This is a genomic window from Collimonas fungivorans Ter331 (genome assembly GCF_000221045.1).
In the GTDB taxonomy this organism is placed as follows: domain Bacteria; phylum Pseudomonadota; class Gammaproteobacteria; order Burkholderiales; family Burkholderiaceae_D; genus Collimonas; species Collimonas fungivorans_A.
In genome coordinates, this window is the sequence record NC_015856.1 from 3893869 (window position 1) to 3950483 (window position 56615).

The window sequence follows — 56615 nt, forward strand, 5'->3', positions numbered from 1 at the left end:
GACTCTGACCCTAATTAATTTCGCAACAATGGAGAGAAAACGATATGCGCGCCATCCTCAATTTCCTGTGGTTTGTGCTGGGCGGGGTGTTCATGGGCCTGGGCTGGTGGCTGGCTGGCGCCGTCGCCTTCCTCACGATAGTCGGCATCCCGTGGGGTAAAGCCTGTTTCGTGATCGGACAGTTCACTTTCCTCCCCTTCGGCAGGGAAGCCGTGAGCCGCAAGGAACTGAACAATAGGGACGATATCGGCACCGGCGGCCTGGGCCTGGTCGGCAACATCTTGTGGTTCGTGTTTGCCGGCATCTGGCTGGCTATCGGCCACGTGCTGTCAGCCATCGCCTGCTTCATCACCATCATCGGCATTCCATTCGGCGTCCAGCATCTGAAGCTGGCTGGCATCGCGCTGGCGCCGATAGGAAAAACCATTGTGACGAAAGAAGTGGCGGCTGCGGCGCGCAAGCAGAATGCGGAAGAGCTGGTAACTGCGCTGAACTCACGCCACTAAGCAATTACTGTCGAGTCGATTTATATTTTTATACGCTCTGGCTCAATCATCCAAATCTGACTGCAAGACAGTCTCATAGTCCCGACCGCCATAGAAAATACCGATGATCGATACTAGCTCAGCTTCCACGGAGAAAGCGATCACGGCCCGTTTTCTATAATTCGTGATGCGCAGACCGGGGCGTATGTCGTCGCGTCGGCTGCCACGATGCGGGGCATCCTGCAGACCTTCGCAATAAGCGACAATCGAACCGGTGTAACGCTCAGCTATCTCCGGCGAAGCTGCCGCCGCGATGTAGCGATAGAGTGCGACCAGTTGCTCCTGAGCTTCCGGCGTAAAATCACCCTGTACCGCATCACATTTTTGCCACGGCCTTCTTGTATTCGGCTGCGAGCGTCGCCCGCACCTGATCAAGCGTAACCGCTCGGGCGGGGTCAGCCTTCAGTGCGTCGTATGCTTGTCCCACTTCTTGCCGCAACCAGATCTCCATAACGCGGTCACGGGCTATCAGGACGCGCAATCCATCCCTGATCACTTCACTTTCGCTGGCATACTCACCGGTCGCAACCTTGGTCTTCACAATATCTGCCATCTCGTTTGGTAGGGTAATGCTGAGTTGTTGAGTTGTTCGCACGGGCTGCATCCTTTGAGAGAATAGGATTAAATCCTATTCTCTCAAGAACACTGCGTCAATGGACAGAAAATCAACAAAAATAAACAGCCTGAAACATTCCCGGAAGTCATCATCCAAACAGAAGTCTACAAAAGGGATATGTCAACGTATATAAGCAACTGCCCTGTTTAGTAGAAGAGCCACGCACTCTCATCGTATTGATATGCTAAGGACACCGGCCTGCGTCGTCAGGATGGTTTTTTGCCGATGCTCTTGGATTTCTGCGACGCTTTTTCAACCGCACCACGCACTTCAAAACGGACCTGGTCGACCACGGCCATTTTATGGTCCAGCAATTCCAGCACATGGCGGCCGGGCCATGGCATCCAGTCGAAAGCAAGCTGCGGATCTGGAGCGGCTGCCTGACGGTTGGCTGTCTTACCATTTGCCCTACCGGTCTTCGCCATCGGTAGCGCCAGCAGCTTGCCATCCAGCCGCCACGTACCGCTGGACAAACCATCTGCGGCAAATCTTATGCGCTGCCGCTGCGGCGGAATATCCGGGTCCAGCGCGACCAGCATGCCTGGCGTCGGATAACGGATGGCGATGCTGATGTCGTCTGACTTGGCGGTGGTGAGCAGGCTTTGCTCTGTCCCTGCCAGGAAATACTCCGGGCGCGGCGCTTCAATCTTGTCCTGGTAGCGGATATCCTGCTCCACCACGCCGGCCGGTTTTTGCGGGATCTGCTGCCGCAGCTGGTCACGCGCGTGCAGGTATTGCATCACTTCCTGCCAGACCGGCGCGGCGCCGGTCACGCCGGATACGTCCCACATCGGCAGGCCCGACGCGTTGCCGACCCAGACGCCCACCGTATACCGGTCCGAATAACCGACCGCCCAGTTGTCGCGCATGTCCTTGGAAGTGCCGGTCTTGACTGCCGCCCAGACGCGCGTCGAGAGCGCGTTCTCCAGGCCGAAAGTGCGGCTGCGGGCGCTGCGGTCGGACAGGATGTCGCCGATGATGAAAGCGGCGCCGGGATCCATCACCTTGCGCATTTTTACCGCGGGATCGCTCAGCGCAGTGCGCACACCGCTGTAGCGCCCCTGGTTGGCCAGCGCGCGGTAGGCATTGCTCAACGCCAGCAGGCTGACGTCGGCGCTGCCCAGCGCCAGGCTGTAGCCGTAATAATCGCCGGATTCGCGCAACTGGAAACCCAGTCCTTGCAGCCGTTCGAAAAAAGTCGTGGGCGTCACCGTCACCAGGGTGCGCACCGCTGGAATGTTCAGCGACGACGCCAGGGCGGTACGCACGCTGACCAGGCCCTTGAACTGCTTGTCGTAGTTTTGCGGGATATACAGACCGCTGGCGGTCGGCAGGTTGATTGCCGAATCGTTCAGGATCGAGGCCGCGGTCATCCATTTTTTTTTCGATCGCCAATTCGTACAGGAACGGCTTCAAGGTCGAGCCGGCCTGGCGCAAGGCAACCACGCCGTCGACATCGGCCGCGTTCGAAAACGAACCGCTGGAACCGACCCAGGCCAGCACGTCGCCGCTGGCGTTGTCGAGCACGACAATGGCGCCGTCTTCGATATTGCGTTCCACCAAGGCCGCCAGCTGGCGCCGCAAGGCATCGTTGGCAAAACGCTGCACGCCGGCATCCAGGGTTGAGCGCACCGATTGCCCGGGCGTACGCAGCAGCTTGCGCGCCAGGTGCGGCGCCAGTTGCGGTGCGGTGGTGGTGACAATGACTTCCGAGTTAGAGCCGGTGCGCACCAGCGCCAGCAGGGTGAAATCTTCCAGGCCTTTGCACTCCTGCGCCGCGCGTTGCTCCTGCAAGATGCGGCAGGCGCGTTCGGCGACACGGGCCGGCGTCGCGTTCGGGCCGCGTATCAACGCCACCGCAATCGCCGCTTCGCGCTGGCTCAGGCCGCTGGGATGCTTGCCGAACAGCACGCGCGACAAGGCATGTATGCCCACCAGCTCGCCCCTGAAACTGACCAGGTTCAGGTAGGCTTCCAGGATCTGGTCCTTGCGCCAGTTGCGCTCCAGCTGCTGCGCCACCACCACCTGCGACATTTTCTGGCCGAGCGAACGCGGCGCATTGCGGCGCCGCAGGTCGTCGTCCAGCAAACCCGCCAGCTGCATGGTGATGGTCGAGGCGCCCCGGGTCTTGGTGTTCCACAGATTGCCCCATGCGGCCGCCGCCACGGCGTTCCAGTCGACCCCGCTGTGCTGGTAGAAACGCCGGTCTTCCGACGCCACCAGCGCATTGCGCAACGCCGGCGACACATCTTCCAGCGCCACCCACGACAGGCGGCGCTCGTTCGGATTCATGCGGACCTGCTGCAGCAGCTGGCCCTTGCGGTCGTACAGACTGGCTTCGGAAGAACGGAATTCCTGTTGCACATCGGCGAAACTCTGCAGGGCGTGCACCGGGCCGGCGCTTAAGGCCAGCGCAAAGGCCAACGTCAGTGCAGCGCCCAGCGTCCAGCGCCTGAGTCCAGTCGACTTCACTTCACCGTCCATTTCTGGTTAGGGCTTTCACCAAACATTTCCGGCGCATACATCGCTTCCACCCGCGTCGGCGGCAAGCTGAATTCGCCCGGGTTGTTGATGCGGAAGGTATACGTCATGGTGAATTTCCCCTTCGGTACGTACTCGTAATAACTGCGGAACGCTTCAAAACTGCGTTCTTCGTACGCCACCCAGGCGCTGCGGCTAGGCCGTTCGCTGCTGGTGGCTATGGCAGAATCGCGGCCCAGGCCCGAACCCAGCAGGGTAGCGCCGGCCGGGATCGGATCGGTCACTACCACCCAGGTCATGTCGGTCTGCGCATCGACTTCGAGGTCGATCCGCACGATATCGCCGCGTGTGTATTTACCTTTTTCCTTTTGCTCGACCGGGACAATGTTCTTGCTGATCCGATAGCCGCTGGAGAACGGTTTCTTCAACACTACTGCAGCCAGGCTTTGCACCGTCACCCATGGCGCGCCGCTGCCGGCATGGCTCAGCTTCAGGTCTGCAGGAGCAGCGGACGCCGGCCATGACAATTGCAGTTTGCCGGGCTCGGTCGCTGCAGCTGCAGCAGGCCAGCTGTAGCTTTGGCTGCCGCTGACGGCAGCGCCCTGCTCCAGGCTGGCCTTGGTCACGCCCGTCACTTTTTCCGACTCGAACTTGCGCGCGAATTTCTGCAACGCGAGCGAACCCCACAGATTGGCCGTGGTGGTCGACCAGTGGCCGCGCGACTGGCGCTGGATGGCGCCGTTGATCAGCTTCGGCATGTCTTCTTTCCAGGCCGGATTTTCCAGCATGGTCAGCACCAGCCGGTTGGCGTTGGTGTCGGCGCTGGCCATCAGCCACCACCAGTAGTCGCTGCTCTCGGTGGAGAAGCCCATGCGCGTGCTTTGGTAATTCAAGCGCGAACGGATGATCTGTTCGGCTTCGGCCTGGCGCTTGGCGCGCTCTGGAATGCTGGAAACCCGTTGCAGGATATTGATCCAGTCCAGCACAGCCGAAGTCGGCCACAGGTTCGGGGAGATCTGGATCGAATCCAGCATCGCCGGCCGTACCCGGTCGTAGCGCGACAAGGCTTCCAGCGCCGCTAGCTTGCGTACGTCCAGGTCTTTCTGCGGCGACCAGAAATCGCGGGTGATCTTGCCTTCCACGAACGCTGCGAGGCCATCGAGCATCTTGTCGCGGCTTTGCTGCGGAATCGCAAAACCGGATTCCTGGGTTACCGCCAGCAGGTAAGCCGTCAAGGTATCGCTGCCGCGGCGCGCATTGCCTTCGTTCGGCGGATAGTAATAAGCCAGGCCGTCGCTATCCAGGTAAGTCGGCAAATCGTTCAATACCTTTTGCCACATGGCCTCGTCGCGCAATCCTATCGCGCGCGAGGTCTTTTGCTCCAGGCAAGAGAATGGATAATTGACGAAGTAGCGGCGTATGCCTTCATTGCCGGAAGCCAGCGACGGCGCCAGCGAGATCGCCAGGCCGCCACGCCCGGGCAAGCCGTCAGCCGGCGGCGCTACCGCCATGCTGAACGGCTTGTCGAGCTGGAACAGGGTGGCTTGCTGCACCGTCACCGGCACCGCAGGCACCACGCGCTGGGTGAACTTGATGCTGTCCTTGACCTTGGGGCCGCCCTGTTCCTGGGCATTGATCTCCCACGCCAGCTGGCCGACGTCCGGCGGCACTGTCACCGTCCACACCAGCTCACGGGTTTCACCGGCAGGAATGCTCTCATCCTTGGCCGGCAATGGCGTTGCCGCCAGGCCGGCGGCCTGCGCCGTGGCATGGACTTGCATGACGCGGGTGGTGGTGTTGCGCACCGTGACCAGCGCGCTGAAATTGTCGCCTTCCCGCACCAGCGGCGGCAAGCCGGAAATCAGCTGCAGGTCCTGGGTCGAGCGGATGCTGACGGCGCCGGTGCCGAACAGGCTGTCGCCGCTTTGCGCCACCGCCACGATCTTGAAGCTGGTGAGTGCATCGTTCAAGGGGACGTCGACCTGGGCCCGGCCGTTGGCGTCCAGCACGATGGCCGGCTTCCATAACAGCAAGGTGTCGAACAGTTCACGGGTCGGCGATTTGCCGCCGCCGCCGCCGGCAGGAATCGCCTTGCGGCCGTAATGGCGCTTGCCGACTACCTGCATTTGCGCAGTCGAAGTTTCCACGCCGTAGCTGCGCCGCTGCAGCATCGCTTCCAGCAGGTTCCAGCTGCGGTTGGGCTCCAGCTCCAACAAGGCTTCGTCGACCGCCGCCAGGGCGATTTCAGCGCCGGCGGCCGGTTTGCCGTTTGGCAGGTTGACCTGGATGTTGACCTTGGCGGTGGTGCGGATCGCATAGCTGGGCTGGTCGGCCTTGACCGCCACCGCAAGCTGGTTGGCGGCAGTGCCGACCGTGATTTCGGCAATGCCGTATTTATAGGCCGGCTTGGCCAGGTCGACGGTGGCGCTAGGCGCCTGGTACTCCTTGAATTCACTCCACCAGTTCAGCGGTTCTTTCCAGCCCCAGGTAAAGAAGGAATACCAGGGTACGTCGCGCATACGACCGCGCACCGCCAGCACCGAGACAAACACATTGGGGCCGTAGCTGGCCTTGACCGGCAGGCTGAAGGTCGGGTCCTGCCCGTTCAGCTGCACCACCTGGGTTTCGATCACGCCTTCGCGTTCTACCGCAATCAGGGCGGTGGCGTAGCGGAACGGCATGCGCACCTGGAACTTGGCGGTTTCGCCCGGCTGGTAAATCTTTTTCTCAGGCAAGATATCAATGCGGTCCTGGTTTTCGCCATCGAACCACAATTCGCCTTGTTTGGTGACCCAGACCGAGCTGCTGGCGAGCGCAGGATAACCGCTGCCATCCTGACCCTTGGCGGTGAGTTCGATATTGCCCGGCTCCAGCAGTTCCACGCTGCAGATCATCAAGCCGCGAGCATCGGTCTTGCCGGAGCATAGCGGCCCCAGATCGCTGCCTGTACTGGTGTTTTCGTAAGCGTAGAAGCCGCCCACCATGCGCTTGCGATGGGAATTGGTCTGTTTGCTGGAACCGCTGATTTCAATCGGCACCCCGGCTTGCGGCTGGCCTGCCGGATTGAGGGCGACCGCCGTCAAGGTCAGTTTCTTCTTGACCGAAACCCACTCTCCTGCTTTCAGGCCCACCACCACCGCCGAAGGCCAGATCGGCGTGACGCTCGATACGGTCTGGATCTCGCCGTTCGGATCGGCGTACGTCATTTCCGTCAGCAATTCCTTCGGCACGGTAATGGCGGGCATGTCCTTCACCACGGTTTTGCCGGCGCCGTTCTTGTCCAGTGTCACCGGCAATTTGTCGGCCACGATTTTCTGGCTGTCGGCGCTGCTGTCCTCATCGTTGCGGCCTGCTGCAAAAGAATAACCGTCGTAGCCGGCAAAACTGACCGACTTGCCGCGCAGCAGGCTGGTGACGTGCACCGCCTGGCCGGAAGCGCCGCCGCCGTTCAAGTAATTCAGCTGCACGTCGAGCGGCACTTCCTTGGGCGCCACCAGGATCTTGGGCGGCGTGATCCGTCCCTGCAGCAAAGGCAAGCGGAATTCTTCGACGCGGAAACTGCCGCTGCTGTAGCTGCGGCGGTTTTCATCGTAGCCTCCGCTGTCAGAATCGGCATCGCTGTCTGCGTCGCCGTCAGCATTGCCGCCGCTGACGCCGCTCTTGACCTTGCCGCCGTCCAGCACCACCTCATAACTGCCGAGCTTGGCCTCCTTCGGAATCTGGAACACGGTCTCGGCATTCTTCTGCCCGCGCCAGCTCAGCGCAAACTGATATTCCTGGCCGCTGCCCTGGTGGGTGATGCGCACCCGCGTCGGCAGCTTGTCGTTCGGCAGCAGGCCGAATCCCTGCATGGTCTCGGTGCGGATCACGTGTTTCATCGATACCGTTTCGCCGGCGCGGAACAGGGTGCGGTCAAATATCGTATGGGCGCGCACGGTGGCGGATTTGTCGTAATCCATCGGCAGGTTGAAGCGCCAGGATTCGATGCCGTCATTCCAGGAAGTCAATGCAAAAGCCATGTCGGGCCGGCCTTTTTCATCGGTCTTGCGGGCGCTGACAAAAAAGCCGTCGATATGCCCCGGCTCGTTGTTATCGCCATTGCGGCAACCGTCTACCGGGAATTCCGGCACCACGACGACCCCGGTCTTGTCGGTCTTGCCACGCCACAGCTCAGTGCCGCGGCAATCGGAAATGCGGACATCGGCGTCGCTCACCGGCTTTGCGCTATCGAGCGTGGTGACCCACACCGCGCCGTTCTGGCGGCCGATCTTGACATGCACCGACAGATTGGTCACCAGCGCGCTGGTGCGCACATACATGGGCGCGGCCTTGCCTAGCAGCGAGGCGCCCAGCTTTTGCGATTCCAGTTCGACCACATAGAAACCCGGGTCCTTGAGCGGGATGCCGATCACTTCAAACGGCCGCACGCCATCCTTGCTGTCCGGCGACGGCGGCAGGGCCAAGGTCTTGGCACCGGCCTGCTTCGCCAGCAAGCCGATGCTGCGCGTTTCCACCTGCTTCTTGCTGATGGTGATGGTGGTTTCGTGATACTTCCTGAGCTTGGTCAGCCAGGCGATGATGTTCTGGTCGTCGCTGACTTTCAGGTTGCTGACCGTTCCTGGATTGACCTTGCCGTCGGCGCTGCGGGCCAGCATGCCGGTTTCGACGCTGCGCAGGGTGACCGGCAAGGTGGCGTCGGCGTTGAGTTCGATGATGCCGAACGGCGCCGAGGGAAATTTCGCCAGCGGCGGATAATCCGCCATCCGCACTTTCAGCGGAAACGCAGCGGCATTCGACAGCGGCCGGCCGCTCTCGTCCTGGAATCCTTGCGGCAGGTTGACGCCGAGTTCCTCTTTTTCGGCAAACGGCGGCTTGAAGGTCAGTTGCGAAACGGTGTCGTCGGTATCGTTCTTTTCAAAAAAAGGCTTCAGCTTACCGTTGGCGGCGCTCAGCGTCACACCTTCGGCCAGCTTGCGCGGGACCGGCGCAGTAAATAAGATGCGCAGCGGCAGGATCGGCGCACAGGCTGCATTGGCGTTCTCGCGCTCGCAACTGACGCTGGCAGTAAACACCGGCCGCACCTTGAACTTGAATACTTGCGGCTGGCTGCTGGCGATGCCGGACGCGGTGCTCACGCCTTTGTCCCAGGTCAGGCTGACCGCACTGTCGTTAGGCAGACGCTGCTGGCATTGCACCGTGCTGACCCTGTCGGGATTGATCTTGTCGGCAAAATGATCGAGCAGCTGCTTGCGTTCGACGCCGGCGATGAACTTGACCGGAATCCGCTCATGCACGCCCTCGGCCTGGCAATACACGTGTTTCAGTATGCTGTCGCCGGTGGCGGCGCCGTTCTGGACCAGTATGAAGACTTGCTCTTCATCGATATGGTCGCCGCGCGGCATGATGTCGACCACGGCCGGGCCGCCGGTATTGAACTGGAATACGGTCTTGCCGCTGACTGCGGCGCCGGACACCAGCTTGAACCCGGTTTTTACGGTAAAGCCGCAGCGTGTTCCCGGCGGCAGGTCGCGCACGAAATCGTAGATCCAGTTGCGCTCATCGGCCCAGCGCCCGCTGCCGGCCTCGGAACAGCTGATGTCGAACGGCGTGGGCGCTTTCGGATCGCCGAACTTGATGGCGGCCTCCGAGAAATTCACCCGCACCTGGCGCACCTGGCTGATCTCGCCTTGCGGCGAAAAACTGCTGATGTTGGCGGCATAGGCAGCTTGCGTCATCTGGCCGCCGAGCAAGGCCATGAGCAGCGCCAAGGTGCTGCGCACAACGGCGCCGGAATGTTTTTGGCCGAAAAAAAACAGCCCCGGAAAGCTCACGGCGCTGCTACTGGTTTTCTTTCGTTCTATTGCTGCTTGCATAGCAATCCTCGGGCTAGGAAAAGATGGAATATCACTTTGCGAGGATACAGCATCTTTGTGTCTTTATGGCAATTTTACAATTTAGATAATGCTTGCCATCTTAAGCATATTGCCATAGCCATAAGCCACGGCTTGAAACGTCTCAGATACGTTCGCAGAGGCATTTTTCTGTCAAAAATGTCGTTACGATAACTATCCGCATGCAAATCTAAAACCTCCTTCATATACGTCAATGACGTATAATTTAAAATGTACACTGTCGTCGAAACCAAAATTTTTCAACAGTATGCATCGGCTATCTGGTCCGACGTCGAACGCGAGGAGCTGATCAACTGGATTGCGGTACATCCTTTTTCCGGCGACGTCATACCTGGCACCGGAGGCTTGCGCAAAGTGCGCTACGCACGTGATGGCATGGGCAAACGTGGAGGTGCGCGAGTGATTTATTACAATCTTCTCGGTAACGGCGAAATATGGCTGCTGATTGCGTACACAAAAACCAAATTCGATAAGCTGCCGGCCAGTTTCTTAAACAAGCTTCGCGAGGAAATTCATCATGGATAAAGAGCTGGATCAATTTCAATCCGACTTGTTGAAATCGGTGCGTGACATGAAGACGGGCAAAGCTGCCCGCTCGACATCCGTGATGGTCTCTCCAATTGCCAAAGCGCGCACACAGTCCGGTTTGTCGCAGTCGCAATTTGCGGCACTCATGGGCGTATCGGTTCGGACATTGCAAGAATGGGAACAAGGCCGCCGCGGACCTTCCGGCGCCGCGCGAACACTACTGAACATTGCAATCCGGCATCCCGAAGTACTTATCGAAGAATCGCGGCAAGCTGCGATCTCCGTCTTCACAGCGGCGCCCACGGAAACCTGACTTCAACCAGCAAACCCTGGTCGTCATCGGCCGCATTCAGCCTGATGAACGCGCCATGCTGATGCGCCACCGACTTGACGATCGTCAGGCCCAGCCCGCTGCCGCTCTGGGTCTGGTCCGGATTGCGGAAAAAGCGGTCGAATACGCGGTCGCGCAGGGCTGGCGCAATGCCCGGTCCCTGGTCCGCCACGTTCAGCACGACCTGGGTCAGGTTGCTGTGCAGGCTGACAAAAACCGTGGCGCCCGACGGGCTGTACTTGATCGCATTGTCGACCAGGTTGTCGATCAGGGACACCAGGCTGTCGCGATGGCCGAGGATGTAGCATTGGTTTTCGGACATCAGCTCCAGCTCGATCTGTTTCAGCTGGGCCAAACTCGATAGCACCGCCAAGCGGTCCTGCAGCAGCACGCCCAAATCCAGCCGCTCGAGCACGATGCTGGCGGCGGGATCGCTGCGCATCAGCATCAGCAACTGGCCCACCAGCCTGGTAGCGCGGCTGTTGCTGCTCAGGATCCCGGCCAGCAATTCCTGCTGGCGCTGGTTGCCGCCCTGGCTTTGCAATGCCTCCACATTCACCCGCATGGCGGCCAGCGGCGTACGCAGCTCATGCGCGGCGTCGGCAATAAAATTGCGTTCCCGCTCCACACTCTCGCTCATGCGCTGCAGCAGGGCATTGATGCGATCAACCATGGAACTCAGTTCCAGGTGCTTGGGCTTGAACTCCAGAGGCGCCAGGTTCTGCGGGCCGCGCGTAGCCACTTCGCGCGCCACCCGGCTCCAGGGGCGCAGCGCCATGCGTATCGACAGCCAGGCCGGCAGCAGCAGGAACGGCAGGCTGATCAGCAAGGGCAAGGAATAATAACCGCGCGAATTCATGTCGATCAGCATTTCCATGCCATCTCCCGGCACGATCATGGTGACGCGGGTATCCGACTGCCGCGACTGCACGGTGCGCGCGCGCCAGCGTATGCCGTCGACGTAGACGGTTTCCGGCTGGCCGAGACGGCGGTTAACGATGCCGCTGGGCGTATCCTCGGATTGGTAAAGCAGTTTCCCGCCTTGCCGCACCTGCATGCTGGGCGACAGCTGGGGCGTGTTGCCGCCGACGCCATAACCTTCGCGCACCGCCTGGTCTATCAGGCTCAGCACCTTGTGCTGGCGCTCCGGATTGTCGGCCAGGTTTTCGACAACGCCGAAAATCGCGTCGTATGTGCGGTCAAGGCTGATCGGACCGGGCGCCCGGCTGGTCTCGAACATGGCGTAGCCGATGAACAAGCTCCACAGCAGCGTCAGCAACAGCATCTGCGCCAGCAGCAGGCGCCGCACCAGGGTCGGCCGCAGCAGGCCGCTCCACCAGCGGCGCATCATTTGCGGACGCTGCGGGCCGGCGCCTGCAGGTCTATCACGAAGCCGACGCCGCGCACGGTGCGGATATAACCGTCGCCGATCTTGCGCCGCAGGTTGGCCATGTGCACATCCAAGGTATTGCTGGCGTTGCCCTGGCCGCCGGGCAGCGCCAGGTCTTCCAGGATGCGCCGCGTCACCACCCGGTCGGCGCGTATCAGCAAGGTGCTGAGCAAGGCATATTCGCTGGCGGTCAGCTCTACCGGACGCTCCTGCACGGAGACACGGCGGGTCGGCGCATGCAGCGACAGGCCGCGCAATTCCAGGGTCTCGCCGTCGAAGCCGTAGCTGCGCCGCGCCAGCGCCCGCACGCGCGACAGCAGTTCCGCCAGCACGAACGGCTTGACCAGGTAATCGTCGGCGCCGCTGTCGAGGCCAAGCAGGCGGTCGCTGACCGCATCGCGGGCGCTCAGGATGATTACCGGCAGCCCCTTCTTTTCACGACGCAGGCGCGTCAGCAGGCTGAGGCCGTCGCCGTCGGGCAAACCCAGATCCAGCAGCACTAGATCGCAGGTGTCGGATTCCAGGTGGCGCAGCGCATCCTCCAGCTGGCGCACCCACACCACGTCCATGCCATGGTCTGTCAGGGCAATGCGCACGCCATTGCCCAGGTCCAGATCGTCTTCTATCAGCAGTATTTTCATAGCCTCGTATTTAAACACTCTAACGTGAAGAAAAGCTGAAGAAGACGCTGCCGTGCGTCTTCAGCAAACGTTAACGAATGGCTCATGTTCCCTTCATATCGCTCACGGATACTGCTGGCTTGGACAATCCGCCATGGCACGTCCCCCCGACAACGCAATCCGACCAGAAAGCCGATAATGAAAAAGCGTTTCAACAGAATCAACCTCGCCTCGCTTGGCATGCAGCTGATGCTGCTGGGCGCCGGCAGCACGGCGAGCGCCAACGCGCTGACCGACATCGCAAAAAAGAGCGACGAAAATACCCTCACCATAGGCGCCGGCGCCGCCTTCGGCCCGCGCTACTCCGGTTCCGACCAGAACATGACAGGGCCGGTCCTGGCGCTCGATTACTCCACGCCGGGCGGTTTCTTCGCCAGCACCATGCGTGGCATAGGCTATGGCAGCACGGCGGGCAGCTTCAACTATAGCGCAGCGCTGGGTTATCGCGACGGGCGCCAGGAAAAGGATGAAAGCAGCTTCGGTTTCAGCAGCGGCAGCACCCGTTTGCGCGGCATGGGTGAAATCAAGGGCTCGGCCATCGCCATCCTGAGCGCCGGCTACACACCGCTGGAATGGCTGAACCTGAGCGTCACGGCCGATCTCGCGCTGTCGCAAAAAGATAACGGCAATGCCTTCCATTTTTCGGCGTCCAGTCCGTTCTACACGGCCGACAAGGACAAGCTGTCGCTGGCCGCAACCGCCAGCGTCGGCGATACCAAATACCTGCAAACCTATTACGGCGTCACAGCGCTGCAATCCGCCAATTCCGGCTACGCCGCTTTCAAGCCGAACAGCGGCTTGTACGAAGTCAGCGCCAACCTGAGCTGGGAGCACCAGTTCGACAAGAACTGGGCGCTGCATACCCTGGTGGGCGCAGCGCGCCTGCAGGGCGACGCCGCCAAGAGCCCGATCGCCAGGCGCAGGCTGGCGCCGAATGCCGCGGCGTACGTCACCTATAGTTATTAAGATCGCCAGCAGATGAACAATGAAGACTTGATCCTGATTACCGGCGCTACCGGCTTCCTGGGCGGCGCCACCGCCGTGGAAGCGATCCAGGCCGGACTGGCGCACCGCTTGCTGCTGCTGGTGCGGGCGCCGAATCCCCGGCAAGCCCTGGAGCGCCTGTGGATCCAGCTCAAGCAGGTGGGCGCCAGCGATGCCGACCTGGCGCAACTGAGTTCGCAGCAGGTCCTGTGCGCCGACTTGTCGGAGCTCGCCGGCATCGTCGGCGATCCGCGCCTGGAAAGAGTATCGACCGTGATCCATTGCGCCGCGCTGGCGACTTTCGCCGACCATCCTGCACTGGAAACAACCAACGTCGACGGCACGCTGGCGCTGGCCGCGCTGATGGAAGGCCGCCCGCGGCTACGGCGCTTTCTCTACATCGGCACGGCCATGGCTTGCGGCAGCCATTCCGCCGCCGACAACAGCATCCCGGAAATGGCGAACCTGCCGCTGGCGCAGGAAGACCACCTGGTGCCATACACCCGCTCCAAGGCCATCAGCGAGCGCATGCTGAAGGAACGTTTTCCGGACCTGCCGCTGGTGGTGCTGCGCCCGTCCATCGTGGTCGGCCACACGCGGCTCGGCTGCGCGCCATCGCAAAGCATTTTCTGGGTGTTCATGGTGTGGCAGAAGCTGGGCGTACTGACCACTTCGCTGGATGCCAAGATCGACGTCGTGCCGGTCGACTGGTGCGCGCAGGCCATCCTGCACCTGGCGTTCAAGGAAACGCTGGCGCGGCAGGTGTTTCATCTATCAGCCGGAGCCCAGTCCAGCCGTTCGTTCCGCCAGATCGACGACGCGCTCGGCAGCCGCAGCAACGCTTACGGCCGCGATTACGAGCAGATCGCGGTCGACCAGATCGACCAGCTGATACCGCGCATCAAGGTCCGCATCCCCGACTGCAATCCGCGGCTGCTATCCAGGGCCTTGAAGCTGTATGGGGAATTCGCCAGGTTGAACTACGTCTTCAACAACGACAACCTGTTGGAGGAAGGGATGACAAGCGCTGCGCCGTTGACCGACTATATTGGCTTGTGTGTGGCCAGCACCAGGAACATTCCTATCTCTGAGCAGATGAAATGGGATTTCAAATAACCGGGCATGCTTGGGCCTGATGTTGCATCGCCAATGGCATCGCGTATAAGCGCTTAGGCAAGCCACTTCGATAGCACGCTGAAAGCGCTTAGCGCAACCACCACGATAGCGCCCAGCTTGATAGTCAGGCTGAGCTCCAGCTCGCGCAGGTCAGCCTTGGTTGCCACTTCCGCCGATTCGTGCGCTTCTTTCACTGCATTGGAGATCGCCTCGGCTTGTGGCGCAGGCAGGCCTGCGGCCTCAAGGGTTTTAACAAATTTAAGCGTATCAAATGTCACAGCCGACATATACCGACCTCCTGTCGTCAGGATTTTATCACTGAGCGAAATGCCTGCTGCACACCGGATAGCCTGGTTCAGTGCAATCTTAAATATACGTCTGCAACCTACCAGCAACGCTGATGATGCCGATTTTCAATAGTGAGCGGGATTCTGCAAACAAAAAGGCCTCCGCTCGGGAGGCCTTTCAAATACTTGGCGGAGAGACGGGGATTCGAACCCCGGATAGGCTATGAACCTATACACGCTTTCCAGGCGTGCGACTTCAACCACTCATCCATCTCTCCTGCAACTACAACAGCGCTTTTTACAACTCTCCGTGGGATTTGATTTTCACGAAGCCGCGTATTATAGCAACAAATCCGGCAGAAACAGAAATTTCTCTTCAATACCCCGCGCAAGCCCTGTTCAAGCGCTTATTGAGCTTCCTTGAGCTGCTCCAGGATGGCTGGATTTTCCAAAGTGGAAACATCCTGCGTGATTTCCTCGCCTTTCGCCAGCACCCGCAACAAACGCCGCATGATCTTGCCCGAGCGGGTTTTCGGCAGGTTGTCGCCGAAGCGGATTTCTCTGGGCTTGGCGATCGGGCCGATTTCCTTGGCGACCCAGTCGCGCAACTCCTTGGCGATCTGCTTGGCTTCGTCGCCGGTCGGGCGGCTGCGCTTGAGGACCACGAAGGCGCAGATGGCTTCGCCGGTGGTGTCGTCCGGCTTGCCGACCACGGCGGCTTCGGCAACCATGGGATGGGCCACCAGCGCCGATTCGATTTCCATGGTGCCCATGCGGTGGCCGGAGACGTTCAGCACATCGTCGATGCGGCCGGTGATGGTGAAGTAGCCGGTGTCCTTGTTGCGGATCGCGCCGTCGCCGGCGAGATACAGCTTGCCGCCGAACTCGGGCGGGAAATAGGCGCTCTTGAATCGTTCCGGATTGTTCCAGATGGCGCGGATCATCGATGGCCATGGACGCTTGACGACCAGGATGCCGCCGTGGCCATCCGGCAGTTCATGCCCGGCTTCGTCGACGATTACCGCCTGGATGCCCGGCAGCGGCAAGGTGCAGGAACCCGGCACCAGCGGCGTCGCGCCCGGCAGCGGCGAGATCATGTGGCCGCCGGTTTCGGTTTGCCAGAAGGTGTCGACGATGGGGCAGCGTTCGCCGCCTATATGCTTGTGGTACCACATCCAGGCTTCCGGATTGATCGGCTCGCCGACCGTGCCCAGCAGGCGCAGCGACGACAGGTCGTATTGCGAAGGATGGATGTTCTTGTCGGCGTCGGCGGCCTTGATCAGGGAACGGATCGCGGTCGGCGCGGTATAGAAAATCGTCGCCTTGTGCTTCTGTATCATGTCCCAGAAGCGGCCGGCGTTGGGGAAAGTCGGCACGCCTTCGAAAATGATCTGGGTGGCGCCGACCGCGGTCGGGCCGTAGGCGATATAGGTGTGGCCGGTGATCCAGCCGATATCGGCGGTGCACCAGTAGACGTCGTCGGGTTTGATATCGAACACCCACTTCATGGTCAGCGCCGCCCACAGCAGGTAGCCGCCGGACGAGTGCTGCACACCTTTCGGCGTGCCGGTAGAGCCCGAGGTGTACAGGATGAACAGCGGATGTTCGGCGTCTACCCATTCCGGTTCGCAGGTCTCGGCCTGCGCTGCGACCAGTTCGTGCAGCCAGAGGTCGCGGCCGGCTACAAAATTGATGGCGCCGCCGGTGCGCTGGTAGACCACTACGTTCTTGATGCTGTCGCAGCCGCCCAGCGCCAGCGCTTCGTCGACGATGGATTTGAGCGGCAGGCGCTTGCCGCCGCGCGCTTGTTCGTCGGCGGTCAGCACGGCGACTGCGCCGGCGTCGATGATGCGTTCCTGCAGCGATTTGGCGGAGAAGCCGCCGAACACCACCGAATGGGTGGCGCCGATGCGTGCGCAGGCTTGCATCGCGACCACGCCTTCGACCGACATCGGCATGTAGATGACGACGCGGTCGCCCTTCTTGATGCCCAGCGATTTCAGGCCGTTGGCGAACTGGCAGACTTTCTTGTGCAGTTCGCGATAAGTGATCTTGCTGACATCGCCGCTATCGGTTTCGAAAATGACCGCGACCTTGTCGGCATTGCCATTCTGCAAATGGACGTCGAGGCAATTGTAGGAGACGTTCAGCTTGCCGTCGTCGAACCATTTGTAGAACGGCGCATTGGATTCGTCCAGCACCTTGGTGAAAGGTTTGTGCCATTGCAGGTTTTCCCGGGCCAGGCGGCCCCAGAAACCTTCGTAGTCCTGCTCGGCTTCAGCTACCAGCGCGCGATACGCGTCCATGCCGGAAATTGCCGCAGTCTTGGAAAATTCTGCCGGGGCTGGAAAAATGCGGGTTTCCTGGCCAAAGGTTTCGATGTTCGCCATGCTGTCTCCTGCTTTTTAGTAATTGACGCTAAACATAAACTTTTACACTTACTCTAGTCTTACATTGCCAGATGCTAACGCTACCAGAGCCTCACAGTCGGTTATCATCGCACATTCAGCTCATTCCTACAGCCCATGCGTCACACAAAATCTTATGCTTACCTGGCGCTGGCCATGATGCTGGTAGGCGCCAATATCGGTTTCGGCAAGGCCATCATCGCGGTGATGCCGGTGCTGGTGTTCGGCCTGCTGCGCTTTGTGATTGCTGTGGTGGTGATGGCGCCGCAGTTCTTCAAGGCCGCGCCGCGCCTGGAGCGACACGAATGGCTGACCCTGTTCGGCCAGGCTTTTTTCGGCACTTTCCTGTTTACGCTATGCATGCTGTACGGCGTCCAGCACACCACCGCTACCGCCGCAGGCGTGATCACCAGCACCCTGCCGGCGGCGGTGGCGATCCTGTCGCGCCTGATCCTCAAGGAGCGGCTGCAGCCGCGTACGCTGGCTTCCATCCTGCTGGCGATTGCCGGCATTGCCGTGCTCAACCTGAGCAAGAGCGATAGCGGCGACGGCGGCCAGACGCCGCTGATAGGCAACCTGTTCGTAATGGCTGCGGTGCTGTGCGAAGCTACTTATGTGGTGCTGTCCAAGCGCCTGACGCAAACCCTGTCGCCGATGCGGATCACTGCCTACAGCCATCTGTTCGGCCTGCTGCTGATGCTGCCGTTCGGGCTGACGGCAGCCTTGTCCTACGATTTCAGCCAGGTCACGCCCGGCATGTGGCTGCTGGTCTTCTGGTATGCGCTGGCCGCCAGCGTGATCGCATTCTGGCTATGGCTGACCGGCACCAAGCACGTGCAGGCCAACGTGGCCGGCATCTTCACTGCCCTGATGCCGCTGGCGGCGGCCTTCATCGGCGTGGTATTCCTGCATGAAAGCCTTAGCTGGGCGCACTTTGTGGCGCTGGCGCTGGTATTGACCGGGATTGCGGTGGCCAGCTGGCCGCAGTCCATGAAAACCGTGCAAGAAGTGTAAAATAGCGACGCTTTTCCCTTTCCCGATAATTCCAATGAGCAACATGCAACCATCTGCGCCAAAAAAAGCCATAGGCGTCCTGCCGAACCTGATTTTCATGAGCCGCTGGCTGCAATTGCCGCTGTACCTGGGCCTGATCCTGGCGCAATGCGTCTATGTTTTCCATTTCTGGGTCGAACTGACCGACCTGATCGGCGCCGTGTTCGGCAACGCCGCCTCGCTCAACCACATCCTCGACGTGGTCACGATCGATGGCGCGGTGCGTCCGACCAAACTGACCGAAGCCACCATCATGCTGGTGGTGCTGGGGCTGATCGACGTCGTGATGATCTCCAACCTGCTGATCATGGTGATCGTCGGCGGTTATGAAACCTTTGTCTCGCGCATGAACCTGGAAAGCCATCCGGACCAGCCGGAGTGGCTGTCGCATGTGAATGCTTCGGTGCTGAAGGTGAAACTGGCGATGGCGATCATCGGCATTTCGTCTATCCACCTGCTGAAGACCTTCATCAACGCCAATGCCTACGATGTCAAAACGCTGCTGGCGCAGACCGGCATCCACATCACTTTCCTGCTGTCGGCGCTGGCGATCGCCTGGTGCGACCGCATCATGACCGCGACCCAGAACCAGGCCAACGGAGAGCATTAAAGTACATCCGCGTGGGCACAGGTGCCTACCCTACATCGTTTAATTTTTACAGAGATACGCCATGACCACCCTAGCCACCCTGACCACGATCAAGCAAGAAGATCTCATCGAGTCGGTAGCCGCTGCGCTCCAGTACATCAGCTATTACCATCCGGTCGACTATATCCAGCATCTGGCACGCGCCTATGAGCAGGAACAGAGTCCTGCGGCGAAAGACGCGATTGCGCAGATTCTGACCAACTCGCGCATGTGCGCAGAAGGCAAGCGGCCGATCTGCCAGGACACCGGCATCGTCAACGTGTTCCTGAAGATCGGCATGGATGTGCGCTTCGAAGGCTTCAAGGGTTCGATTACCGATGCTGTCAACGAAGGCGTGCGCCGCGGTTACCTGAACCCGGACAACATGCTGCGCGCTTCGATCGTGGCCGATCCGCAGTTCGAGCGCAAGAATACCAAGGACAATACGCCGGCTGTGGTGCACATGGAACTGGTGCCGGGCAATACGGTGGACGTGCAGATCGCAGCCAAGGGCGGTGGTTCGGAAAACAAGACCAAGTTCGTGATGCTCAATCCTTCCGATTCGCTGGTCGACTGGGTCATGAAGACCGTGCCGACCATGGGCGCCGGCTGGTGTCCGCCGGGCATGCTCGGCATCGGCATCGGCGGCACCGCGGAACGGGCGATGCTGATGGCCAAGCAAGTGCTGATGGAAGATATCGACATGTACGACCTGCTCAAGCGCGGCCCGCAGAACAAGACGGAAGAACTGCGCATCGAGCTGTTCCAGAAAGTCAATGCGCTCGGCATCGGCGCCCAGGGCCTGGGCGGTCTGACCACCGTGCTCGACGTCAAGATCATGATGCACCCTACCCACGCGGCATCGAAACCGGTGGCGATGATCCCGAACTGCGCGGCGACCCGCCACGGCCACTTCGTGCTCGACGGTTCGGGTCCGGCCTACATGGAACCGCCATCGCTGTCGGAATGGCCGGAAGTGCACTGGGTGCCGGACACCGAGAAATCGAAACGGGTTGACCTCAACACGCTGACCAAGGAAGAAGTCGCTTCCTGGAAACCGGGCCAGACCCTGCTGTTGAACGGCAAGATGCTGACCGGCCGCGATGCCGCGCACAAGCGGATCCAGGAAATGCTGGCCAAGGGCGAGAAGCTGCCGGTGGATTTCACCAACCGCGTGATTTATTACGTCGGTCCGGTCGATCCGGTGCGCGATGAAGTAGTTGGCCCGGCTGGCCCGACCACTGCAACCCGCATGGACAAGTTCACCGACATGATGCTGGAACAGACCGGCCTGATTTCAATGATCGGCAAATCGGAGCGCGGCCCGGTCGCCATCGAGTCGATCAAGCAGCACAAATCGGCCTACCTGATGGCGGTGGGCGGCGCGGCTTACCTCGTGTCGAAGGCGATCAAGTCGGCGCAGGTGCTGGGCTTTGCCGACCTCGGCATGGAAGCGATCTACGAGTTCGACGTCAAGGACATGCCGGTAACGGTGGCAGTCGATTCCAACGGCATCTCGGTGCATAACACCGGACCGAAGGAATGGCAGGAAAAGATCGCGCATGCGGCGCTGTCTAAAATCCCTGTAACTGCCATCTGATCCGATCTGGTCGATTTTGCAGATGACTGGCAATACTCAGGAAATGCCGATGGCGCAAAGTGCGCCCATCGGCATTTTTGATTCCGGCATCGGCGGCTTGTCAGTGCTGCGGCATATCCACCAGGACCTGCCGCTGGAAGATCTCTTGTATTTTGCCGATTCCGCCTATGCGCCGTACGGCGACAGATCGGAAGCGGAAATTTCCGCGCGCTCGCTGGCCGTGACCGGATTCCTGCTGCAGCAAGGCGCCAAGGCGCTAGTGGTCGCTTGCAATACCGCCACCACTGCCGCCATCAAGGCGATACGCAACGCCTATCCGGCGTTGCAGGTGATCGGCATCGAACCAGGGCTCAAGCCGGCTGCTGCACAAAGCCGCAGCAAGATCGTCGGCGTGCTGGCGACCAAGGCTACATTGCAAAGCGCGCGGCTGCTGGCGCTGCAGCAGCAGATCGGCGAGGCCAGCGGCGTGCATTTCGAACTGCAGCCTTGCGTCGGCCTGGTCGACCAGATTGAAAAGGGCGAATTGCGCTCCCCGCAGACTGCCCTGCTGCTACGGCGTTATATCGCTCCCCTGATCGCGCAAGGCGCGGACACGCTGGTGCTGGGTTGCACCCACTACCCTTTTGTACGCCCGCTGATCGAGGAGATCGTGGCCGAACTGGCGTCCGGGCCGGTAACCATCATCGACACCGGCGCCGCAGTCAGCCGGCAGCTGACCAAGGTCCTGGGAGAAAACAACTTGCTGCACACTGCCGCGCGTGCCGGCAAGGTCAGCGCCTTTACCACCGGCAGCCAGTCAGTCCTGTCGACTACGTTCGCCAGCCTGCTGCAGCTGCATCCGCCGGTGTCGGCGGTAGCAGCAATCGCTCAGCCTGCGGGAATTTCATAATTAGCTGTTATTTGATTTGCCAGGCCGCAGGTTACTTTGTATAATAGCCAGCTGTCCTAGTGCTGAACAAGCATGGCAGTCTGCAGTAGCAATGCAATGGTGGCTGTAGCTCAGTTGGTAGAGTCCAGGATTGTGATTCCTGTTGTCGCGGGTTCGAGTCCCGTCAGCCACCCCAATAAAATCAATGCTTCTGCCGATAGTGCCTACTAACTTTTGGAAGATGGAATTCCAAATTTTGGAAGATAAAAGTAAAGCTACCCTCTGGGTAGCTTTTTTTATTTGCACCTCAGTTCAATAAGCCCCCTATTGCAGCAATATATAAACTTTGCATACTGCTTATCCATACAGTGCTCATATAGCATTGCAAATGAGACATTTCTTGTATTAGGTCGCGCTACAATAGCGCCTTGGCATGCCAGCAATAAATATCCAATAACGATGACAAAACAACCGCAAGTAGTCCCGCCCACCGAGCACCATCTAATTCATCCCAAATATAGAGCTGACATCGATGGCTTACGCGCTGTTGCGGTCTTGTCGGTTGTGATCTTCCATGCCTTCCCATCCTGGCTAAAAGGTGGCTTCGTCGGCGTAGATATTTTCTTCGTTATCTCCGGGTTCCTGATTTCGACTATTCTTTTTACCAGCCTCGAAAAGAATCAGTTCAGCTTCTCGGAATTTTATGCTCGACGTGTAAAGCGAATTTTTCCAGCCCTTCTCCTGGTACTGATCACGAGTTACGTCTTTGGTTGGTATGTGTTATTTGCCGATGAGTTCAAGCAACTAGGCAAACACATTGCCGGCGGCGCCGGATTCATCAGCAATTTTGTTCTGTGGGATGAGAGCGGATATTTCGACACGACCGCCGAGGTAAAGCCGCTTCTACACCTCTGGTCGCTGGGCATCGAGGAACAGTTTTACATCGTGTGGCCGCTTATTCTTTGGGCAACATGGAAGAGAAAATTCAATGTTCTGACGATCACGGCGGCCATATTTGCAGCCTCGTTTGCGTGGAACGTCAACCATGTTAGTCATGATCCTTCCACTACCTTCTATCTACCAGGCTCCCGTTTTTGGGAGCTGCTATCCGGCTCGATAGTCGCATACCTGACAATCCGTCGTAGCTCCGGGCTGGGTTGGATTGTGGAAAAATTGGACCCGATATTAGGCAAGGTTATTTTTTCAAGGCAGCAAGATAAAGGTATTGCGCTGCGCGATACACAATCGATGGTCGGGGCGCTACTATTGGTGGCTGGAATTTTATGCACCACAAGTAAAAGCGCCTTCCCCGGCTGGTGGGCGATTTTGCCAACCGCCGGCGCCGTGTTGATTATTTCTGCTGGCCCTCGCGCATGGCTCAATAAAACAGTTCTTTCTAGCCGCCTGCTCGTCTGGATTGGATTGATCAGCTTCCCGTTGTATCTCTGGCACTGGCCTATTCTTTCGTTCGCCCGGATTGTCGAGAGCCAAACACCGTCATTAAAAATCCGCGTTGCCGCGGTGATCGTAGCTATAGCACTGGCATGGCTGACTTACCGAATCATCGAGCGACCAATCCGCGCCGGCAAGAGCAATTACAAAACACCCGTGCTTGTTTTCCTGATGATCCTGGTCGGCACGGCCGGCTATGTAACGTATAAGCGTGACGGCCTTCCATTCCGGCCGCCGATCAGGTCAGCCGAAAAAATAAACTCTCAATTTGTAGGCCCATTGTGGAAGTACACCAAGAACGAAACATGCGTCAAGCGGTACCCGTTCCACGAGTCCGACAGTTATTTGTGGTGGTTCTGCATTGCCAGCAGCGAGCAGCCAACGACCGTATTTGTTTTGGGAACCAGCTATGCCAATCAGCTTTACCCGGGGTTCATTCAAAACAGCATGCTCAACAAAAACAGCATCCTCTCGATTGGCGCATGCGACATTGCCATCGATGCAGATGCTGCAGCTGCTACCCCGCAAACCAATGTCCCATGCACTGGCGAAGGCCCGCGCCATCAAGAACAACTGATTGCGGATATTGTTGAAAAAAACAAATCGATCAAGTACATCATCATCGATGGGCTGACCATCAATAACCCGGATAAGTTTTATATCGCCAGGCTTGAAAAGAGAATCAAGGCGTTTGAGGATCATGATATTAAAGTGATCATATTTACACCTCACCTCCGTGTCGACTACGACATAAAGGGATGCTTTGCGCGGCCCTTAAAAGAACCGCAGCGGGATTGCATCATGCCACCGGAAGATGTGAAAAAATTTAAAGATGCCTTTGCGCCGATCATGGCGTCGATCTCAAAATCTCACCCAAACGTAGCGTTTTTTGATCAGAACCAACTGTTCTGCGACAAAGAAAAATGCTCGATGATCCGCGACGGCATGCCCCTTTTTAGGGATGAATATCACCACATTTCCGAGTATGGCAGCATCGAGCTGTCTCAGATTTTCGTAAAGTGGGCAGAGATAAATGCCCCAGGTATTTTGATTAAATAACAAATAAAGCACACCTAAAATGCCGATCGATTTCACACAGTTTCATGCATGCACAACCACCGCCTGCTCGACAGAAATGGTAGCTGCATTCCACCTTAACCAACCCATCTGGGATGCCGGGATTGTCTTCGATGAACCCGTATTGCCTACGGGCGGCCCGGCCAATCTTTGGCGCAAACCAACAGCGATTGTCATGGTATCTAATCGCCACACTGGCGACGTCTATGTCCAAGGCCAGGACTATGATCTGTCGGACGGCGTGCTGCGGATCCTGCCTAACTCGCGCATTCCCATGGCGTTGAAGTTTCCCAATGTTCCTAACCCTGGGGCGCCAGCGATCTGGCAGCCGTTCACAAAATCGGGCGCGCCGCTGCGCATTGCCAGTGATTACCAGCAGCACCAAATAGCAGTGACATATACCGCAGGCGCCCTAGGTGGCCTGGTGCCGCTAATTGGGAGCGTTCCGATATCCGCAAGGAAGATTTCTGAGCGATCAGCCTTGGCCGCCACCATCTACGGCGATAGCATTTCAAAGGGAGACAATGCCACGGCCACGATAAACGAGGCACCGCACCAGCCTGGATGGGCTGACCTGATGGGGGCGATGCTTTCAAATGAAGGTGACGGCGAGTACTACTGGCGCAATGTTTCTGTGGGCGGCTGGGATTCCTGGACAGGCTTGGTCAACGTGCAGGAGAAGGTCAACACTGTAGCCTCTGACCTGGTGATTATAGGCTTTGGCATGAACGATGCGTCCGGCGGCGTCACAAGCAAGAAATTCGAAGAGAATCTGCGCGCGATGATTGCGGCTATTCGTAAAAAATCACCAGAGACAGAGTTTATCCTGGTGTCATCCTTCCTTGGAAACGAGGATTGGAAGCCGTCGAATAACGGCTTGCTGCGTGACTATCGGGTATCGATGATACGTATCGTGGCAAACACAGATGGCGTCGCGCTGGCCGACATGACGGCCTTGTCCGAGAGCGTTTTGAAGAGCAAGAGCTATTACGACATTACGTCCAACGGGGTCAACCACCCGGGGGATTTCCTGCACGTAGGCTATGCGCAGGTAGTCTCCCGGGCTATCCGCTAGTTACCGCTCTTGGCGGGAGCCAGCTTGTTTATCTCAGTTGCCACACCGTCGTAGCGGACATTGCAGGCATTCAGTTCGTTGATGTAGTTGTCTGCTCTGGCAGCTTCCCCCGCAAGAAATCCTGCATCCGGCTTTGAAAGTTCGGCACCACTGGCACCCGCGCACTGGCCGACCGTTCCGGCACCTTCGCCACTGGCGTTTGCACGACGCGCAGGGCGGGCGCGCAGCTCGTTAAGAGCAGCAGCGAGCTTGCTATTGACAATAGCAACTTGTTTAACCTTTTCATCGTCGGCCTCTTTTATCTTAGCTTTCATGGTGGATTCTGCGGTGTCAGCGCGCACGGTGGCGGCGTCGAGATCGGTCTTTGCTGTGGCGCTTGCCGCTGCTTCGCGGGCAACCCATACGCGCCGCTCGTCAAACTTACCGACAAAGAACATCGCCGCGGCAATCGCCAGGGCTGCGAGCCAGAGGCGCGGGTCGAGGATGCTCATACGATGCCCGACATATAGCCGGTCCCGGTGCGGATCGTCAGCAGCTGGTTGCGCAGCTTGCCGGCTGCCAGGCCGACATGGACCCAGCGGTCAAACTCCAGGATGAGCTGGTCAAACTGGATACCGCTGTCCTTGATGAGATTGGCGAGCGCCTTGGGCGTGTAGCCTGGGACGTTGATATCGGCAGCCAGGCCAAGGACGTGCGCGCTGTTGGATGCGCCGCCAACGGCCTTGTTGACTGCCGGCGACCTGTAGCCGCTGGTGACGATGATGGGCTTACCTACCAGGGTGCGGATCTGCTCCAGGGTCGCAGCCGTCAGTTTCAGGTTATCGATCACAGCCAGGCTGGGGGTGTTGTCAATCCCTTGGCGTACGGCTGTTTCCGATATCGTCATTTCGGCAAGCGTGAAGTGTTCGGTCAGGTTCATTGTTCATCCTCGCAATTGCACTTGCGCCACCGCAGGAAAAACCAGACGGCCAGGATGGCGACAGCGACGTTAGAAAGCACCTCGGATTGCTCGGCCCAAAAGCCGAAAACGTCCGGGCGGGTGATGTTCACAAAGGAAGTAATCGCCACCAGCGACAGCGCAACGGTGCCGAACACCTGGGTATCGAGCCTCTTGTTCAAGACAGCCCACAGGCAGAAAACCAACAGCACCAGATTAGCGATCGTGTTAACGAGTTGGATCATTTTTCGCTCCAAGGTAACGGCGCTTGAGAGCGCCGATGATGTCGGCTTCGTTAATCTCTTTGAACACTTCGCGGGCCGTGGCAAGCGCAAATAGCCCGACAAGAAATTCGATACCAGAGTGCGTTCGGCTGCCGGTGATCGCGAACCACTCGATCAGCACCGGGGCGATATACACGGCACAGGCCAGGCCAGCGCCGAAGCTGGATAGCTTTTGCCACCAGTTCAGACCATCGCCCAGAAATTTCAACGCTACAGCCGATCCTACGGCGCCGGGCAAAAGCGGAAGCAAGTACTTTGTCACCGCCACCCACGTCACCGTGGCAAAGCTAGTTGGTTCTGGCATTATTTTTCCCAAAAAAAAGCCTGCCGTAGCAGGTCTTGGTGGCGGTCTAAACCGATCAACGGTTATCTATCTGCCAGGTGAGCCCCGAAAGATTCACATAACTCGAAGCTGTCGCGCCGGTGATAGTGATATTTCCGTTAGGATTGATCGATACGATCACGCGCTCAGTCGTAATGTCAGTAACTAGGTAGACGTCAATTTGATGTTTCGGCGCCAAATTTGCCGGAATCGTCGCAATCACAGTACCATTGGTCTTGATTGCACCGGCTAGAGCATTAATAATGCCGGTACAGTTCACGGAATATGCCGCACTTATTTGGAGATTTGGCGCAGCTATTGTTCCGCCCCAGTTATTCAAAAAGGTGGCTATCGGCACATCAAACATTTTGCTACCGACATTCTGCGGATACAAAATGCCCATGATCTTACGAGCGACCATCATGCCGGTCAGGCGATTGGCCATAGTGGTCGGGTGAATGTTGTCGTAGACCACGGAGTCACCGGCATTAGTCAAATTTGGCGTCAGCGCGGGATTTATGTAGTTCGCCAGGACCGGGCCTTCATAGTCCAACGGATCAACAATAAATCCTCCCCGCTCTATGCAAACACGAATGATTGCAGCCCGCAGCAAACCAGCATTACCGTAATTCAGCGATGCCTGTCCGCCGGATCCAGCCTGTGCCTGTCCATACCACATACCAGGAATAATCACGACTGGAATGGCTCCGGCTGCCGTGCAAAGATCAAGCATCGCACCGATATTTGCCAGGGAATTTGCCATGGCATAGCCACCCTGCACGTCGTTTGTGCCACCTTCGATGATCACTACGCTTGCACCCGCGACGCCGTTTGTCTGCATTGAAGCCAGCATATCCGGCGTCGACGTGCCAGCGACTGCCAGGTTGGTGATCACTGTATTTCTAAGGCCGGCGGTAAACTCAAGAGCCTCCTTCATATAATTTGGCCATGCATCATGCCGTGGACACGATTTCGAATCGCCGAAAATCTTAATTCCAATAAATCTGCCGGCGGTCGGTGGTTTTCCACGACAGATATGCAGACTTTGAAACTTAGTCGTTTGACCTGCAGACGTCGGCAATATCCCGAAGCCGGCCTCGTATATGGCACCGGGCGTGGTTTCAGAATCCACCACAAGTCCATTCAAAAGAATTGAATATTTATTCCATGCATCAATACGTATTGACAGAATGCCGTTGAGCCCGGCGTATGACTGATGGGACCCTTGACCTGGTGGGCTGGCGGACAATACAACTTGTGTTTGTCCAACATTTTTAGTAAAGCCCTTGACATCAGTAAAGCCGATGTCTGACGAAACATAAACCCCTGCATAGCCGCCCTGGTATCTCACTATGGCATAGTTCAAAGGCGTGCCAGTTTGCGCCATGCCACAGCTTATTTTGTCACCTGGCATGATGGTAATCATGCCCATGTGAATATTTCCACCAATGGCACCAGAAACCGTAAAACTGTCTGAATTGGAAGCTGTGAAGGTATCTGCACTGAACGTGTCGCCAGTGCTCCACGCAACCTGCCTCGCAGTAAAACCGGTTCCTTGTAATGCCAAGTAGGTGGATCGATCGTATTCAGCGTCTGACAGCCAGAGCGATTTATTAGCCGATGGCTGCCGGAAAAATGGTGACGCATCGTAATATCTGGATAAATCTCTGCAATAGATACGTGTTGTATGCTTGAAATTCAACATGTCGGCACCGACAGTCGAACCAAAAATGTAATTGTTGTTCGGGATAGAAAGCACAACACCAGGATCAACGTCGATTCTTTTCCCATTTAATTCAGCCGTCGGGAATAGCGAGTTAAACCAGTATATGTTTGATGCGCCCGCCACAAATGGGAAGCGCACCGAAAATCCGGAAGATGCGGCCGCAACGGTCGCCGCGTAGCAATCAGTGACGCCATCCGCAGCGCCGCCCTTGTCCAGAATACTCACGACCTCATGCAGCTTCCGATCAATCGTCTGAGAAATAGACCCTGTTCCTGCCTGCTTGAAGCCCACGAGCAGTGCACCAGCGTCAGCGGCGAGTGATTCGCCCATTACCCCTTGATACACTCTCCAATTGGCAGCATCGCCCGTAAAGGTCGGGCCAGACGTATTTGCAATAACGCAGATGTACCAGGAACCCAAATTCGAGACGACGTCTTTGATTGCATAGGTCGTTGCGGTCGCCCATGCACCGCGAATATTCACACTCTTAATTGTGTCCACGGCTCCCTGTACGGTAAGCTTTGTGTTTCCTTTTCTGTCGGTAGCAGTACTGGCCGGCGAAGTTGCTATATCTGCGATGTGATCGACGTCAAGTTTTGCGTTATCCAAGTCGACAATAGTAAGTGCGGTCATGATGTCCTTTTTGTAGGCGTAAAAAAACCGCCTCGAGGGCGGTTCAATGTATTTTGTGTGAGAATCTAACTAATAACGGCATCCTTATTCGGGATGATTTCATAATCCTTTAAATAGTAGTCATCCGAATAATTGATTGCCCGGATAGCCGGATACTGAGCATCAGATAGATCAATTTCTTGCACCAGGTATGCCTGGGCGCCGCGAGTTGTGTCGGCGGCAAAACTGTATATGGTCCGGATCCCATCCTGGCCGTACGAAGTAACAACAGCCTCGCTAGGCAAGCTACCCAAAACAATTTTGTTAGGCGCCGATCCAGCGGTACATCGGATGCTTTGCAGAGATCCATCACGCCGCATCAATATGATGCTGTGAGGCGCACCAGGCAGGAAGGTTACATTTTGACTCAACGTCAGTTCAAGCCCCTGTTGCCCCACCACTTCACCGTCGTAAGATTTAAACCGCGTGTTGTCCACAATATCTACCCGACTGTTTGGAAGCAGTGACCGAGCGTCGGACGTTGTACTTGTCTCGATCGAGATCCTTTGTCCAATCAGTTTTTGATACTCACGATTTGCTCGCAACCACGCCTGTTCATACGAACGAATGCCGGCAATCTCAAATTTTTTCAGCTTGGTGTAAATGCCATTGAGTGGCAGCGTTATCGTCTCGGATTGATCGCTGTCCGGGTCGACGTAAATAAACTCCACGCCATCGTATTCAGCATCGCTTGAGAAATTACGTGTGATCGTTTCCGCATTGGGCTTCTTGTTTCGGTGCGTGAACAGCGCTGTACTGCTCGTTTGTTTTTGGTCGAATGCCAAGCGGATTTTCCCGTTCTGACGATAGGCAATACAAAATCCGGCGTTTGCGATCGACGTAATTGTTTCTTCGAATGATGTGTTGTCGGTGTCAAATGTGAAATTAAACTGACCGCAGTTCACGTTCCAAGCATCCAATTTCTGTTGCACACTCCAGATCTGTGCCATATCAATCTCCGTGGCCAGGTCACGGCGGCCGATCTTTGGATCGCTAGACACCGCGGCAATGATGTCGACGATTTTTGACGTAGCGCCAATTACTCCGAAAATAAGCCGACCATTCGCATCAAGCGTGCCAGAAAACGAGGTTCCGTCAAAAATAGGCAACTTTCTGGATGCCAGACAGTTCAATTGCCGCGTTTTAACGGCAGTCGCCCGCGCAGTCGCCTGAGTTACAGTGTGGATCGTCGTTTTATTGCCGAATTCAGACCGGTCGATGTATGAGGCACTATATAGATCAGTCCATTTGATCTCATCCTGAATCCCACCACCGAAGTCATAGTCATAGGCTGATGTACGGCGCATGCGGACTCGTGCCGGCCCGGTCCACGAGGTAGCGTGTTCGATGGTATCCGCACGTTCATCTTGCACTGAACCTGACAGCGTGCCAGATACCGTTTCAACAATTCCAGTCGGCACCAATGCAGCGGTCAATCTTTCAATTTCGATGGAAAAATTTACCGATGTCGCCGCTTTGCCACCGCCATCGTCTTTGAACATACCATTCGGTGCCGTGACATTGCACCATACTTCTGTCCGATCTACGATGGGAAGCGTTACCCAATCCGTATAATTGGTTCGACCAGCAATTTGTACACTTGCACCTGGCGCAAACACACTTGATGGCCATGTGTTGACAGACAGATCTACATAGCCATCACCGACTGCCGTAACGACGTAAGATCCGCTATAGTTTCGCGTGATTTTAAATGTAGCGGCCGCCACAGATTCAGTCACAAGTGCCTGTGAGACTATCAACGTGTTTGCATTTGGTTTGCTTGTGACAGTAAAAATCCCATTGTTTGAAATCGTGCCACTCACCGTTACGGAATCTCCCACTACGATTCCGGCAAATAGCTGTGCTCCAGACGTATCTGCGATGCCATGAGTGCCAATAGTGAACGTTGCCGAGCCCGAAGTACTGACAACTGTATTGGCCATTGAAACAATGAGTGTATCGCCAACGGCCGCCACCGCATTAAAATTTGGTTTCTTTGTCTGTTGGTAAATTCTATTCCCTGGTGCGAAGTTATAGTCAACAACAGGTGCGAGCTGCACTTGATTCAATGCCTTCAACGTGATCCCATCGACTTCAATTGCGCGCCGTGTCGTCAGTACGTTGTCTATGATTGCGCCCCCAATTTGCAGGTATGGTGCCGCATTGTTGGGGCTAGTGAACGGCGCATACACTGCAGCGCTGGCACCATCAATTGCTGCGATCAACGTGTCACCGTCCTTGACGTCAGTAATGTCGTAATACCCACGTCCGATGCAGTAGTAACCGTACTCGTATTTGCTGTGATTGATGTATTTATTGTAAGTTGGCATCATCAGCGACGGAATCGATTTCACTGTGCCGTAAATATCTTCTACGCGCTCCAGCAAGCGTAACTTATTCTCGCGATCACCAAGCGCATTATTGGGGCTTTGCTGCGTGCGATTTATATTGCCAGGCATAACTGGCTTAGGCATCAAAACAATCGTCGCCACAACCAGAACAGCGATCACAATATAGGCCCAAGAAATCGGATCGAAACCGGCAGGGCTTTGCAGAATAATGTATTCGTTGGCATCGCCAGCCATAATGGCCGCGATGTCATCGCTGATGTCAGTTTCTACACTGGGTTCGCCTGAGAAAATCTGAACCTTGACTGCGGGAGAATCACCGTAATAATCAAAGAGCCACTCAGCAAGACTATTTACTTCGAACACCTTTGGTTCCGCTACGACGAACGGATGATCATATAGCCTGATTTTCATTACTTTGCCCAAAATTCCACTACTGAATACCTGTCTTTTATTACCGACAATTCCTCGTACAAAGTCGACTCGGGCATGGCATGCAAGACTTTCCCTTGGAAATAGATACCACAATGATGGATACCCATTACCTCTGTTTTACCAAGCAGAACGATGCATAGATCAACTGGGATATCAATTTTCTCGAATCCATGAGCAGTCTTATGAATTGCAATGCGAAACGCACCGGCCATTTCGCGAATTGAGCGATTGACGGTTTTATACCCCACCGCAATTGCTTGTAATTCCCGGTCGTAAACGTCGGCAACTAGTTCCCAGCAAGGTTGTGCTGAATACTGCTTTGCAAGATATGAATTAATGTCCATTACAAGAATCCGCGTAGGGTAGGTATTTCTTTGGGGTTGTAGGTCTCACCTGTACGAGTGATATTCAACCGCGGCGACACGGCAGAGATATTTGCAGCGCCGATGACAAATGACACGCTTTCGGCCTGAAGCGTCGCCGTTGACTGAGCAGACGCCAGGTCATCACTCAGGTACTCCCGATAAACTATTCGAATCTTTTCATTCGTGTTAATCGGGATCCGATCAAGTTCGGTTCTGAATTCATCTTCAATATCGACAAGTCCAAGTCGAATATCAAATTTCTGATCAAGATTTCCATCACTGCCGGCTAACTTAATCTCTATGTTGACCGGCTCCATATTGACGACAACACCACCCTCGATAGTGGTTTTACCGTTATACGGCTCGCGCCAGAGGTGATATGTTTTACTCATTGCGGAATGACTAATTTGCAGCGTTTGTATCGGCCAAATCCTCTGCGGTGCTGAAGCCAAGAACACACGGAGCCGCGTCTCAATATCAAGACTCATAGCCCGAAATCCAGAACGTTAGACTCAAACGTGGCAAACCGGCCAAGCCGGTCAAAGAATGCATTCAATCCCGAGCCATATAAATTGTAAATATCCACCAACTCAGAACCGTCAGCGGCGGACATGTCGTAAACATCGCTCTCGGCCTCCGCCGTGAAGGAAACGACTATCATGATCCCGCCAGTGCGCGCAGCCGTGTAGGAACCTGGCAAAATATTCACTGCGTGTGGAACAACACCAAAACCACTGTCCAACTGCATATCAAACGTGATTGAACCTTTACGGATTACATGGTGATAGAAGGCAGTCCAGATCGAAAATTGCAGCGCGTCTAAAATAAGAGTTACTTTGAACCGTTGCACACCTCGATCCCAATCCATGCCATAGCGAGGTATGCCACCGGCAACATCTGTGCGCAATACACCGCCTGGCTCATCCATCGAGTAACCGGCAACGACAGGCTTTATTCCATTTGGCATAACTGGATTTGCCATTACCTGCTCCTTTGGACACTGAAATTTCTACCCATCGACCTGGATATTTTGCTGTTTGGGTCACCCAACTGCACGCCGGTTGCGGCGAGGGCTTCCTCGATGATTAAGGCCCGTTCCCCATTGCTTAAACGCTGCTCAGTAACTTTTCCAATTGGCGCACTTGTCTGGTTCACAATGGTGATAGCGCCCGAACCTACTTTTTCGCTGTCAGTGCTGCTGTTCTTTGCAAGATCACGAATCACGTTTGCTTGCTGCTGCGGCAATACCATTTCTTTTTCGTGGAGTTGCGTCAAAGGATTGACGCCGGCGGGAATATCGAAGCCGTCTCTGGCGGAAGCAACACTCAGCGTCGCAGAAGCAATGGCAGCCGCCGCAAAGCCTTCCGCAACAGCTGTTGCCGTGGCCGCCGCCGCTGGTGCAAGTACCGGCCCAACAATCGGTATTGCAGCAGTCGAAGCGAATGCCGCAAGGCCTGCCATTGCGACCATCGCTTGCGATTGCGCCGCTACCGTTCCTGCGTACATGGTGGCCGCTGTCTTGTCGATGAACAGCTTTTGAATCTGAATCTTGATGAACGACGTAATGAACGCATCTGCAACACTGCTTGCAACGTTTTTTAAGGCATCGCCCAGATTTTCACTATAAATTATCGACTTGGAAATACTGGATGCAACGCCCTCAGTCATCGAATCAAAGGCATTTGTGAACATAGCGGCCGTGTTACCTGAGACATTCTCGGCGTTGCTCTGGTAATTTGCAAAAGCCTCGGTTGCACCGTTCAGCCAGTCACCCTGCTTTTCCTTTATTGCAGCTGTCCTGGCTGTATATGCCTCCACCTCTTTGGCATAAGTATCATTGACAACTGCAAGATAGCTGTCGAATTGGTCCTTGGTGATTTTTTCGTTGCGCAAGTCACGCTCGAGGCCTTGACGTTCTGTCGTCTGCTTATCTTCAATCTTGCTGATGCCGGCTTGATTGTTTCGAAACTCGTCGCCCTTGCCGATGCCGGAAATTTCACGAGCATTCTGCCGATTTATAGTATCCAGATAGGCTTGCGCGGCCGTCGTAGCATCGACGTACGATTGCGCAATTTTCTTGTTAGCTGCTTCCTCCTGAATTCCGTTCACAGCAACGTTTGACGCCGCGTCAGCACGGACTTTTGCCAGCTTTGCCTGAGCGTCTGCGATCTTACGATCGTTATTAATCTTATCCTTGCCGATCAGGTCTTCTTTCTGCAGGCGTGCAATTTCTGCTTGTAGCGCCGTTTCTTGAGCCTGGCTGTTGAGATTCAAGAATCCCAATTTTGAAGCGTAGTACTGTTGATCATCGACCAGACCAGCCGCACGCATGGCTTGCATGATTTTCTCGGCGTTCGCATACGCGCCAGTAGTGGCTTCCTGCGCTTTCCGAATTTCGTCCAGGTCTGCCGTAAGCTGGGCTTTCGCCTCCTGACCAGCGGTATTTTTCCCTTTACCCTCTTTATCCTGAGAAAGGCCTGAAATATTTATCTTCGGCTTGCCTGGCGCCGGATTGTTTCTACCCTCATTCGAATAATTCGACGGATCGGCCGGCGTCGCCGGTTGCCCGATCGACATAATGCGCGCTTGGAATTTATCCAGTTCGGCCCTTGCTCGCACCGCATCCTGCGAAACGGCATCACTGATGGCGCGAAAGCCTGTGAAGTCGAGGTGTGCAAGAGCAACAAGTTGGGCGGCAATCGCACCAATTTCACGACCGACACCGAGAAACACAAAACCAACGTCAGATCCGACAATTGCAATCGTCTGGAATACAACGATGGCGCCATTCATCGCCGCCTTGAGTATGTCGGTTGCCGTTGCGGCCGTCGTTTCATCGCGTGCAAGATCGGCAATGATGCCCTGTACGATCGTCAGCGTCGGCACCACGCCGGCGGCCTGTACCTGCAAGAATTCCTGCATGCCTGCCGTCAGACGTGCGTTCGCCTTTGAGTAGTCGTCGGCAGCTTTGATTTGGTCGTCGGTCAGCCGGATCTGGCGTTCTCCCCCGTCTGCGAGATCATTCAAGAATGGGATGATTTCGGCACCCGACTTGCCAAATAACGCGACTGCAACAGCTGTCTTCTCCGAACCATCGGCGAACCCGGCCATTGCTCCCGCCACGGCATCCAACTGCTCGACCGGCGACATTGCCTTGAATTTCTGAAAATCCAGGCCTAGCGCGGATATGGCCGCACCGACAGCCTTCGACTCGTCGTCGGTTTTTGACAAGGATGCAGTCAATTTTATTGACGCAGATGCAACACTGTCCAGAGACACGCCAGAAAGACTCGATGCCATGTGAAGGGACGCGATACTACTTGCTGTATCCCCCACCTTTTCAGACAACTGCTGATAGTTCGCAATTTGTTCGATGACGGCGTTGGTCGCAACGAACATCGCCCCGGCCGCCAGAACACTTGCCGCAGAGAGCGCGATGAAACTGGTGCGGATCGTGTTGCCGATTTTTTCGCCCTTTTCGTATGCTTCCTTCAGCTTAATGGCCGAATCGGCAGCTTCCAATTGAGCCTGTGATGCACCCCGGAGGGACAACTTAAATAGCTCGGTCTCCCGCGCCGACATACTGATAGTCTGTTGCTGCACTTGCAAACGCCCGATATAACGGTCGATTGACTGCGATGCCTTCCCAGTGGCCTCCTTGCTGGCGTCACCCAAGCCTCGGATGGAGCGCTTGGCGTCATCAAATCCAGCTTTCAGCTTCGTTGAATCCGCTGAAACCTCGATAACGCCTCTGCCGATCACATCACTCATAGTACTAGGCCCAATAAAAAATAGCCCGCCAAAGCGCGCCTGTTGAATTACATACCAGCAGTTATTTGTTTGATTGCATTTGTAGCAGCGCCGCGTCTTCCATGGACCTAACGCACTCGAAGGTCTCGGCGCGGTCGCTGTGCGGAACTCCCATCAGCCTCATAACGACTGGCAAGGAATTGTAATCAAGCCCAGTTGCACCCGACATTCCAGTCCGCCATTGGGTCGACATCTGGATGAAGACATTCACTGCTAACAGGTTGTCAGGCCATATCTCTACAGCATCTCCACTTGCTTCTTCTAATGTCAAACCGAACGCCGCAGCCTCGGCTGCGCTCGGTCCTTTCGAGTAGAGCGCCCGGGCTGCGGCTTTCAGTTTTTTACTTTTGCCTGCATCAGCTGGTCGATATAAGTCCGATACACGGCAAGTGCTGAACCGATGTAGTTTTCCAGCAAAAGTTCGATGGATTCCTGGTTGAATTCGTCGTCCAGATCCCACGCCTCAGCCATGGCGAGTAGCGACTCGGCGTCCGACTGGTCGGCGCGGGATTTTATGAATTCGTCCAGCGCGGATTTGGTCCGATGTTTGAAGGTGAATTCAACGGGTACCGGCTCGCCGCCGGCGACTGGAATGCCGACCTTCGCTTTGAAAGTCGGCGCAGCTTTGAGAATCAGCTTAGCCATTAGTAGCGCACCGGTTCGGCCAGCATGGACATGGTCACTTCGCACGCCATGATTTCATTGATCGTCAGCGACGGCGTCTTGTTCAGCGTGATGTACATGTTGTAGACGATGGCCGAGCCATTCGGCAATGTGATCCGTACAGCGCGCGGCAGCCGATCGTCGTTAGCGGTCGAAGCCAGGATGTAGCCTGGTTGCGTTGGATCGTCCGCAACTGAGAAAGTCAGGCCAGATGCGCTCTTGACAGTGGGAATACGATTTTGCTTGTCGCCTTCGAGGAACTGATATTCCAGGAACTGTTGCTCACCACCGCTCGAGCTCGAATTGAGAATCTGGGACAGTTGTGTCCAGCCCGTAATCACCCGAACTGAGCCGGCACCGCCATCAGCTGGGTAGACACTGGTCAAGGAAGTGTCGATACCCAGAAGAGGAACGTCATTAACCGCGACGTTGCCAGCCTTGACGATCTTATCGGTCAAGCGTGACCATCCCGACGTCACTTCGAGGAAATCCCCAGAAACGACACCGTGCAAAGCGGCCAAGGTAGCCACACCTGGATTTGCATTCGATACGTCGGACATCGCTTTTGGCGCGCCGTAGCCAGATGCAATAGCGACCAACGCGCCATTAGGGAGAGAAATCGACATTTTGTTTGCCTTTCGGGAATAATAAATGCCGCTCGAAAGCGGCTCTGTAGAAATGCCCAAACAAGGGCAGGATGAAAACTAAGGAGAAAACCAAAAACTAAAATCTTGCCGCGTGCCGTATAAATTGGTTGTAGTTTCGTGGGTATCGACTGGTTCGCCAAGAACCGTCGCCTGCAACGGGGCAGCGGCCCGCAAGGCCTTCTTTGCCAGCCTAGCTATAGTCGATGCCTGCAAACGTGTCTCAGCCCATATGCTGACCTGCCAACGCCCATTTTCTTTGTCTGGATCAGAGCCGTCTAGGAAATTTACTGCTCTACCGCCTACACGCTGATAGGTAACATATGGCGTGACCACACCCTCTGGCGCCTGGTCGGGATAGACACGATTGCTCGTCAAAGCCTTCAGCGCGCTGAAAATATCCGCTTCGACGCTCATGACTCTTCGACCAAACGTTTCTTCATATTTTGCTTTCCTGCCTCGATTGCTTGATCCACCTTATCAAAGGCAGGACGAAGGAATGGTTTAGCTGCCGCATGCGACGTACCAAATTCGAGCAGATGTCCATGCGGAGCTTTTTTCTTGTTCCAAGATATACGATAGGTCTTTTGTGTTTCGCTCGAGCGCTCTGGGGAATAGACTCTATAAATCGACGACTCAAGATTTCCTGTCACGCGACCCATGCGCGGCGGCGATGCATTTAACAGGACCTCGTCGTAAATTACAGTTGCCATCGCCGCGGCGCCAGAGAACAGCACTTTGTCCTGAATGTTTTTTTCAAACTTGCCGAGGTCGGCAGAAAAATCTTCATTCAGTTTGACGTCAATGCTATTACCCATATCAGACTCCGCTGGTGCTGGTTTCACATGCCATATCCACGTATTTCTTTCCGGTGTTATCTGGCAAAACGGCTTTAATTTCGTAGACTGTCGTTCCTTCAACGATTCTCTGCTCGACTTTCACTGATCGATGCCGAATACGAATGCTGCACTTAGCTACTGAAACTGGCGCATTTGCCTTGATCGCCTCCAAACCACTGAGGAAACGAATATCTGCCCAAATAGTTGCATCGTCTACCCACACTTTAATGGGCTGGCCAGCTTCGTCCTGACCATCCCCCAAGCTTTGCAGCTTGACTCTATGTCGTAGCGCTCCAGCTCTCATGATTAACCGTTCGAAAAGTCACGCTGTTGTGTCAACAAACGTGTGACGGTTTTATTCTCGAAAATCTGAACGGTACTTTGCCCTTCCCGGTTTTCATATAAATCGCCGACAATCAGAAGCACTGCAGCAGCGACCACTGGCGGAAGCGTCAAAAATGGAGTATCCCGCTTATCGCACCATTCATTGACATATTGCTCCGCTGCGTCGATGTAGATCGCCAGCGAAGTGTCTTCGTCCGATCCGTCAATGCGCAAGTGAGCTTTGACAGTCGCCAGGGTCGTAAGAGCAGCCATTACCGTCCTTTTTTTGCAATCTTAGTTGATACTGTCTTGCTCGCAGTTTCAACTGGCTTTTCAATGATGTATTCGGCGGCGCCGCAGTCTTCCACTAGGTGTTTCGCATAAGCAGCATCTGTGCGAAGAATGTCACCCGAGGAAAGCGTGCCGTAACGATGGGTAATTACCAGCCCAATAATTTTGAGTTGTACCAAATCCATGTTGCCTCCTTGGAAATGGAGCCGCCTAACTGCTGCGGCCCCTATATGGATTACGCAGGCACCAGATCGCCGTAACGTGCTGCAGCTGGTTTCTCGACTGTCAGTGCGAGGCGGCGTTCGGCGCGAATGGTAATCAGGTTCTTGGTGAAGTTGTCGCCGTCGGAGTCCGACAGATCAACTGCGATACCTTCGCGGTTGTGCAAGGTAGCCGCTTGCGACAGGCTACCGACCCAGACACTGCCGGCTGTCATGGCATTGCTGGCGACAACTGGACGACCGAACAAGGTCGGCACCACGGTCGAACCCGGATCACCCAACAGATAACGCCCCTGGCTGTCTTTCGTCAGCCGCATGGTCCACCAGTCAGCAGTGTTCAGGATCACGACATCGGCGGGATAATCTGCTACTGCGCAATCGCCGATCATTTTCCCGATCAGGTCAAAACGGTTAGTTGGCGACAGACCGAGAGCTGTGAGTGATGCCGCGGTATAACCGTGAGCGGTAAAGTTACCAGCCAAGGTCAAGCCGGACAGGTTTGGCGCAACGCCATTGCCAGATACCAGCTGGTTTTCGACGCGCAAATTGACGCCATAGACCATACGGCGGTTGATGTATGCAGCCAAAGCAGCGTTGTCCATGGCCAGTTGCCGGGTAATCTTGATCCAGTGAGCCACGGTCGCCACAGGCATAGTGCCAGGCGAGAATGTGATGCTGCTTTCCGGCTTGGCTGCGCCTTCCGCAGTTTCGGCAGCGGCATTGGTGAAGACGTTTTCACGGACCCAGTCAATTGCGTTGGAGCTGGTCGGAATGCTGGTCAGCAGATCTTCGATCGTGAAGACGCGAAACGCACCTTCGACAATGCCTGGACGGCGCTCGCTGAAAGTATTGCCGACAGCATTGGTCACTGTGTTCTTCAATTCCACGCGCGTGCGCTGGCGGCCGTCAGCCTTCAGGAAGGTGTCGTACGACGCATGCTTGACAAATTGAGTGCCGTAGCTTTGATCGGCGGGAGCATCGTCGCCTTTCAGAACACTCTTTTGTTCCAGCTGTACCATCCGGTCAGCCAAGGTGCGTTGTTCGATACCCAGCGCATCCAGTGCGGTCTTGGTATCAGCAGTCACCTTGCCGAGGCTTGCCATCTCACCGTCGGCCTTATCGGACATCGTCTTGAGTTTGGTTTCGACCGAATCAAGCGCCTTCATGATGGCCTCGCCTTCAATTACACCAGCGAAACCGAGCATGGAGAGACTGGAGAACAGGTCAGGATGTTGCAGGACGTAGCCATGCACATCCACACCAGCCGCCTGGGCCGCAATGCCAAAGCACGAAAGAGCCACCGTAATGGCCACAAAAATAGATTTATTCCAGAATTTGGATTTCATAAAGTCCTCTTAAATTAAAAAAGCCACCTGGATAGGTGGCTCGGTTTCGCGGAATGTACGTTTATGCAGCGATACGGGAGATTTTTTCCAATATTGCTTTCATTTGCTTCGTATCCCCCTGCTCGCCTGGATCACCCGAGTGGAACAAGGTTTTAACGCGGGCCACCAACGCCATAGCAGCCCCTTTGCTGAAACCACCTGCATCCCGCAAGAGGTATTCAAGATCACGAACGGTTTCGACTTCGGCTATAGCAGCATCCATGCCGCCCGATTTAACGCTGCTGATCCGCGCCACGTTGTCCGCCGGCATGGCGGTCACCGACACTTCCACCAGGCGCGTCCATTTGCGGATCACCCGACCGTTCTCGATTTCGTCGTAATCGCCTTTCTTGACATAGCCGCCGATGCTCAGACCGTCAATCGTGCCGTGTAACATCGCGGCGCGTACGTCAGCGGAAATGGACATGCCTGGTGTAAGCTCACCGGACACCAATAAGCCATGATCATCTTCGCTGACACGATCGAACTTGCCGATAGGCAGTAAGCCGGCGCCATTCGAGAATGGGCTCTGCCAGGAATGCTCCAGGTACATCAATGGCTTTCCGTTGGCACGCAGTGTGGATTCAAACGCGCCCTTGACGATGGTATCGCCGTAGCTGTCCACACCGCCGAAAACACTGGCATAACCGGTAAATTTTCCGGTTTCACCATCCATCTTCAACTCAACATCATTGAGCTTGAGGGTTTTTTGTAGCAACATTGCCACCTCCATTTGAAATTGTTCCAAGCATGCGCAGCGGCGCCAGGTTAGTTTGTGCAGTCAATTCGTCGGCGCCGTCGCGGCGGGGGAGGTTTTCAAGCTGCCGTGCCTCATTGCGATCCATGATGCCGTTTTGCACGCCCTTAGCATAAATTTCGAATCTATCCTTGATGGACCCACGCAGCAGCGCATCGAAATTGAACTCTGCGGACATCGTGGCGCGCTGCGCCGACGTCATGACGCGTTTACGAACAGCCTGCTCGATATTGATCAGGATCGGGCGAATCGAAAACTTGTAAAATCCATCTATAATCTGCTCGATGCCAGATCCCCATGCGGTAACGTTGGAGTGGTGCACCAGCACCGGAGGCACGTCAAACCAACGACAGATCTCTTCTACGCTGAACTTACGCGTTTCCAGCAATTGCTGATCCTCAGGAGACAGGCTTAATTGTTGATACTTCATTGCCGCCTCAAGAACATACAAACGCGACGTTGATCCTACGGCCATCTCAGCGAAACGCTCCTGGAGCGCCAGGCGTTGTTCTGCCTTCAATACCGAGTCGGTCATCAAGACGCCGGTTGGTTTTCCGCTATTTCCGAATATCTTGGATGCGGACACCTGGGCTGCGGTGGCCTCGTTGATACTGGCGCTCATGAACTCCAACTTAGCCAGGCCGGTTGTCCCGTTCCCCAATCCTTTCAGATGGAGCACATTTTCCTCAGACAAAGCTGCTACATCGTTTCCAATTCGGTACAAATACACCATGGAGCTATCCGGCAGAACGAAAGATTCGACCTGATCGGCAGGCATTGGCCATACCGCTATTGCCTCTCCCTTCGTGTCCCGGTCAATGCGGCCGTAAGCATTCCCGCGCAGATCATGGTTCATCATCATGGCGCGCCAGAACTCAAAAGGCGTCATGCGTGCATTTGGCGAATCGTGCAATATCGAATACAGACGCGAAAGACGGGCAATATCTTTCTGGCCATTAGCGAGGCTCTGGTAGGCAAAAAATGGCAGGCTGGCAACGGTCGTAGCGCGACGGTCGATACATGCCCAGACCGTACTAATTTGTAACGCACCATCGACATCAGCGGTACGCGCTCCCTCGACCAACGAGGCACCTGGCACCGCATGCTGCAGGCCAAGCCGTTCGTTGATGGGAGATCTGACCCACCCGAACCAGCCGAGTACGGATGCGAGATTAATTTGCATGGGTCAGTTAACCAATAATGGGCGAGTTAATGAAGTCATCAAGATCTTCCTCAGGTTCATGTTTTGACATTACGCCCACAGCCATAACGCCCGCTACAATGCCGTCAACACGGCCAGTGGCACGCTCTTTGACAATTTTTCGATTTCCCGCAGGGTCAGTCATCAACACCACGTTGGCCGCACACCAAGTCATGACGGGGTTACCGTTATGTTTCATGCGGCGATCCAACAGCATTCTCTCGAACTCGTCGACCGCCGGCGCCATATCTTTGAAGCCTTGGCCGAACGGCACCAATGGCGGTAAGCTCACACCCTCGCGCTCAACCAGTTGCTGGAAGTCTTCCAGCCGCCAACGGTCACAGGCGATTTCACGCAGGTCGAACACAGAGGCCAGAGCGGCAATCCTGTTCAGCACTGCGAGCTTATCGACTGCCCGTCCAGGTAGCGCTTCGAGATGCCCGGCATCACGCCAGGCGAGATATGGCACGCGATCTTTGTCGGCTTTGTCATGCAAACCATCGCCCGGCAGCCAGAAATATGGAATCAGGCGTGTTACCGGATCTTCTGGAGTGGGATCAAGCGCAACCACAAATGCCGTCAAATCCTGCGTACTCGACAGATCAAGGCCAGCTGTTCCGCTACGACCGTAGAAATGTTCCAGCGGTATCGGTGGATTTTCTTCGCAGTTGAACCACACTTCTCCTGAGATCCAAGGCGCCGATGCCTCGGTCCACTCACAAAAGTTCAGGCGCCGCACTAGCGCCTCTTTCGACGGCATACCCCTGGCCTGCGTCACTTGCTCTCGCAAATATTTAAGTCCAGGAATCCCATTCTGCAGACTAGGATTTACCTTGTACCAGCACCGTTCATCCTTGAATGGATCGTCGCCAAGGTCGAGGGAACAGATGAAAGCAAAAAAACTGTCGTCCTTCAACAGGCCGGCGCATACCTTGGAACCGTAGTCGTGGTAATCCCAGCACACGGTACGCTTGTCGGTACCGGAATTGGTGATCATGAAAATCAGCGCTTGTTCCCGGCTCTTCGTGCCAGCACGCATCATTTCTACGACATTTGCATTCTTGTGTTCGTGGATCTCATCAAGCAGTGCCATATGTGGCCGTGGACCTGATTGTCCATCGTCAGCGCTGATTGGCCGGAAAAAGCTGGAGGTCTTGTTGTAGGCAAGATTCCATTCCTTTCCCTTACTGCCTGATACAGTCAATCGCTTTGCCAACGCCGGCGACTGGTCATACATCGCTACGGCATCGCGAAACAGAATCTGAGCCTGGTCCTTTTTAGTCGCCGCCGCATATACCTCTGCGCGCGGCTCGTTATCGGCGGTCAAGCCGAACAGGCCCACACCCGCGGCCAGCGGCGATTTCCCGCTACCTTTCGCAGTCTCTACATACGCCACACGAAAGCGGCGAAAGCCATCGGCACCCTTCCAGCCAAACAGGCAGCCTATTACGAATGCCTGCCATGGCAACACCTCGAATGGCTTACCCTCGAACTGACCGCCGTTGAGACAGAGCACATCCTCAAAAAAACCAATCGCATGTTGCGCCGCTTCCAAATCCCAGCACAACCCGCGTTTAGATCCTTGCGCCAGGTCATTTAGATGCCGTTGACATGCGGCGCGAATATCCGGACCAGCAACAATCTGTGCAGCAATGACGCTGCGCGCGTACTCGGTGGCGCGATCAGAAATATTTGGCTGCAGCGTCTTTTTGGGCATTGGGGAAAAGTTCGCCTTGCGGCGCCGGTATCTGCAGTCGCGCTCTGGCCGACGGATTCAATCCAAAGGAAGCACCTGCGGTCCGCATACGGTCTTCGGCACGGTTAGCAACTTGCATCCATGCAGACATTTGCTTGTAACCACTGGGTGTGCTCTCGACGAAACCCTTCTCCTTTTGATCGGCAATCTGTTTCCGAGCGTATTTCCAATCGGCCCATGCCTGGCAATACACTGCTAGCTCTCCACGATCCAACTTTGACACCAGTCCCAATAGCACCAGGTCAGCAGCAATGCGCTTCCATTCGGCCTTTGCATCTGGTGTCAGAAAATCTGGACAGGTAGGCGCTTCCGCCTTCACGACTACGGCAGTACCGGCGCCGGCAAGTTCTGCCGCTGATTTTTTACTGGGGTTTCCACGTATGACGTGGATGTTCGTTGGCGTTGCTCGACGCCCTGAATTTGAAGTGCCTGCCATGTTGATTCCTCGATATACCCCCCTCCCATATTTCCCGCTGATGTGAACGAAGGTATACGAGCGGTCTTACGCGATGGGGTTTTGGAGTTTTGACCCGCCCCGGCCACAGTTGATGAGAATCTCTTTCATTTGATGAAAAATCGAAAATTCTGTAAATCCGAACATTTCCCGCCATCGGCGCTCGGTGGTGGGGCGCACGATCTATGCCTCGACCTTACAGCCGGGAGTAATAGCCAACGCCACCGGTTGCATACATGTACCAAGCACATAGAGCACAACCGAGCCACCGTCTACCAAGACATGAAGTTCTTCGGCGGTTGGTTTCCAGAATGACGCCACCGCTGGCGCGCCATCCAGCTCCGTTATAGTTACTGGCAAGGCCGAGCAGGGAACTACGTCCTGATCCCAACCGACAGGCGCACCAAAGACCGCATTGTTTGTCGGATGCTGAATGAAGTTCATAGCCTGTTCCAGTGGTGGTTTGCATCCAGAGGTAGGCCTGCAACATCACAACCACGCAGGGTTCCGGATTTCTCCAGCTGCTGCTTGGCTCCGTCATGGCATGGCTTGCATAGTGACTGCAAGTTCTTTGGGTCAAAGAACAACACCTCGTCACCGCGATGCGGCTTGATGTGATCCGCAACTGTTGCCGGTGTCACCTTGTCCAACCTCGAACACATAGCGCACAGCGGTGTATCAGTCAGCTGATAATGTCTAAGCCGATACCAACGCTTGGTGTTATAGAGGTGTTTGTATGGACTCGCAGCCATCGGCGCTTATAAAAAAGCCCGAGGTCGAGTGATCGACAACGGGCAAGCACGTCGCACATGCAACGTGAAGGAGTAGATTGCGGAAACGAAAAAGCCCCGCCAAAACTGGCAGGGCTTTTTACTTGATATCTCTGGTCGTACCGATTACAACTTTAGCTGAATAATATGTGAAGTGTCGGAAATTTTCAAGCGATTCTTTTAACTTTGTTTTCTCTTACCCGGTCTTCGGCAGCGATAGTGATCTCGTGCAGCTCATCCATCACTGCCACGTGCAGCTGATGCAGCCGAGTGTACACAGTATCGCGGTGACATCCCAATTCATGCGCCACCCGCTCCATTGTGAAATCCCCAGCCAGGTAGACCCAGTTCGCGACAGCATGCAGGTGCGCACGGTCCACCTTGAACCTGCTAACAATGTGCTCGATTTCCATAGCAGCTTCAACTGCCACGATAAGATCCGTAGATGCATCGCCGTGCGATTGCACCAGGCGACAATAACTGGTCGAGCGTGGGAATCCTAGTCCACCGTCGTCGCGGCGCTTTGCCCAGGCGGCCCAATCAATCATTCTTTTGTTGATGTATTCAATCATTCGTAGCTCCCGTTAATTTATCAGCCATCACATTGCCGTCGACATTTCTCGCCGCCGATTTCAATATCGGCACTCCTACCGCATATCCGTTCTCGCTTGCGCAGAACGTTGCCTGACCGTTTATTCCTTTGCGTATCTGCGCGTTGATCATGTCGCTATCAAAAGCCAACCTGAGAGCATCTATAAACGCTGCTGTCTGCGGCATTTGCTCTCTCATCTTTTCTTTTTTTGGCATCTATATTTCAATAAAAAATAGTGTGCAGGGGTGTGCATGGTTAAAAATGAACCCTGCACAACGGAAACCCGCATGGATATTGGCTTTGTGCAGGGTGTGCAGGGTGTGCAGGGTTGGCAAGCCCCCATCGCGAGAAAAATATATTCAACTCACAAAAGCTAAAGAATAATTTCTCTCGCGTGCATGCGCGGAAACCATGCACACCCTGCACACCCTGCACAAACGCAGCATTGGCGCTGGTTTCAACTGTGCAGGGTTGTCGATTACCCCTGCACAACCCTGCACAAAAGTGGCTAGAATCATGCTTTAATCTCCAAAATGTTACGGAAACGCGTAACGTCATCATCCAGCTTGGCTTCCGCGTCTTCGCCGACCAACAACACCGTGCGCATCTTTTTCTTTAATGCACCATCCTTAATCCACTTTCTGCTCTTCACTTCCCGACCGCTGATCAACTCGGAAAACTTCGTTAATGACAATTTTTTCTCGCCGGCACGCTCGCACCAGCGTTGATAGACGGCATGCAATTCATCGGTCACACAGGAGCAATACGGCGCATCCACTTCAGAGTCGCGCCAGCGCTGGTAAAACACTTCCCAACTTGGTAAGCCGAAGGTGATCACGGCATCCTTTGAATCGGTGCGTAATGGCTTACTGTGCTCGTTGAAATCATCCACGGGATAGCTGAGAAGGAACTCGTAAAATGCCGCTGATGCCCCATCCTTGATAGCCTGCTTGAAGCGAGAGTAGAACGTGGTGGGCATGTGATTCAGCGCCTCAACTACCAAGAAACGCCGGTCTTCCGCATCCAGCGGCAGCGGCTGTCGCTCATTGGACAGAAAGACAGAATTGAGGTGGTTGTCCTCGACACGCTCAGGCAATCCCTTTGGATTGATCCGCATATCCTTGCCGGTGATCATGTGCTTGATAGTGCCGATGTAATTGTGACGTTCGGCACGTCCTAAGACCTCTTCAAACAGCACAAATGTCTTGCGCGAACGCCAGTCGGTGAATGTCGATTCTAATTGATGCTGGCCGGCCGTTGTGCCATATTCGCCATAAATTGGTCGCATGATCCCATCAAAAAACAACGATTTACCTGTACCTTGTTTTTCCCCGAACATCAGCACCGCGGTGGACATTTTGGCGCCAGGATTTTGCAGCGGATAAGCCAACCACTTCAATAGCCACTCAAACACTTCAGCACCATTGCGCTCAGACGAACACAACGATTCCAGCAATTCCAGCACCAGGGCAGCCAATACATCATTCTTCTGCGGCACCAAAGGGTAGCCATTAAACATATTGATGTGCGTTTCTGGATCCACCTGGAGACTTGGGTCGAATACCAAGTTTTCCGCATCTACCATCGTCCGGTGCGGACTTTCCAGCCAGCGCCCGGCCAGGTCAGGATATGCCGCACGCAGCGCGGCCAAACCAACTACCCTCCGCGCCGCGCGATCCCATACAGTTTCCGTGCCATACAACAGCACATATCGATCATGCAAATCCTTGAGCGGGTCTCCCCCACCCCCTGACCTGCTGCTGATCGCCCGGCCACCCTTCAGCAAAGGCAAATCCTTGGCATCAATCGTCTTACGATCAGGATGGGCTAACCAGGCCTTGGCCAATGTCGCGCCGGAAAAGGCAGCGAACGCCGACTTCTTCAGTAATTGCTTGTTCAGACTATCCCAGACATCGGTTTTCCCGTACACCAACGCGAAATGCTGGAGCAGCGACTCAAGCGAACCTTGCTTGACCTCTGGCGCCGTCGAATCGCCAGCCACGACGGTAGGAGCGTGAGGAACCACATTTGCCGGCGCGTACAGCAGGGCGCTTACAGCTGCTAATCCTTCCGCACAATGAAGATCATTGAAGTCGGTCAACATCGGCAGAGTTTCGTCGGTCTTGGTGGCTCGTCGTGGTGTAGTAAAAACGGGAAGCACTACAGATGCATTACCTATATCTGTGGCAGCGGCCTGCGCCTTCTCGACGCCTTTTCCGCCAGTGAGATAGTCGTCGTCAGCGCAAAACAGGATGGGACTGGAAGGATAGCGGGCACGCAGTATGCGCGCCGTCGAAAGCAACCCTGATGTATCGAAAGCAATAAAGACCGGCACCGAAAATTGATATGCAGCCCGCACCGACAAACCAGTTGCATAGCCCTCGCATATTGAAATCGCGTCGCCATCAGTCGGCGGTTGACCCAAACGACAAGCCGCGCCGGTCTTATCCATACCACCGCTGTATTTTTTTGAACCATCAGCATTGATCTGCTGCTTGCCAACCATCGTCGGCGGCTCCGCATCGTAGCGCATCATGGGTACGACGATAGCGCCGTCTGCCAGGTAACGACAAGATTCGCCGACGACCTGCTTACGCTCGAGGTAAGGCGATACACCATCTACAGCAGCCATTCGCCATTGGCTCTTCGCTCGATTAGATGCTGCAGCTGCTCGAGCGAGGCGATCGGACTCCGCCTTTGCCGCACGTTCGTCACGCGCCTTCTTTTGCGCAGCAAGAATTTCCGGAGGCACGTTCAGATCGTCTTGCCCAAAACTAAAACCGGCGGCTTGCGCTTCGGAAAACAAGCTGCCGATGCCGATCTTGCCACCGTTTTTGAAGGACTTCCATGATGATAATGCGGCACCATTGTTATATCCATCAGACGCGGAACTCCATTTCAACCATGCGTCGCGTGCATCATCGCCATATTCAGCTTTGAGTGCCATACCCATACGGATCCAGGTATCACGGTCATCCGGTGAGACGAACGACAACGCCCGGCTTGCAACCTCCAACGTTGTCGCTATCATTTATCGCGTACCCCTCTGGATACACGGTGACCACCTATCAACGAAGGAACAGAGCGCAAATCGTCCATCCCTGCTCGTTGTGGTCCTGAGCCCATCATTTTTCTGAAGTAGGAAATGCACATTGGCTTAAATTCCGGCGCCTCACGCACCTGCGCCACTTTCCCTACATATCGTGTCGGCGTCGGTACTGCACCATGATGCTCTAGGTATTCACAACCATTTTCAGTAATGCTGACCGACTGTCCAACTTCGACCCGCACCAAATGCAATTGCTCAAGTTGATCGATTGCCTTGACTATTTTCCCAATCGACTTGTATTCACGCGGCAGCACAGGCATCAATTGATCTGGCTTTGCCGGACCACCTAATGTATGCAGTAAAGCGAGCATGCGAAACGCTACAGTCCTCGGTCTGGGTCCGCTTGGTCGTATGACTTTTGTTGCGGATGTCATTCCAACTCGCTCCCTTGCGCATCTCGGCAGTAGATGCGGAACGTCAGCCCAAGCAGCTCCTGCATGTCCTTGTGAATTTCATCGCCAATCGCCGACAAGTCCGCACGCTCGCGCTTGTCGACCTCGCCGTCGGCAGTGGCTTCACTGAAGCGGCGGGAGAGCAAACCAATGTGACTGTGGAGCTGATTGAACTTGTTCAGCAGCGCTTCGTTGTCGATGTCCACCGCCGACGGCATTGCCACAAATACCCCGCCGCTTGCCGTGGCGATCGCTTCCGCGAAATATGTCGTGCTAGAAAAGGCTTGCATCTGTAGCGCAGTGTCAACACACAAAGATTGCCCCTTGCGCTCGTAGATCCGGTTTTCCAGGGCATCCCGGCTCATTCCCAAAGCTGCAGAGATTGCGTCCCAGCCACCGGAAAACTGCTTAATCATGCTTAGGTACGATTGACGAAGGTTCACAACGATTCCTTTTTCCTGTGGTTTTTTTATTGGCTATGATTGAGTACTATTTGGTCATCGATGAGCCACAGCAGATGCTTGAAGGCTAATTATCAGCAGGGCCAAAAGCTTCTTCATTCAATTCGTACCTCGTCACTGCGCCGGATAGGGCTTTTTCGATGGCCCTGCAGCGGCGTGGCGGGACGAGCCCTTTTTCGACCCACTTCTGGACCGCTTGAGGACTGACACGAACCAATTTGCCTAAAGCGGTCTGGCTTCCGGCGAGACGTACGGCTTTAGCAATTCCAAGTTCCATAATTTGGCCTATAGGTTATTACAACCACAGGTTACAACAGCGTGCACGCTTTTACAACTTAAATTTGCAGTGCGTGTTACAACGTTTACTTGTAATCTCGCGGGATGAATACAATGGCCAACAGAATTGCAGAAGCACTTGAGAGGAAGGGCGGCAACCAGTCAGAGATGGCTAGATACGTCGGCGTCAGCCCTCAAGCTGTACAAAAATGGATCGCGGGCGAATCAGAGCCACGCGGGAAAAATCTCGACTTGGCTGCCGAATTCCTTGGCACATCACCTGCCATCCTCAAATTCGGCGATAAGATAGGCAACGCGTTGCCCAAGGACTACAAAAACGTCGTGGTTTTTGATCCTGACAACCAGGACTACATTGAAATTCGGAGAGTGAAGTTGAAACTTTCGGCTGGGATTACTGGATTTACTACTGAGTCGGCAGAGGATTTTGGGCGTCCAATTAGTTTTCGCCGTGAGTGGTTCATTAAGAAGGGCTATTCGCCTGACAGGCTTGTCGCAATTGACGTCAAGGGAGACAGCATGGAGCCGACTATGTCCGATGGTGATACCGTGGTGATTAACACGGCAGATGTTATCCCAAAAAATGGCGAAACCTTTGCTGTGAACTATGAAGGTGAAGGCGTCATCAAGCGCCTTGCACGCGACTTCGGAAGATGGTTTTTATCGTCCGACAATCCAGATCAGCGTCGCTATCATCGCCAGGAATGCAGCACCGGGTCGTGCATCATCATCGGCAAAGTCATTTTGCTTCAAAGAGAAACTATCTAAGACTTTTCTGCTGTTATCTCGTCATTGAGATATTTTACTATCCGATTTTTCCAAAAGGATAGTCTTCTATCCATATAACCTAACCAGTACTGTTGCCGTTCACTAGTAAATCCCCCCGAATTCACTAGTGCGCACGTTAGCTGGCGCAGTATGTCTTGTAATCCTCCCTTCTCTTATATCTCGCAATTCAGCGGATAAAAACGCTTGCCGATATTTTTCGCCCATTTCTACAACTTTTAGTTGATATTACGATTTTATTGATGTAACCTTTAGTTGTAGTTAGTTGAAACCGATTGCAACTAAGAGAACCCACGGAGCAGCAAAATGAGAAAAAAGGCGATCAACGCAGCACATATTGCAAATTTCCAGCAAGAGCAAGTAAGCCAATCCAGAGGTGATCAAACTAGTCGCCGCTATCAAGCACTGATCGGCCTTGTCACCGGGCGGCATGCTCAGCAGTTCTTAGCGGATATGTCTTGGGACGGTCGCGCACCAACTCAGCATGAGCTTGAGGCTCATCTCGACAAGATGATTGGTGCCACAGCATGACCTACGTCGTCACCAGCGTGACGGCCACTGGCCGCACTACCTACATAGCCATCGGAGACCGCGATGCGCTGATGGATGCAGCATACAACTCGCCTGGCGTCTTGGGTGTTTCTGTCATTGCGAGAGCGCAATGAGAACTTTCTACCACCTGTACAAATTCTACCGCCGCGGCGGATCGCGAATTATTCCTGCAATCAAGCGTGCTTCCCGCGTTTGGAAAAGCGGGTTCTAGTCTCACTACTGAGCATGCGCCATGCCAGCCCGCATCCAACCTGATCGAGCCGCACTGGAAATTGCACATCGCATGCTGTTTTCCACATTGTCGCTGGACGAGATGTTGATGCACCCAGCGCACAAGCTGATTGTAGAAACCGTCGCCCGTCGGCACATGCAGCGCCGCGAACGATTGGACGTAAAAAAGCTGCAGGCAAACGACCGCGACTAATCGCACCACTTCCATCATGGAGTAATCATGCAGATCAAAGTAGACGACGCAGTGAAACACCATAACTACCCCATCGGTACTGTTAAAGCCATTCTTCGCAACATCGCCAACGGCCAAGAATTCGGTATCGTCGAATTGCACGGTTACCCGAACGGATCGCTGCAAAGTATTCCTATAGCTGAGTTGACCCTCGATCAGGCTAACGGCTGATTATGAGCACCTCCAAGCCACGTCGCAACAAGGCCTACAAGCCGCGCTCGGTTCGCATCCCGATGATGCCTGAGACACGTAACAGCCTGGCGTTGGAATTGCACCTGGCGACAGAGGCACTGATCGCCGTACCGTCGCCAGATACATACAACCAGTTGTCAATGATGCTGGCTGCGCTGCGCAGAGCCGGGGCAATGGATGTCTCTATCGATCAAGCCAGCGACGCCATGCTTTCTATCTGCGATCGCTTTGACCGCGTCGGCAAGGTAGGTGTAGCGGAATCCGAAGCAGCAATCCTGCGCCAAGCTGCCGGCGGTATCGACCGCCAGATCGGCACAGTACCAATGAACAAATTTAAGCAATCCGTTGCAGACGTATCCGCGTTCTGCATGGCCATCGGCGCATGAGTGCCACAACCCAAGGAGTCAACATGCATCAGATCCACATCAAAGAATTGCCAGCCCTTTGTGCCGCGCTTGCCGGCGGCTATTTCGGCGGCTTATTTCGCATCGACGGCAAACTGTACGCCAACATCGTCGCCGGCCATGAAGGTGAACTCACCGGCGCCTGGAACAAGTCACTCAAGACGGTAGAAGCTGCCCGCAGCTACAGCGACGGACTGGCCAACACCGACGCCATGGTCGCTGCCGGCAGCAAGTTGGCGAATGCAGCGCGATCACTGCGCATCGGCGGCTTTGATGACTGGCATATCGGCGCGCGCGACGTCGTCGAGCTGATGTATCGCCATTTCAAGCCCGGCACCTGTGCGGAAAACATGTACCGTGCCGGCGACAACCCTAGCAGCGTTCCACCTGGCTATCCATACACCAAACAATCCCCGGTGCAGGCCTCTGACCCAGCATTTCAAGAAGGCGGCCCGGAGGCACTGGAGGACAGCTGGTACTGGTCGTCTACGCAGGACGCCGCCCTCCCCGACTATGCATGGATGCAGTACTTCGACAATGGCTACCAGGACAACAACCGCAAGTCGAATGAGTACAGAGCTCGTGCTGTCCGCAGATTATTAGTCATTGAGTAATTCAGTAATTTAACCATCTGCCGGGCGCAGCCCGGATCGTTTTAATTTTTTAGAGGTGTTTCATGCACAACGTACTCGAATTTGAACTACATGGCGCCAAGGTATCGATCCCAGCGGCCAATCTCATAAGCCATTGGCTGGATAAGGCCGGGCTTCCTCGCAATGCGCTGCAGCAGAATATGCTCACCCCACCTCGTATCGGCGCCACATGGATCGGCCAAGGCGGAATCTACGCGGGCATTCTGCGTGGTGAAAATGGCGCACCTGATTACCACCTGATCCACGCCACAGTCGAGCATGAAATGGTCGACATGAACTGGGTCCAGGCAAGTGAAAAAGCCGCTGCGCATATCGATGGCCATTCAGATTGGTCGCTTCCGAATCGCCGCGAGGCTCGCCTGCTGTACATCAATTCGCCAGACGGCTTCGACACTAGCGGATGGTATTGGACGTCAGCGCAGGGCGCCGCCTACCCCGACTTTGCATGGGTGCAGTACTTCGTCCATGGCAACCAGCTCGACGGCCACAAGTCGGTTGAGTACAGAGCTCGTGCTGTCCGCAGATTATTAGTCATTGAGTAATTTAGTAATTTAACCATCTGCCGGGCGTAGCCCGGATCGTAATTTTTTTTGGAGTCGCCATGAGCAAAGCGCAATGGATGAAAGAAAACATCAAAAAGGGTGAGCAATACGCCGGCATCATTCTTAGTAATAACGGGCAACCCGACTACCACCTGGTATTACTGAGCGCTACGCCAGGCGGCCGCTTGACATGGGGTAAGGCCAAGGAATGGGCCAGCACCGTCGGCGGTGAGCTACCGACTCGCAATGAGCAATCACTTCTTTTCGCCAATCTTAAGCACGAGTTTGAAGCTGCCTGGTACTGGTCTAGTGAGCAGAACGCCGCCAGCCCCGACTATGCATGGATGCAGGACTTCGGCTATGGCGACCAGTACTACAGCCACGAGTCGTATGAGTACAGAGCTCGTGCTGTCCGCAGATTATTAATCATTGAGTAATTCAGTAATTTAACAAACTCACGGGCGCAGCCCGGATCGATTTTTTCAGCATGGCTATCCACCACCAATTACCGATTTATAAAGCGGCCTACGGTCTGCTCAAGCTGATGACGACCATCACCAAGAATATGCCAAAGGATTTCAAGGCATCGATTGGTGGCGAGATTCGCAGCCTGTGCGTCCAAAGCGTAATCCTGATCGCCCGCGCTAATGCGGCGCAGGACAAGGCCCCACACCTGACGACGTTGCTGGAGCATATCCACGCCGCCGAGATTCTACTTCGCTTGTCGCAAGACATGCGATTCATCTCGACCGGCCAATACGCTACCGCTATCAGTCTGACGGATGTGATCGGTAAACAGGCCAATGGATGGCGTAAGTCCGCAATAGTACCAGCGCCCGTCACATCACCGCCAAGGCAGTCATGTCAGAGCGAAATTTTCTAATCTGGTCATGCCGCTGGGTAGCGAACTGCTGCCCACCGCTATGCGCATCACAGATACCACCGGGACACGCCGGCAGGTCTGGCGCAGTTTCTTTGCTGATCGGCTCACGCCTTCGGCAGATCGACGTAGATAGCATGAAAAACCGCAGAACGCCGCCAACCCCGACTATGCATGGATGCAGAACTTCAACAATGGCAACCAGAACAACAACCACAAGTCGAATGAGTACAGAGCTCGTGCTGTCCGCAGATCAGAACGGTACTACCCCGAGTCATGCTGATTTTTCTATTACTGAATTGGCACAAGCTTATTTTGACTGCCGTCAGAGCAAGCGCAATACCCCTAATGCACTGGCATTCGAGCAGGATCTTGAACGCAATTTGACCCGGCTTTACGCTGAGCTGGTCGATGGCTCATACAAACCAGGACAATCTATTTGCTTCGTCGTCACGCGCCCTAAGCCGCGGGAAGTCTGGGCGGCCGATTTCCGTGACCGCGTGGTGCACCACCTGTTGTATAACCGTATTTCCCCACGTTTTTATGCGGCATTTATCAAGGATACCTGCGCCTGCATTCCGGGGCGCGGCACCATGTATGCAGCCCAGCGCCTGGAAGCGAAGATCCGCAGCGCTACCGAGAACTGGTCGAAGCCTGTCTGGTACCTGAAATGCGACCTCGCCAATTTCTTCGTCAGCATCGATAAAAATGTGCTGCACAAACAGATCGCTGTTCGGGTGACGGAACCATGGTGGATGAGGCTTGCTGAAACGATCCTGTTTCACGATCCGCGCCAGAACTATCAGCTGCGCGGAGCATCTGCTCTGATCGAGCTCGTGCCACCACACAAGCGCCTGACCAATCAGCCGGCACATCTTGGCCTGCCGATCGGTAACCTTTCATCGCAATTTTTTGCCAACATTTACCTTGATGCGCTCGACCAGCATGTCAAGCACCAGGTACGAGCCCGGCATTACATCCGTTATGTCGATGACTTCATCCTGCTACACGAATCCCCGCAATGGCTCAACGCGGCGCTTGCAGACATCAACGCTTTCCTCCCGGACGTGCTGCATACCAACCTGAATCCCACCAAGACTATCTTGCAACCCGTAGATCGCGGCGTCGACTTCGTCGGCCATGTTATCAAACCATGGTTCAGCAGAACGCGGCCGCGCACAGTACGCCAGGCTGTCTCTCGAATCGGAAGCATGGATTCAGCTGATGTTTTCACGTCAGCTAACAGCTATTTCGGGCTACTGCGCCAGGCTGGAAGCAGCCACATGGATCGGACGAAAATCGCTAAGGCCGTCATGCGCCGCGGGCATTCTGTCGATAAGCAATTCACCAAAACATTTAGGAAATCAATATGAAGCGCGATGCTTTCACTTTGTCCCTCGACCTCGGCCATGAACTAGTTGTGGACAACTTCGCCGGCGGCGGTGGCGCCAGCACAGCTCTTGCAATCGCGCTTGGCCGCGAGCCAGATATTGCCATCAACCACGATGGCGAGGCGCTATGCATGCACGCAGCCAATCACCCCACAACAGAACACCACACCGAAGACGTGTTCATGATACATCCGGGCTTCGTGACTAAGCAGCGGCCAATTGGCGCCGCGTGGTTCTCACCGACTTGTACGCATTTCTCAAAGGCGAAGGGCGGCAACCTGTTGAATCAAAAGGTGCGCGGCTTGGCCTGGGTCACCGTCAAATGGGGTGCCTTGCAGATGCCGCGCATGATGTTTCTGGAGAATGTTGAGGAATTCTTGGGATGGGGACCTCTGGACGCTCATGGCTCGCCGATCAAGGAATTGAAGGGTCGGACCTTCGAAGCCTTCGTCCAGGTGCTGACGACCGGGATCGCCCATGATCACCCCGATCTGGCGGAAATTCACGACACGCTGGGCGCGGATTTCCCAATTGAACGCCTGCACATAGGGCTGGGCTACAAGGTCGAATGGCGCGTGCTGAAGGCCTGTGACTTCGGCGCACCGACCATCCGCAAGCGCCTGTTCATGGTGATGCGCCGCGACGACCGGCCCATCGTCTGGCCAGTGC

General features: G+C 55.4%; 59 protein-coding genes, 2 tRNA genes and 2 pseudogenes (1 of these 63 running past the window's edge). 23 read left to right on the top strand and 40 right to left on the bottom strand.

What is annotated here, in order from left to right; translation table 11 throughout:
* Nucleotides 1-44: 44 nt before the first annotated feature.
* Complete coding sequence (locus CFU_RS17260; protein ID WP_014007317.1) at nt 45-506, top strand: YccF domain-containing protein; 462 nt, start codon at nt 45-47, stop codon at nt 504-506.
* Nucleotides 507-548: 42 nt separating this feature from the next.
* Here CFU_RS17260 and CFU_RS23980 read toward each other — a convergent pair.
* The 4 genes and pseudogenes from CFU_RS23980 to CFU_RS17275 form a co-directional block, all read right to left on the bottom strand.
* A pseudogene (locus CFU_RS23980) lies at nt 549-862 on the bottom strand (type II toxin-antitoxin system RelE/ParE family toxin).
* On the bottom strand, nt 862-1140 hold the full coding sequence (locus CFU_RS17265; protein ID WP_041743623.1) for a ribbon-helix-helix domain-containing protein: 279 nt from the start codon (nt 1138-1140) through the stop codon (nt 862-864). Before CFU_RS17265 ends, CFU_RS23980 begins: the two are co-directional and overlap by 1 nt.
* A 227-nt stretch (nt 1141-1367) precedes the next feature.
* A pseudogene (pbpC, locus tag CFU_RS17270) lies at nt 1368-3645 on the bottom strand (penicillin-binding protein 1C).
* A complete protein-coding gene (locus CFU_RS17275; RefSeq protein WP_041743624.1) occupies nt 3630-9398 on the bottom strand; it encodes an alpha-2-macroglobulin family protein in 5769 nt (1922 codons plus the stop codon). Before CFU_RS17275 ends, pbpC begins: the two are co-directional and overlap by 16 nt.
* Nucleotides 9399-9764: 366 nt before the next feature.
* Here CFU_RS17275 and CFU_RS17280 point away from each other — a divergent pair, with 366 nt between their 5' ends.
* A complete protein-coding gene (locus CFU_RS17280; RefSeq protein ID WP_014007321.1) occupies nt 9765-10079 on the top strand; it encodes a hypothetical protein in 315 nt (104 codons plus the stop codon).
* Nucleotides 10072-10395 (top strand): helix-turn-helix domain-containing protein, encoded by a 324-nt coding sequence (locus CFU_RS17285; RefSeq protein WP_050808628.1) that lies wholly within the window; start codon nt 10072-10074, stop codon nt 10393-10395. Before CFU_RS17280 ends, CFU_RS17285 begins: the two co-directional genes overlap by 8 nt.
* Here CFU_RS17285 and CFU_RS17290 read toward each other — a convergent pair.
* Together CFU_RS17290 and CFU_RS17295 are read right to left on the bottom strand one after the other, a co-directional pair.
* Nucleotides 10370-11764 (bottom strand): sensor histidine kinase, encoded by a 1395-nt coding sequence (locus tag CFU_RS17290; RefSeq protein ID WP_014007322.1) that lies wholly within the window; start codon nt 11762-11764, stop codon nt 10370-10372. The genes CFU_RS17285 and CFU_RS17290 overlap by 26 nt on opposite strands.
* On the bottom strand, nt 11761-12444 hold the full coding sequence (locus tag CFU_RS17295; RefSeq protein WP_041742273.1) for a response regulator: 684 nt from the start codon (nt 12442-12444) through the stop codon (nt 11761-11763). Before CFU_RS17295 ends, CFU_RS17290 begins: the two co-directional genes overlap by 4 nt.
* Before the next feature lie 177 nt (nt 12445-12621).
* Here CFU_RS17295 and CFU_RS17300 point away from each other — a divergent pair, with 177 nt between their 5' ends.
* Entirely contained in the window at nt 12622-13449 is an 828-nt protein-coding gene (locus tag CFU_RS17300; protein WP_041742274.1) for a MipA/OmpV family protein, read from the top strand.
* Between the two features lie 12 nt (nt 13450-13461).
* Nucleotides 13462-14583 carry an SDR family oxidoreductase gene (locus CFU_RS17305; protein ID WP_014007325.1) on the top strand — a complete coding sequence of 374 codons (1122 nt, stop codon included), beginning with the start codon at nt 13462-13464 and terminating at the stop codon, nt 14581-14583.
* A gap of 53 nt (nt 14584-14636) precedes the next feature.
* Here the strand turns inward: CFU_RS17305 and CFU_RS17310 are convergent, their stop codons facing one another.
* The 3 genes from CFU_RS17310 to acs form a co-directional block, all read right to left on the bottom strand.
* Entirely contained in the window at nt 14637-14870 is a 234-nt protein-coding gene (locus CFU_RS17310) for a hypothetical protein (protein ID WP_041742275.1), read from the bottom strand.
* A gap of 187 nt (nt 14871-15057) precedes the next feature.
* Nucleotides 15058-15148 (bottom strand) — tRNA-Ser (locus CFU_RS17315).
* Between the two features lie 129 nt (nt 15149-15277).
* Nucleotides 15278-17260 (bottom strand): acetate--CoA ligase, encoded by a 1983-nt coding sequence (gene acs, locus CFU_RS17320; RefSeq protein WP_014007326.1) that lies wholly within the window; start codon nt 17258-17260, stop codon nt 15278-15280.
* Between the two features lie 135 nt (nt 17261-17395).
* On the opposite strand from acs, the gene CFU_RS17325 reads away from it, so the two are divergent.
* The 7 genes from CFU_RS17325 (at nt 17396) to CFU_RS17355 (ending at nt 25031) form a co-directional block, all read left to right on the top strand.
* Nucleotides 17396-18292 (top strand): DMT family transporter, encoded by an 897-nt coding sequence (locus tag CFU_RS17325; protein WP_014007327.1) that lies wholly within the window; start codon nt 17396-17398, stop codon nt 18290-18292.
* Nucleotides 18293-18326: 34 nt separating this feature from the next.
* Nucleotides 18327-18941, top strand: a complete 615-nt coding sequence (locus tag CFU_RS17330) for a TIGR00645 family protein (protein ID WP_014007328.1) — start codon at nt 18327-18329, stop codon at nt 18939-18941.
* Nucleotides 18942-19020: 79 nt separating this feature from the next.
* The gene (locus CFU_RS17335; protein WP_041743627.1) at nt 19021-20559 is read left to right on the top strand and encodes a fumarate hydratase; all 1539 of its coding nucleotides are present in this window, start codon (nt 19021-19023) and stop codon (nt 20557-20559) included.
* Between the two features lie 22 nt (nt 20560-20581).
* Nucleotides 20582-21448 carry a glutamate racemase gene (murI, locus tag CFU_RS17340; protein ID WP_238531328.1) on the top strand — a complete coding sequence of 289 codons (867 nt, stop codon included), beginning with the start codon at nt 20582-20584 and terminating at the stop codon, nt 21446-21448.
* A 99-nt stretch (nt 21449-21547) separates the two neighbouring features.
* Nucleotides 21548-21623, top strand: a tRNA-His gene (locus tag CFU_RS17345).
* A gap of 263 nt (nt 21624-21886) precedes the next feature.
* The gene (locus tag CFU_RS17350; protein WP_148264872.1) at nt 21887-23938 is read left to right on the top strand and encodes an acyltransferase family protein; all 2052 of its coding nucleotides are present in this window, start codon (nt 21887-21889) and stop codon (nt 23936-23938) included.
* A 19-nt stretch (nt 23939-23957) separates the two neighbouring features.
* Entirely contained in the window at nt 23958-25031 is a 1074-nt protein-coding gene (locus CFU_RS17355; protein ID WP_014007332.1) for an SGNH/GDSL hydrolase family protein, read from the top strand.
* On the opposite strand, the gene CFU_RS17360 is transcribed toward CFU_RS17355, so the two are convergent.
* From CFU_RS17360 to CFU_RS25570, 31 genes are all read right to left on the bottom strand, one after another.
* Nucleotides 25028-25522 (bottom strand): hypothetical protein, encoded by a 495-nt coding sequence (locus CFU_RS17360; RefSeq protein WP_014007333.1) that lies wholly within the window; start codon nt 25520-25522, stop codon nt 25028-25030. The two genes, CFU_RS17355 and CFU_RS17360, sit on opposite strands and share 4 nt — an antisense overlap.
* Complete coding sequence (locus CFU_RS17365) at nt 25519-25950, bottom strand: D-Ala-D-Ala carboxypeptidase family metallohydrolase (protein WP_014007334.1); 432 nt, start codon at nt 25948-25950, stop codon at nt 25519-25521. Before CFU_RS17365 ends, CFU_RS17360 begins: the two co-directional genes overlap by 4 nt.
* The gene (locus CFU_RS17370; protein ID WP_041742278.1) at nt 25947-26213 is read right to left on the bottom strand and encodes a hypothetical protein; all 267 of its coding nucleotides are present in this window, start codon (nt 26211-26213) and stop codon (nt 25947-25949) included. Before CFU_RS17370 ends, CFU_RS17365 begins: the two co-directional genes overlap by 4 nt.
* Nucleotides 26197-26556, bottom strand: a complete 360-nt coding sequence (locus CFU_RS17375; RefSeq protein WP_041742279.1) for a hypothetical protein — start codon at nt 26554-26556, stop codon at nt 26197-26199. The genes CFU_RS17370 and CFU_RS17375 overlap by 17 nt, the downstream gene beginning before the upstream one ends.
* A 55-nt stretch (nt 26557-26611) precedes the next feature.
* Entirely contained in the window at nt 26612-28933 is a 2322-nt protein-coding gene (locus CFU_RS17380; RefSeq protein ID WP_014007336.1) for a GDSL-type esterase/lipase family protein, read from the bottom strand.
* 65 nt (nt 28934-28998) lie between these two features.
* Nucleotides 28999-31734, bottom strand: coding sequence for a host specificity factor TipJ family phage tail protein (locus tag CFU_RS17385; protein ID WP_041742280.1), 2736 nt, complete (start codon nt 31732-31734; stop codon nt 28999-29001).
* Entirely contained in the window at nt 31734-32099 is a 366-nt protein-coding gene (locus CFU_RS17390; RefSeq protein WP_041742281.1) for a hypothetical protein, read from the bottom strand. The genes CFU_RS17385 and CFU_RS17390 overlap by 1 nt, the downstream gene beginning before the upstream one ends.
* Entirely contained in the window at nt 32099-32608 is a 510-nt protein-coding gene (locus tag CFU_RS17395; RefSeq protein ID WP_041742282.1) for a DUF1833 family protein, read from the bottom strand. The genes CFU_RS17390 and CFU_RS17395 overlap by 1 nt, the downstream gene beginning before the upstream one ends.
* Nucleotides 32605-33102 carry a hypothetical protein gene (locus CFU_RS17400; protein ID WP_041742283.1) on the bottom strand — a complete coding sequence of 166 codons (498 nt, stop codon included), beginning with the start codon at nt 33100-33102 and terminating at the stop codon, nt 32605-32607. The genes CFU_RS17395 and CFU_RS17400 overlap by 4 nt, the downstream gene beginning before the upstream one ends.
* Nucleotides 33102-35891 (bottom strand): phage tail tape measure protein, encoded by a 2790-nt coding sequence (locus CFU_RS17405; RefSeq protein ID WP_014007338.1) that lies wholly within the window; start codon nt 35889-35891, stop codon nt 33102-33104. The genes CFU_RS17400 and CFU_RS17405 overlap by 1 nt, the downstream gene beginning before the upstream one ends.
* A 61-nt stretch (nt 35892-35952) precedes the next feature.
* Nucleotides 35953-36201 (bottom strand): DUF1799 domain-containing protein, encoded by a 249-nt coding sequence (locus CFU_RS25565; protein ID WP_041742284.1) that lies wholly within the window; start codon nt 36199-36201, stop codon nt 35953-35955.
* Nucleotides 36202-36263: 62 nt separating this feature from the next.
* On the bottom strand, nt 36264-36575 hold the full coding sequence (locus CFU_RS17415; protein ID WP_041742285.1) for a phage tail assembly chaperone: 312 nt from the start codon (nt 36573-36575) through the stop codon (nt 36264-36266).
* Nucleotides 36575-37219 (bottom strand): phage tail protein, encoded by a 645-nt coding sequence (locus CFU_RS17420; protein ID WP_041742286.1) that lies wholly within the window; start codon nt 37217-37219, stop codon nt 36575-36577. The genes CFU_RS17415 and CFU_RS17420 overlap by 1 nt, the downstream gene beginning before the upstream one ends.
* A 78-nt stretch (nt 37220-37297) precedes the next feature.
* Nucleotides 37298-37654: a DUF3168 domain-containing protein gene (locus tag CFU_RS17425; RefSeq protein WP_041742287.1), complete on the bottom strand. Its 357-nt coding sequence runs from the start codon at nt 37652-37654 to the stop codon at nt 37298-37300.
* Nucleotides 37651-38055: an HK97-gp10 family putative phage morphogenesis protein gene (locus tag CFU_RS17430; RefSeq protein ID WP_050808629.1), complete on the bottom strand. Its 405-nt coding sequence runs from the start codon at nt 38053-38055 to the stop codon at nt 37651-37653. The genes CFU_RS17425 and CFU_RS17430 overlap by 4 nt, the downstream gene beginning before the upstream one ends.
* Before the next feature lies 1 nt (nt 38056).
* Nucleotides 38057-38380: a phage head closure protein gene (locus CFU_RS17435; protein ID WP_041742288.1), complete on the bottom strand. Its 324-nt coding sequence runs from the start codon at nt 38378-38380 to the stop codon at nt 38057-38059.
* Nucleotides 38381-38382: 2 nt separating this feature from the next.
* Nucleotides 38383-38673, bottom strand: coding sequence for a head-tail connector protein (locus CFU_RS17440; protein WP_014007340.1), 291 nt, complete (start codon nt 38671-38673; stop codon nt 38383-38385).
* Nucleotides 38673-38876 (bottom strand): hypothetical protein, encoded by a 204-nt coding sequence (locus CFU_RS17445; protein WP_041742289.1) that lies wholly within the window; start codon nt 38874-38876, stop codon nt 38673-38675. The genes CFU_RS17440 and CFU_RS17445 overlap by 1 nt, the downstream gene beginning before the upstream one ends.
* A 50-nt stretch (nt 38877-38926) precedes the next feature.
* Nucleotides 38927-40258: a phage major capsid protein gene (locus tag CFU_RS17450; RefSeq protein WP_014007341.1), complete on the bottom strand. Its 1332-nt coding sequence runs from the start codon at nt 40256-40258 to the stop codon at nt 38927-38929.
* 61 nt (nt 40259-40319) lie between these two features.
* Nucleotides 40320-41018 carry an HK97 family phage prohead protease gene (locus tag CFU_RS17455; RefSeq protein WP_041742290.1) on the bottom strand — a complete coding sequence of 233 codons (699 nt, stop codon included), beginning with the start codon at nt 41016-41018 and terminating at the stop codon, nt 40320-40322.
* A complete protein-coding gene (locus CFU_RS17460; RefSeq protein ID WP_014007343.1) occupies nt 40987-42237 on the bottom strand; it encodes a phage portal protein in 1251 nt (416 codons plus the stop codon). Before CFU_RS17460 ends, CFU_RS17455 begins: the two co-directional genes overlap by 32 nt.
* 7 nt (nt 42238-42244) lie before the next feature.
* The gene (locus CFU_RS17465) at nt 42245-43972 is read right to left on the bottom strand and encodes a terminase large subunit (protein WP_014007344.1); all 1728 of its coding nucleotides are present in this window, start codon (nt 43970-43972) and stop codon (nt 42245-42247) included.
* On the bottom strand, nt 43938-44447 hold the full coding sequence (locus CFU_RS17470; RefSeq protein ID WP_041742291.1) for a phage terminase small subunit P27 family: 510 nt from the start codon (nt 44445-44447) through the stop codon (nt 43938-43940). The genes CFU_RS17465 and CFU_RS17470 overlap by 35 nt, the downstream gene beginning before the upstream one ends.
* 201 nt (nt 44448-44648) lie before the next feature.
* Nucleotides 44649-44909 (bottom strand): hypothetical protein, encoded by a 261-nt coding sequence (locus CFU_RS17475; RefSeq protein ID WP_041742292.1) that lies wholly within the window; start codon nt 44907-44909, stop codon nt 44649-44651.
* The gene (locus tag CFU_RS23985; protein ID WP_041742293.1) at nt 44906-45217 is read right to left on the bottom strand and encodes an HNH endonuclease; all 312 of its coding nucleotides are present in this window, start codon (nt 45215-45217) and stop codon (nt 44906-44908) included. The genes CFU_RS17475 and CFU_RS23985 overlap by 4 nt, the downstream gene beginning before the upstream one ends.
* 185 nt (nt 45218-45402) lie before the next feature.
* Nucleotides 45403-45807 carry a hypothetical protein gene (locus CFU_RS17485; RefSeq protein ID WP_041742294.1) on the bottom strand — a complete coding sequence of 135 codons (405 nt, stop codon included), beginning with the start codon at nt 45805-45807 and terminating at the stop codon, nt 45403-45405.
* The gene (locus CFU_RS17490) at nt 45800-46042 is read right to left on the bottom strand and encodes a hypothetical protein (protein WP_041742295.1); all 243 of its coding nucleotides are present in this window, start codon (nt 46040-46042) and stop codon (nt 45800-45802) included. The genes CFU_RS17485 and CFU_RS17490 overlap by 8 nt, the downstream gene beginning before the upstream one ends.
* A 299-nt stretch (nt 46043-46341) precedes the next feature.
* A complete protein-coding gene (locus CFU_RS23415; protein WP_238531329.1) occupies nt 46342-48780 on the bottom strand; it encodes a DUF5906 domain-containing protein in 2439 nt (812 codons plus the stop codon).
* 74 nt (nt 48781-48854) lie between these two features.
* Entirely contained in the window at nt 48855-49247 is a 393-nt protein-coding gene (locus CFU_RS24590; protein WP_148264873.1) for a hypothetical protein, read from the bottom strand.
* Nucleotides 49248-49306: 59 nt separating this feature from the next.
* Nucleotides 49307-49771, bottom strand: a complete 465-nt coding sequence (locus CFU_RS17500) for a YmfL family putative regulatory protein (RefSeq protein ID WP_014007346.1) — start codon at nt 49769-49771, stop codon at nt 49307-49309.
* A gap of 85 nt (nt 49772-49856) precedes the next feature.
* Nucleotides 49857-50066 (bottom strand): YdaS family helix-turn-helix protein, encoded by a 210-nt coding sequence (locus CFU_RS25570; RefSeq protein WP_081466496.1) that lies wholly within the window; start codon nt 50064-50066, stop codon nt 49857-49859.
* Nucleotides 50067-50179: 113 nt separating this feature from the next.
* Between CFU_RS25570 and CFU_RS17505 the strand changes: the two genes are divergently transcribed.
* The 11 genes from CFU_RS17505 to CFU_RS17550 form a co-directional block, all read left to right on the top strand.
* The gene (locus tag CFU_RS17505; RefSeq protein WP_238531330.1) at nt 50180-50851 is read left to right on the top strand and encodes a LexA family transcriptional regulator; all 672 of its coding nucleotides are present in this window, start codon (nt 50180-50182) and stop codon (nt 50849-50851) included.
* Nucleotides 50852-51175: 324 nt separating this feature from the next.
* Nucleotides 51176-51400: a hypothetical protein gene (locus CFU_RS17510; protein WP_041742297.1), complete on the top strand. Its 225-nt coding sequence runs from the start codon at nt 51176-51178 to the stop codon at nt 51398-51400.
* 253 nt (nt 51401-51653) lie between these two features.
* Nucleotides 51654-51845: a hypothetical protein gene (locus CFU_RS24595; RefSeq protein WP_014007347.1), complete on the top strand. Its 192-nt coding sequence runs from the start codon at nt 51654-51656 to the stop codon at nt 51843-51845.
* A 27-nt stretch (nt 51846-51872) separates the two neighbouring features.
* Nucleotides 51873-52055 (top strand): hypothetical protein, encoded by a 183-nt coding sequence (locus tag CFU_RS17515; RefSeq protein WP_014007348.1) that lies wholly within the window; start codon nt 51873-51875, stop codon nt 52053-52055.
* A 2-nt stretch (nt 52056-52057) separates the two neighbouring features.
* Complete coding sequence (locus CFU_RS17520; RefSeq protein WP_014007349.1) at nt 52058-52462, top strand: hypothetical protein; 405 nt, start codon at nt 52058-52060, stop codon at nt 52460-52462.
* A 23-nt stretch (nt 52463-52485) separates the two neighbouring features.
* Nucleotides 52486-53094, top strand: coding sequence for a DUF1566 domain-containing protein (locus tag CFU_RS17525; protein ID WP_050808631.1), 609 nt, complete (start codon nt 52486-52488; stop codon nt 53092-53094).
* Nucleotides 53095-53156: 62 nt separating this feature from the next.
* Nucleotides 53157-53675, top strand: coding sequence for a DUF1566 domain-containing protein (locus tag CFU_RS17530; protein WP_014007351.1), 519 nt, complete (start codon nt 53157-53159; stop codon nt 53673-53675).
* Nucleotides 53676-53734: 59 nt separating this feature from the next.
* Nucleotides 53735-54112: a DUF1566 domain-containing protein gene (locus CFU_RS17535; protein ID WP_041742298.1), complete on the top strand. Its 378-nt coding sequence runs from the start codon at nt 53735-53737 to the stop codon at nt 54110-54112.
* Nucleotides 54113-54162: 50 nt separating this feature from the next.
* Nucleotides 54163-54558, top strand: a complete 396-nt coding sequence (locus CFU_RS17540) for a four helix bundle protein (RefSeq protein WP_014007352.1) — start codon at nt 54163-54165, stop codon at nt 54556-54558.
* 221 nt (nt 54559-54779) lie between these two features.
* Entirely contained in the window at nt 54780-55928 is a 1149-nt protein-coding gene (locus CFU_RS17545; RefSeq protein ID WP_238531331.1) for an RNA-directed DNA polymerase, read from the top strand.
* On the top strand, nt 55925-56615 hold the start of the coding sequence (locus CFU_RS17550; protein WP_014007354.1) for a DNA cytosine methyltransferase. Its footprint extends 1421 nt past the window's final position; only the first 691 of its 2112 coding nucleotides appear in the window; the start codon lies at nt 55925-55927; its stop codon lies beyond the right edge, outside the window. The genes CFU_RS17545 and CFU_RS17550 overlap by 4 nt, the downstream gene beginning before the upstream one ends.

Excerpts from the sequence above, each read along its gene's own strand:
- CFU_RS17260 (WP_014007317.1), top strand. The coding sequence starts at position 45 with ATGCGCGCCATCCTCAATTTCCTGTGGTTTGTGCTGGGCGGGGTGTTC.
- CFU_RS17275 (WP_041743624.1), bottom strand. The coding sequence starts at position 9,398 with ATGGCCTTGCTCGGCGGCCAGATGACGCAAGCTGCCTATGCCGCCAAC.
- CFU_RS17280 (WP_014007321.1), top strand. The coding sequence starts at position 9,765 with ATGTACACTGTCGTCGAAACCAAAATTTTTCAACAGTATGCATCGGCT.
- CFU_RS17285 (WP_050808628.1), top strand. The coding sequence starts at position 10,072 with ATGGATAAAGAGCTGGATCAATTTCAATCCGACTTGTTGAAATCGGTG.
- CFU_RS17290 (WP_014007322.1), bottom strand. The coding sequence starts at position 11,764 with ATGATGCGCCGCTGGTGGAGCGGCCTGCTGCGGCCGACCCTGGTGCGG.
- CFU_RS17295 (WP_041742273.1), bottom strand. The coding sequence starts at position 12,444 with ATGAAAATACTGCTGATAGAAGACGATCTGGACCTGGGCAATGGCGTG.
- CFU_RS17300 (WP_041742274.1), top strand. The coding sequence starts at position 12,622 with ATGAAAAAGCGTTTCAACAGAATCAACCTCGCCTCGCTTGGCATGCAG.
- CFU_RS17305 (WP_014007325.1), top strand. The coding sequence starts at position 13,462 with ATGAACAATGAAGACTTGATCCTGATTACCGGCGCTACCGGCTTCCTG.
- CFU_RS17310 (WP_041742275.1), bottom strand. The coding sequence starts at position 14,870 with ATGTCGGCTGTGACATTTGATACGCTTAAATTTGTTAAAACCCTTGAG.
- acs (WP_014007326.1), bottom strand. The coding sequence starts at position 17,260 with ATGGCGAACATCGAAACCTTTGGCCAGGAAACCCGCATTTTTCCAGCC.
- CFU_RS17325 (WP_014007327.1), top strand. The coding sequence starts at position 17,396 with ATGCGTCACACAAAATCTTATGCTTACCTGGCGCTGGCCATGATGCTG.
- CFU_RS17330 (WP_014007328.1), top strand. The coding sequence starts at position 18,327 with ATGAGCAACATGCAACCATCTGCGCCAAAAAAAGCCATAGGCGTCCTG.
- murI (WP_238531328.1), top strand. The coding sequence starts at position 20,582 with ATGACTGGCAATACTCAGGAAATGCCGATGGCGCAAAGTGCGCCCATC.
- CFU_RS17350 (WP_148264872.1), top strand. The coding sequence starts at position 21,887 with ATGACAAAACAACCGCAAGTAGTCCCGCCCACCGAGCACCATCTAATT.
- CFU_RS17355 (WP_014007332.1), top strand. The coding sequence starts at position 23,958 with ATGCCGATCGATTTCACACAGTTTCATGCATGCACAACCACCGCCTGC.
- CFU_RS17360 (WP_014007333.1), bottom strand. The coding sequence starts at position 25,522 with ATGAGCATCCTCGACCCGCGCCTCTGGCTCGCAGCCCTGGCGATTGCC.
- CFU_RS17365 (WP_014007334.1), bottom strand. The coding sequence starts at position 25,950 with ATGAACCTGACCGAACACTTCACGCTTGCCGAAATGACGATATCGGAA.
- CFU_RS17370 (WP_041742278.1), bottom strand. The coding sequence starts at position 26,213 with ATGATCCAACTCGTTAACACGATCGCTAATCTGGTGCTGTTGGTTTTC.
- CFU_RS17375 (WP_041742279.1), bottom strand. The coding sequence starts at position 26,556 with ATGCCAGAACCAACTAGCTTTGCCACGGTGACGTGGGTGGCGGTGACA.
- CFU_RS17380 (WP_014007336.1), bottom strand. The coding sequence starts at position 28,933 with ATGACCGCACTTACTATTGTCGACTTGGATAACGCAAAACTTGACGTC.
- CFU_RS17385 (WP_041742280.1), bottom strand. The coding sequence starts at position 31,734 with ATGAAAATCAGGCTATATGATCATCCGTTCGTCGTAGCGGAACCAAAG.
- CFU_RS17390 (WP_041742281.1), bottom strand. The coding sequence starts at position 32,099 with ATGGACATTAATTCATATCTTGCAAAGCAGTATTCAGCACAACCTTGC.
- CFU_RS17395 (WP_041742282.1), bottom strand. The coding sequence starts at position 32,608 with ATGAGTCTTGATATTGAGACGCGGCTCCGTGTGTTCTTGGCTTCAGCA.
- CFU_RS17400 (WP_041742283.1), bottom strand. The coding sequence starts at position 33,102 with ATGGCAAATCCAGTTATGCCAAATGGAATAAAGCCTGTCGTTGCCGGT.
- CFU_RS17405 (WP_014007338.1), bottom strand. The coding sequence starts at position 35,891 with ATGAGTGATGTGATCGGCAGAGGCGTTATCGAGGTTTCAGCGGATTCA.
- CFU_RS17415 (WP_041742285.1), bottom strand. The coding sequence starts at position 36,575 with ATGGCTAAGCTGATTCTCAAAGCTGCGCCGACTTTCAAAGCGAAGGTC.
- CFU_RS17420 (WP_041742286.1), bottom strand. The coding sequence starts at position 37,219 with ATGTCGATTTCTCTCCCTAATGGCGCGTTGGTCGCTATTGCATCTGGC.
- CFU_RS17425 (WP_041742287.1), bottom strand. The coding sequence starts at position 37,654 with ATGAGCGTCGAAGCGGATATTTTCAGCGCGCTGAAGGCTTTGACGAGC.
- CFU_RS17430 (WP_050808629.1), bottom strand. The coding sequence starts at position 38,055 with ATGGGTAATAGCATTGACGTCAAACTGAATGAAGATTTTTCTGCCGAC.
- CFU_RS17435 (WP_041742288.1), bottom strand. The coding sequence starts at position 38,380 with ATGAGAGCTGGAGCGCTACGACATAGAGTCAAGCTGCAAAGCTTGGGG.
- CFU_RS17440 (WP_014007340.1), bottom strand. The coding sequence starts at position 38,673 with ATGGCTGCTCTTACGACCCTGGCGACTGTCAAAGCTCACTTGCGCATT.
- CFU_RS17445 (WP_041742289.1), bottom strand. The coding sequence starts at position 38,876 with ATGGATTTGGTACAACTCAAAATTATTGGGCTGGTAATTACCCATCGT.
- CFU_RS17450 (WP_014007341.1), bottom strand. The coding sequence starts at position 40,258 with ATGAAATCCAAATTCTGGAATAAATCTATTTTTGTGGCCATTACGGTG.
- CFU_RS17455 (WP_041742290.1), bottom strand. The coding sequence starts at position 41,018 with ATGTTGCTACAAAAAACCCTCAAGCTCAATGATGTTGAGTTGAAGATG.
- CFU_RS17460 (WP_014007343.1), bottom strand. The coding sequence starts at position 42,237 with ATGCAAATTAATCTCGCATCCGTACTCGGCTGGTTCGGGTGGGTCAGA.
- CFU_RS17465 (WP_014007344.1), bottom strand. The coding sequence starts at position 43,972 with ATGCCCAAAAAGACGCTGCAGCCAAATATTTCTGATCGCGCCACCGAG.
- CFU_RS17470 (WP_041742291.1), bottom strand. The coding sequence starts at position 44,447 with ATGGCAGGCACTTCAAATTCAGGGCGTCGAGCAACGCCAACGAACATC.
- CFU_RS17475 (WP_041742292.1), bottom strand. The coding sequence starts at position 44,909 with ATGAACTTCATTCAGCATCCGACAAACAATGCGGTCTTTGGTGCGCCT.
- CFU_RS23985 (WP_041742293.1), bottom strand. The coding sequence starts at position 45,217 with ATGGCTGCGAGTCCATACAAACACCTCTATAACACCAAGCGTTGGTAT.
- CFU_RS17485 (WP_041742294.1), bottom strand. The coding sequence starts at position 45,807 with ATGATTGAATACATCAACAAAAGAATGATTGATTGGGCCGCCTGGGCA.
- CFU_RS17490 (WP_041742295.1), bottom strand. The coding sequence starts at position 46,042 with ATGCCAAAAAAAGAAAAGATGAGAGAGCAAATGCCGCAGACAGCAGCG.
- CFU_RS23415 (WP_238531329.1), bottom strand. The coding sequence starts at position 48,780 with ATGGGTATGGCACTCAAAGCTGAATATGGCGATGATGCACGCGACGCA.
- CFU_RS24590 (WP_148264873.1), bottom strand. The coding sequence starts at position 49,247 with ATGCTCGCTTTACTGCATACATTAGGTGGTCCGGCAAAGCCAGATCAA.
- CFU_RS25570 (WP_081466496.1), bottom strand. The coding sequence starts at position 50,066 with ATGGAACTTGGAATTGCTAAAGCCGTACGTCTCGCCGGAAGCCAGACC.
- CFU_RS17505 (WP_238531330.1), top strand. The coding sequence starts at position 50,180 with ATGGCCAACAGAATTGCAGAAGCACTTGAGAGGAAGGGCGGCAACCAG.
- CFU_RS17510 (WP_041742297.1), top strand. The coding sequence starts at position 51,176 with ATGAGAAAAAAGGCGATCAACGCAGCACATATTGCAAATTTCCAGCAA.
- CFU_RS24595 (WP_014007347.1), top strand. The coding sequence starts at position 51,654 with ATGCCAGCCCGCATCCAACCTGATCGAGCCGCACTGGAAATTGCACAT.
- CFU_RS17515 (WP_014007348.1), top strand. The coding sequence starts at position 51,873 with ATGCAGATCAAAGTAGACGACGCAGTGAAACACCATAACTACCCCATC.
- CFU_RS17520 (WP_014007349.1), top strand. The coding sequence starts at position 52,058 with ATGAGCACCTCCAAGCCACGTCGCAACAAGGCCTACAAGCCGCGCTCG.
- CFU_RS17525 (WP_050808631.1), top strand. The coding sequence starts at position 52,486 with ATGCATCAGATCCACATCAAAGAATTGCCAGCCCTTTGTGCCGCGCTT.
- CFU_RS17530 (WP_014007351.1), top strand. The coding sequence starts at position 53,157 with ATGCACAACGTACTCGAATTTGAACTACATGGCGCCAAGGTATCGATC.
- CFU_RS17535 (WP_041742298.1), top strand. The coding sequence starts at position 53,735 with ATGAGCAAAGCGCAATGGATGAAAGAAAACATCAAAAAGGGTGAGCAA.
- CFU_RS17540 (WP_014007352.1), top strand. The coding sequence starts at position 54,163 with ATGGCTATCCACCACCAATTACCGATTTATAAAGCGGCCTACGGTCTG.
- CFU_RS17545 (WP_238531331.1), top strand. The coding sequence starts at position 54,780 with ATGAGTACAGAGCTCGTGCTGTCCGCAGATCAGAACGGTACTACCCCG.